The 44,515-nt window shown below is 31.0% G+C and carries 32 protein-coding genes, 1 other RNA gene and 1 pseudogene; 18 read left to right on the top strand and 16 right to left on the bottom strand.

From position 1 onward, the window contains the following. The 4 genes and pseudogenes from Q8S45_RS00630 to Q8S45_RS00615 all read left to right on the top strand — a co-directional run. Positions 1-127: pseudogene (locus Q8S45_RS00630) on the top strand (IS982 family transposase); the annotation flags it as partial. Between the two features lie 243 nt (positions 128-370). Beyond that, complete coding sequence (locus Q8S45_RS00625; protein WP_305600283.1) at positions 371-3,535, top strand: SusC/RagA family TonB-linked outer membrane protein; 3,165 nt, start codon at positions 371-373, stop codon at positions 3,533-3,535. Between the two features lie 18 nt (positions 3,536-3,553). Beyond that, the gene (locus Q8S45_RS00620) at positions 3,554-5,230 is read left to right on the top strand and encodes a SusD/RagB family nutrient-binding outer membrane lipoprotein (protein ID WP_305600282.1); all 1,677 of its coding nucleotides are present in this window, start codon (positions 3,554-3,556) and stop codon (positions 5,228-5,230) included. Positions 5,231-5,245: 15 nt separating this feature from the next. Continuing rightward, positions 5,246-6,175, top strand: coding sequence for a hypothetical protein (locus Q8S45_RS00615; RefSeq protein WP_305600281.1), 930 nt, complete (start codon positions 5,246-5,248; stop codon positions 6,173-6,175). Between the two features lie 124 nt (positions 6,176-6,299). Here Q8S45_RS00615 and Q8S45_RS00610 read toward each other — a convergent pair whose 3' ends face one another. The 3 genes from Q8S45_RS00610 to Q8S45_RS00600 all read right to left on the bottom strand — a co-directional run bounded on the left by Q8S45_RS00610 (position 6,300) and on the right by Q8S45_RS00600 (position 12,130). Continuing rightward, on the bottom strand, positions 6,300-6,581 hold the full coding sequence (locus Q8S45_RS00610) for a hypothetical protein (RefSeq protein WP_305600279.1): 282 nt from the start codon (positions 6,579-6,581) through the stop codon (positions 6,300-6,302). Positions 6,582-7,511: 930 nt separating this feature from the next. Then, the gene (locus Q8S45_RS00605; protein WP_305600278.1) at positions 7,512-8,969 is read right to left on the bottom strand and encodes a RagB/SusD family nutrient uptake outer membrane protein; all 1,458 of its coding nucleotides are present in this window, start codon (positions 8,967-8,969) and stop codon (positions 7,512-7,514) included. Positions 8,970-8,986: 17 nt separating this feature from the next. Next, complete coding sequence (locus tag Q8S45_RS00600; RefSeq protein WP_305600276.1) at positions 8,987-12,130, bottom strand: TonB-dependent receptor; 3,144 nt, start codon at positions 12,128-12,130, stop codon at positions 8,987-8,989. 273 nt (positions 12,131-12,403) lie between these two features. Here Q8S45_RS00600 and rlmB point away from each other — a divergent pair, with 273 nt between their 5' ends. Beyond that, on the top strand, positions 12,404-13,180 hold the full coding sequence (rlmB, locus tag Q8S45_RS00595) for a 23S rRNA (guanosine(2251)-2'-O)-methyltransferase RlmB (RefSeq protein WP_305600275.1): 777 nt from the start codon (positions 12,404-12,406) through the stop codon (positions 13,178-13,180). Between the two features lie 134 nt (positions 13,181-13,314). Here rlmB and Q8S45_RS00590 read toward each other — a convergent pair whose 3' ends face one another. Then, positions 13,315-13,989 (bottom strand): rhomboid family intramembrane serine protease, encoded by a 675-nt coding sequence (locus tag Q8S45_RS00590; protein ID WP_305600274.1) that lies wholly within the window; start codon positions 13,987-13,989, stop codon positions 13,315-13,317. A gap of 219 nt (positions 13,990-14,208) precedes the next feature. Between Q8S45_RS00590 and Q8S45_RS00585 the strand changes: the two genes are divergently transcribed. After that, positions 14,209-15,483, top strand: a complete 1,275-nt coding sequence (locus Q8S45_RS00585; protein ID WP_305600273.1) for a replication-associated recombination protein A — start codon at positions 14,209-14,211, stop codon at positions 15,481-15,483. Positions 15,484-15,762: 279 nt separating this feature from the next. Further along, a complete protein-coding gene (locus Q8S45_RS13910) occupies positions 15,763-15,819 on the top strand; it encodes a hypothetical protein (RefSeq protein ID WP_371132957.1) in 57 nt (18 codons plus the stop codon). A 554-nt stretch (positions 15,820-16,373) separates the two neighbouring features. Here Q8S45_RS13910 and Q8S45_RS00575 read toward each other — a convergent pair. The 5 genes from Q8S45_RS00575 to radC all read right to left on the bottom strand — a co-directional run bounded on the left by Q8S45_RS00575 (position 16,374) and on the right by radC (position 21,080). Further along, the gene (locus Q8S45_RS00575; protein WP_305600269.1) at positions 16,374-17,744 is read right to left on the bottom strand and encodes a DUF5723 family protein; all 1,371 of its coding nucleotides are present in this window, start codon (positions 17,742-17,744) and stop codon (positions 16,374-16,376) included. After that, positions 17,741-18,292: a hypothetical protein gene (locus Q8S45_RS00570; RefSeq protein WP_305600267.1), complete on the bottom strand. Its 552-nt coding sequence runs from the start codon at positions 18,290-18,292 to the stop codon at positions 17,741-17,743. The genes Q8S45_RS00575 and Q8S45_RS00570 overlap by 4 nt, the downstream gene beginning before the upstream one ends. Positions 18,293-18,311: 19 nt before the next feature. Continuing rightward, a complete protein-coding gene (locus tag Q8S45_RS00565; protein ID WP_305600266.1) occupies positions 18,312-18,992 on the bottom strand; it encodes a YjjG family noncanonical pyrimidine nucleotidase in 681 nt (226 codons plus the stop codon). A 74-nt stretch (positions 18,993-19,066) separates the two neighbouring features. Further along, a complete protein-coding gene (locus Q8S45_RS00560; RefSeq protein ID WP_305600265.1) occupies positions 19,067-20,362 on the bottom strand; it encodes a hypothetical protein in 1,296 nt (431 codons plus the stop codon). A 19-nt stretch (positions 20,363-20,381) separates the two neighbouring features. Then, a complete protein-coding gene (gene radC / locus Q8S45_RS00555; RefSeq protein ID WP_305600263.1) occupies positions 20,382-21,080 on the bottom strand; it encodes a DNA repair protein RadC in 699 nt (232 codons plus the stop codon). Between the two features lie 131 nt (positions 21,081-21,211). On the opposite strand from radC, the gene Q8S45_RS00550 reads away from it, so the two are divergent. From Q8S45_RS00550 to Q8S45_RS00540, 3 genes are all read left to right on the top strand, one after another. Further along, a complete protein-coding gene (locus Q8S45_RS00550; RefSeq protein WP_305600261.1) occupies positions 21,212-22,114 on the top strand; it encodes an aldo/keto reductase family oxidoreductase in 903 nt (300 codons plus the stop codon). Between the two features lie 70 nt (positions 22,115-22,184). After that, positions 22,185-23,531, top strand: coding sequence for a Trk system potassium transporter TrkA (gene trkA, locus Q8S45_RS00545; RefSeq protein ID WP_305600260.1), 1,347 nt, complete (start codon positions 22,185-22,187; stop codon positions 23,529-23,531). Positions 23,532-23,533: 2 nt separating this feature from the next. Beyond that, a complete protein-coding gene (locus tag Q8S45_RS00540) occupies positions 23,534-25,033 on the top strand; it encodes a TrkH family potassium uptake protein (protein ID WP_305600259.1) in 1,500 nt (499 codons plus the stop codon). A 7-nt stretch (positions 25,034-25,040) separates the two neighbouring features. Here the strand turns inward: Q8S45_RS00540 and murC are convergent, their stop codons facing one another. After that, positions 25,041-26,393 carry a UDP-N-acetylmuramate--L-alanine ligase gene (gene murC / locus Q8S45_RS00535; RefSeq protein WP_305600258.1) on the bottom strand — a complete coding sequence of 451 codons (1,353 nt, stop codon included), beginning with the start codon at positions 26,391-26,393 and terminating at the stop codon, positions 25,041-25,043. A gap of 205 nt (positions 26,394-26,598) precedes the next feature. On the opposite strand from murC, the gene Q8S45_RS00530 reads away from it, so the two are divergent. Genes Q8S45_RS00530 through Q8S45_RS00520 form a run of 3 tightly spaced genes read left to right on the top strand, consistent with a single transcriptional unit; the run spans position 26,599 to position 33,182 of the window. Continuing rightward, entirely contained in the window at positions 26,599-30,327 is a 3,729-nt protein-coding gene (locus Q8S45_RS00530; protein WP_305600257.1) for a gliding motility-associated C-terminal domain-containing protein, read from the top strand. Between the two features lie 3 nt (positions 30,328-30,330). Beyond that, complete coding sequence (locus tag Q8S45_RS00525) at positions 30,331-31,266, top strand: type IX secretion system membrane protein PorP/SprF (protein WP_305600255.1); 936 nt, start codon at positions 30,331-30,333, stop codon at positions 31,264-31,266. 17 nt (positions 31,267-31,283) lie between these two features. Then, positions 31,284-33,182 carry an OmpA family protein gene (locus tag Q8S45_RS00520; protein ID WP_305600254.1) on the top strand — a complete coding sequence of 633 codons (1,899 nt, stop codon included), beginning with the start codon at positions 31,284-31,286 and terminating at the stop codon, positions 33,180-33,182. Between the two features lie 7 nt (positions 33,183-33,189). On the opposite strand, the gene Q8S45_RS00515 is transcribed toward Q8S45_RS00520, so the two are convergent. Continuing rightward, on the bottom strand, positions 33,190-33,540 hold the full coding sequence (locus Q8S45_RS00515; RefSeq protein ID WP_305600253.1) for a TfoX/Sxy family protein: 351 nt from the start codon (positions 33,538-33,540) through the stop codon (positions 33,190-33,192). Between the two features lie 85 nt (positions 33,541-33,625). Between Q8S45_RS00515 and kdsA the strand changes: the two genes are divergently transcribed. Next, positions 33,626-34,444: a 3-deoxy-8-phosphooctulonate synthase gene (gene kdsA / locus Q8S45_RS00510; protein ID WP_305600251.1), complete on the top strand. Its 819-nt coding sequence runs from the start codon at positions 33,626-33,628 to the stop codon at positions 34,442-34,444. 192 nt (positions 34,445-34,636) lie between these two features. Continuing rightward, entirely contained in the window at positions 34,637-35,131 is a 495-nt protein-coding gene (locus tag Q8S45_RS00505) for a hypothetical protein (RefSeq protein WP_305600249.1), read from the top strand. A 232-nt stretch (positions 35,132-35,363) separates the two neighbouring features. Here Q8S45_RS00505 and Q8S45_RS00500 read toward each other — a convergent pair whose 3' ends face one another. Continuing rightward, entirely contained in the window at positions 35,364-37,913 is a 2,550-nt protein-coding gene (locus tag Q8S45_RS00500) for an adenosylcobalamin-dependent ribonucleoside-diphosphate reductase (protein WP_305600247.1), read from the bottom strand. 160 nt (positions 37,914-38,073) lie between these two features. On the opposite strand from Q8S45_RS00500, the gene Q8S45_RS00495 reads away from it, so the two are divergent. Next, the gene (locus Q8S45_RS00495; RefSeq protein WP_305600245.1) at positions 38,074-38,637 is read left to right on the top strand and encodes a hypothetical protein; all 564 of its coding nucleotides are present in this window, start codon (positions 38,074-38,076) and stop codon (positions 38,635-38,637) included. Positions 38,638-38,639: 2 nt separating this feature from the next. Here the strand turns inward: Q8S45_RS00495 and Q8S45_RS00490 are convergent, their stop codons facing one another. Together Q8S45_RS00490 and Q8S45_RS00485 are read right to left on the bottom strand one after the other, a co-directional pair. Beyond that, positions 38,640-38,864 carry a DUF3820 family protein gene (locus Q8S45_RS00490; RefSeq protein WP_305600243.1) on the bottom strand — a complete coding sequence of 75 codons (225 nt, stop codon included), beginning with the start codon at positions 38,862-38,864 and terminating at the stop codon, positions 38,640-38,642. After that, entirely contained in the window at positions 38,854-40,056 is a 1,203-nt protein-coding gene (locus Q8S45_RS00485) for an NAD(P)-dependent oxidoreductase (RefSeq protein ID WP_305600241.1), read from the bottom strand. Before Q8S45_RS00485 ends, Q8S45_RS00490 begins: the two co-directional genes overlap by 11 nt. Positions 40,057-40,177: 121 nt before the next feature. Between Q8S45_RS00485 and ssrA the strand changes: the two genes are divergently transcribed. Then, positions 40,178-40,571: a transfer-messenger RNA gene (ssrA, locus tag Q8S45_RS00480) on the top strand. Positions 40,572-41,419: 848 nt separating this feature from the next. Here ssrA and Q8S45_RS00475 read toward each other — a convergent pair. Further along, positions 41,420-43,339 carry a cation acetate symporter gene (locus Q8S45_RS00475; protein ID WP_305600239.1) on the bottom strand — a complete coding sequence of 640 codons (1,920 nt, stop codon included), beginning with the start codon at positions 43,337-43,339 and terminating at the stop codon, positions 41,420-41,422. Further along, positions 43,336-43,617: a DUF485 domain-containing protein gene (locus Q8S45_RS00470; protein ID WP_305600238.1), complete on the bottom strand. Its 282-nt coding sequence runs from the start codon at positions 43,615-43,617 to the stop codon at positions 43,336-43,338. Before Q8S45_RS00470 ends, Q8S45_RS00475 begins: the two co-directional genes overlap by 4 nt. Before the next feature lie 453 nt (positions 43,618-44,070). On the opposite strand from Q8S45_RS00470, the gene Q8S45_RS00465 reads away from it, so the two are divergent. Next, positions 44,071-44,307 (top strand): uroporphyrinogen decarboxylase, encoded by a 237-nt coding sequence (locus Q8S45_RS00465; RefSeq protein ID WP_371132953.1) that lies wholly within the window; start codon positions 44,071-44,073, stop codon positions 44,305-44,307. The last annotated feature ends 208 nt before the right edge of the window (positions 44,308-44,515 follow it).

Below are 44,515 nucleotides of genomic sequence, written 5' to 3'. Positions count from 1 at the left end.
TGCCAAAACATTTGATGGATTTAAAACAAGAATACTTTCTAAATTAACCTCGTTGACAATTATTCAATACATTAACAAGTTTATTTTTGAGAGAAATATTAACAACTTAAAAATTAACATTGTCTAAATGCACAACGGGTTTAATATATATTCCGTTTATAATAAGTTCTATACTTTATTTTTCAATTTTCTTCATTGCATAAAATGAATATTATTTAACGCAACCAATTCAATTTCAATGAATCTAATACAAATAGAACAAAAACCATTAAAATGTATTTCCCAAATTATTTGAATAAGTATTGAAATATATTTGGATAATTAACATTTTTTTAGGATTTTTGGCATAATTAATTCAAATAATTATATAATGAAAACAAAGTTTAATGGTTTTTTAACGCTATTATTAGCGTTTATGGTGCAAATAACATTTGCACAGGAAAAAACTGTTACCGGTAAAGTATCTGATGTAAACGGATCCCTACCTGGTGTAACGGTTTTAATTAAAGGTACAAAAACTGGTACTCAAACTGATTTTGATGGTAATTATTCTATAAAAGCAACTTCTGGAGCTGTACTTCAGTTTAGTTTTGTTGGAATGAAAACTGTTGACAAAACTGTGGGTGCAGCCAACACAATTAATGTTACTATGCAAGAAGATGCACAAGCATTGGATGAAGTGGTTGTAACTGCTTTCGGTATTAAGAAAGAGAAAAAAGCACTTGGTTATGCGGTTTCTACAATTTCTTCAGATGCAATTGGAAGCAAACCAGAACAAGATGTAGCGAGAGCTCTTGTTGGTAAAGCGCCTGGTGTTGACATTACACAAACCAGTGGTGTTTCTGGATCAGGAACAAACATTATTATCCGTGGTTATACTTCTATCACTGGAAGTAATCAGCCATTATTTGTGGTAGATGGAATTCCTTTTAACACTGACACTAATTCTGATAGAGGATTTACAGGTGGAAATACTACTGCTTCTAGTCGTTTTTTAGATATTGATCCTTCAAGTATTAAGGAAATAAGTATTTTAAAAGGATTAAGTGCAACGGTATTATATGGAGATCGTGGACGTAATGGTGTTGTATTAATAACAACTAAGAGTGGTGATGCTGGAAACATTAATAAAAAAATGGAGATTTCAGTAACCCAATCACTTTTCTTTAACGAAGCTAATTTACCGGAGTACCAAAATTCGTATGGTAATGGTTTCCAAAATAGCTATTCAGCGGCATTTAGTAACTGGGGTCCTCATTTTGACACAAGAGGAACTGCTGGTGTTGCAGCTGATGGAACTATTCCACATCCTTACAGTAACGCTATTAACAATGCTGCATTCCCAGAATATATTGGGGCGCGTATTCCTTATCAAGCATTTTCAGGTATTGAAGATTTTTTTAGAGTTGGTAAAGTAATTTCAAATTCTGTAGGTATTTCTGGACGTGGCGATAAAGTGGCATATAACTTCAATTATGGTCATACTGATGATGAAGGGTTTACTCCTGGAAATAATTATAGAAGAAATGCTTTTAGTTTAGGTGGACAAGCAGAATTGGCAAACAATTTTACAATTAGTTCTACTTTTAACTTTACAGGCGTAGATAAAACTGCACCAGCATCTGCTGCAGGTTTTGGTAGTAACCCAACTGCTGGTACTGCTTCTCTATTTGCTAACATTTTGTACACTCCTCGAAATCTTGATTTAATGAACTTACCGTTTGAAAATCCAGTAACAGGTGCAAACGTATATTATAGAGGTGGTGGAGATATGCAAAATCCACGTTGGACTGTTAAAAACACAGCAGATTTAGAAATTGTTAATCGTTTCTTTACTAATACAGCCTTAAACTACAAGTTAAATGACTGGATGAATGTAAATTACTCTGTTGGTTTTGATACATATACGCAAAAACAACGTTACCAAATTAATCGTGGTGGACCTCAGGTTCCAGACGGAGTATTAGCTACATCATACCGTATCAACACAACTTGGGACCATACCGTTAGTTTAAATTTTAACAAAACTTTATCTGATAATTTAAACTTAGAAGGAGTATTTGGTGTTAATGCAAACCGTGAAACAAGAGATTTTACTTCAACTTCAAGTACCAATCAGTTTACATTTGGTTTATTTACACATCAAAACTTTGTTGACCATACTGCTTCTAGTAGTAAATATGAAGTTAATAAATTAGGGGCTTACAGTTCCTTAACTTTGGCATATAATAACTATATGTTCTTAAACTTACAAGGTAGAAATGATTGGGCATCAACTTTAGAAAAAAATAATAACTCATTATTCTATCCTTCTGTCAGTTTATCTGTTATTCCAACAGATATGATTGAAGGTTTAAAATCTGACAAAATTAATTATATGAAATTTAGAGTTGGTTACGGTACTTCAGCTGGTTTCCCAGATGCTTACCAAACCAGAGTTGGATTAGGTACAGGAACTAATTCATTTATCAATCCTATAAATGGGAATGTTATGAATGTTCACTCGGTATCTAACCAAGTAGGTAACTTAGATTTAAAACCTGAGTTAATTGAAGAAATAGAAGTTGGTTTTGAAGGAAAATTCTTTAGTAGTAGAGTTTCTGTAGACATCTCTTTATATGATAAAACATCTTCAGATTTAATTATAGATAGAAATTTAGATCCATCTACTGGATTTACATTTACAACTCAAAACGTTGCATCTATTAATAGTAGAGGTATCGAAATTGGTTTAAATCTAGTACCAGTTAAATTTGGTGATTTTACTTGGAATCTAAATGGTAATTTCAGTATCAACGAAAATATAGTTAAATCATTAGCAGAAGGCGTAGAAAAAATTCCAATTGCTGGATTTACAAACTTAGGTAACTTTGCAGAACCAGGACAGCCTTATGGTATTATGTATGGTAGCACTGTTGCTAGAGACGCTAATGGTAATAAAATAGTTGCCTCTACAGGATCTTATTTAGCTGCAACTGAAATTGGTGTTATTGGAAATCCAAACCCAGATTATAAATTAAACGGAAGTACTTCCCTTAATTATAAAGGGTTCTCTATTGGTGCGCAGGTTGATTATACTCATGGTGGAGATATGTACTCTACTACAACTGCAGCAACAATTTCAAGAGGTTTGTCTAAGGATACAGACTTTGACCGTAGTCAAACGATAATTTTAGAAGGTGTTTTACAAAACGGCCAACCTAATAACATTCAAATTAATGCTACACAGTTTGGATTTGAAATGAATGGGTTTTTTATTGATGAAGAAGCTGTACACGATGCTACTACTATACGTTTAAGAGAAATTTCACTTTCTTATGATGTACCAAAGAAAATTTTGGAAAAAACTCCTTTTGGATCGTTATCATTTTCTTTAATAGGTCAAAACCTATGGTACAAAGCTGTTAACTTTCCAAAATATGTAAACTTTGATCCAGAAATGTCAAGTTTAGGAGTTGGAAACGGTAAAGGTTTTGATTATCTAACTGGTCCTACCACTAAAAAGTATGGATTCAATATGAAGTTAACATTCTAATAATTAAAACAATTTAAAATGAAAATATTTAGAAATTTATTATTAATCTCAGCCCTCGTTTTTATGACGGCTTGTGAGACCACAGAATTAGAAATTCTGGATAATCCAAACAGCGTGTCAGCTGGTTTGATTGACCCTGACTTCCTTTTTCATAACGTACAATTAGGATTCAAAAATTTTATCTTTAATGCTAATGATTTTGGTAGTCAAACAACAAGGATGACTCATATGTACGGACCAACCTATGACAACGCATTTTCATCTTCAGCCATGAATACTGTTTGGAGTCAGGCTTATGCAACTGTTTTAGCTGATATTGAAGCATTATTACCTGTAGCACAACAAAAACAATTGTATGTTCATACTGCTGCTGCTAAACTTATAAAAGCTTATGTGTATGTTACTTTAGTAGACATGTTTGGTTCTGTACCTTATACAGAAGCTATTAAAGGATCTGAGAACTTTAATCCAAAAGCCGATGATGGTAAAGCAATTTACCAAGCAATGTTTAAACTTATTGATGAGGCTATTGTTGATTTAGGTAAAACAGCTTTAGCAAATCCTAAAAATGACTTGTTCTATAATGGAAATAAGAATAATTGGATTGCTATGGCAAATACGTTGAAAATTAAGATGTATAACACTGTAAGATTGGATGCATCATTCAATTCAGCAGCGGCGATTACAGCACTTTCTACTGCTAATATCATAGATACGCGTGCAGAGGATTTTGTGTTTAAATATGGTGCTAATAGAAGTAATCCAGATACACGTCATCCATTCTATACTCAACACTATGAAACTGAGAATGGCGATTATATGTCTAATTATTATTTATGGACTTTGGTAGCAGAGAAAGGATTTCAAGACCCAAGAGCTAAGTTTTATTTCTACCGTCAAGATATTGATGCATCTAATGAAGACTCATTTACGTTAGACTGTCCTGGCTTTACATATCCATCTCATTATGCAGCAAAAAAGAGTACCTATGTACCTACAATTGGAGTACCTTATTGTACTTTAGACTATAATTATCCTGGAAAACCTTATACTACTGCAATGGGTTATTGGGGTAGAGACCACGGTGATAACTCTGGTATTCCACCAGATGGAACAAAAAGAACTGTTTATGGACTTTATCCAGGTGGTGGTAAATATGATATTGGTGATGGAAAATCAACCAAAACTAGTGGTACTGTAGGTGCTAAAGGTGCAGGTTATACTCCACTTTTACTTTCATCTTATACTTATTTTATGTTAGCTGAAAACATATTAACTTCTAATCCTGCATTAGCAAGAACACATATTGATACAGGTATCCGTCGTTCATTTGAAACAGTAAACGCATTTGCTCCATTAGATGCAGCTGCTGTAGCTATTTCTGCAACTGCTATAACTAATTATATGAATTTTGTATTGGCTGCTTACGATTCTGCTTCGGCAACAGGTAAAAAAGAAATCTTAATGAAAGAATACTACATTACTCTTTGGGGATGTGGTATGGAAGCTTATAACAACTATAGAAGAACAGGATTACCTTCTAATATGCAACCTACAAGAGAAGCTATTTCAGGACCATTTTACAGATCATTCTTATACCCGAATGACTATGTAGTTTTAAACAATAATTCTACTCAAAAAACAAATACTACTCAAGTATTTTGGGATACGAATCCAGCTGGATTTATTAATTAGTAAATAATATATAAAATGAAAAATATAAAATACATATTCAGTTTACTTATTGTACTGGCCTTTTTTAGTGCTTGTACAGATGATGATAAGGTAACACCACTATTTTCAGAATTGCCAAATGGTGCTTATTTGACTACAACTATAGTATCTGGAACTATTAACTTTAATGATTTAGCATCTTCTAAATTTGAAGCTAATTTAGTTCCTACATACAATGCTGATAAAGCAAGTATTTCATCAGTTGATGTATTCGTAGGTTTTAAAGATAACACCACTGGAAACGGAACAACAGTTGTTGCAGAGAAACTATTAAAAACCATTGCGGGTACTCAATTTTCTTTAGGACAGCCAACTAAATTAATAGTTACTGCTACAGAAGCTATGGCTTCTTTAGCAATAACTCCAGCTCAAATGGATGGAAGTGATGCAATACTCGTGCGTTTACTATTAAAAATGTCTGACGGACAATTGTTTACAGCTAGTAATACATCTGCAAATGTTAAATCAGGTGTTTATAATTCACCATTTTCATGGACTGTTTCTTTAGTATGTCCTTCAGATTTAATTGCTAAATTTGATATTATGCAAACAAATTTTAAATTCAGAGGTGCACCAGAACCTGGTACTCTTAATTTAACAGGTGGAGAATTTAAAAGAGTTGATGGAGTAACTTATAGTATACTTCCAGGTGCAGACTTTGGATGGTGGAATTTCTTATATGGTGCAGGATCTGGTTATGCTACAGGAATTACTTTAAAAGAAGCTTGTGGTAAACTTACTTTATCTGGATCAGACCAATTTGGAGATACTTATAAAATATTACCTGGTACTGTTATTGTTGCAGGTAATAAATTAACCTATCAGTGGGATAACACTTGGGGAGAAGAAGGCACAGTAACTCTTACCCGTACAGATGGTAAACTTTGGCCAACTAATTTGAAATAAAATAGTTTAATTCAAAATATTAAATTTATTCAATTATTAAAAAAAACCGTCTCAATATTCTGTTTGAGATGGTTTTTTTATTTATGAGATTTTTTATTTTTTAAAAATCCAGACAAAATTTCCTTTAGGCTACAATTTTCTTTCTTAAATTGTGACCAAAAGCATTAATCCTAACTCTAATTCTACTTTTTAAAGTCCATTTTAAAAAAATAGTCTTAAAATTATTGTTATGTTTGAGTTGCACAAACATCGGTTCTACATCGGCAGTTAGTTGTTCGGGCTTTTGCGTCCCTTTTTGAATAAAAAGTAATTCTCTTGTTCTTTGTTGGTGTCTTTTAAAGTTGTTATCATTCAACGATTCTGATGGCTTTACCCTTAAAACAAAGACCTCGAAGATGCCATCCAAAAAAGTTTTTGGCTTGGTAGTGTTATACGGTTTATCTATAGCTTACTTGTGACGTTTCTTGACCTTGAAACATTGTGCATTTTTTGTCCCATAAGACACTCATAGTAATCTTCCTTTTTATTGTAATGAAGATTTCCTTTGGTAAAGGGATTATATTTTTTTTGATATATTTTGTATTGTTCTCTATCAAAAGTATTGTATTTTATATCGGCTGTGCGTTGTTTTTATTCAAGATAATCATAGTTTTTATCGCTTCCATAACCTGTATCTGCTGTTATGTTTTCTAGTGTATTTAAAGATTTTCTCTCCAATGGTTTGATCAATATTTTATAAATGAGGTTTTAACGTTTTGGTGTCTATTTGGTTTTGATGCTATTGATCCAAACAAAGTTGTACCGTCCAGCCAGTGCTTCTATTTTTGCGCCAACTTCATAGATTTGTTTTAAGGTAATAAATTCTTCTTTCCTACTCGCTTTAAGATGTTCTTAAAGCTATCTTTTAGTTTCCTGCTGTTAAATCAGTTATTGGTATTATAATTTACAATGGTCTCAACTAGCTTAACTACATAAAGTTGATGTTTTCATGTAGTGCAAGCTCTATTTTAGGTTAGAAATATACATCGGCTATATCCATATACAACCTCACTTTAAACTGTATCTTTGGATAATACTCACAATTGCCTTCTTTGCTAAAAGATTTTAGAATGGGCTGAATGTTCTGAAACTCAAACTGAATGTTTCTCTGGAATTAAATCAACAAATGAATATGGTAAAAATATTATTTGTTATTGATTGTAATGTTCGAGATTAACATTTTGCTATCAGTTTAGCAACAATTAAATACAATAAAATTCAAAGGAAGGCTCAAATAAAATGCATAAAAAAACCGTCTCAGTTGTGAGACGGCTTCTTTTAAAATTAGATTTAAAATTTAATAACCAGGATTTTGTGTTGCTAATTTATTATATAACAATTCATTTTGTGGAATTGGCCATATATATTCATTAGCATTAACCGAAACTGAAGGAACTCCTCCTTTAGCTGCAAAATCTTGACCAAGTCGCATAACATCTAAAGATCTAAAGCCTTCACCAAGAAATTCAATTCGTCTTTCTATAGCTATTTGATCTAATAAAGATTGAACACTTGCAAAAGATGCCACTGTAAAAGAAGTTGAAGCATCAGATCGTTGACGAACAGCATTTAAAAGGGCAACTGCTCTTGTGTCAATTGTATTACTACTTCTTACAGTAGCTTCAGAAAGATTTAAAAGAACCTCAGCATAACGAATAACTTGCATATACTCAACAGCTGATGAACCTCCTTGCCATTTAGTTTGTAAGTATGTTTTACCACCAACCACTCCTAGAAATGCTCTTCTAGAATCTGTTGATTTCCAACCGGTATTAGCTATAATACTAGTTGGTAATAAAGAATACTCACCATTATTACCATTTAAAGTTGACCAATAATAACCTAACCAGTTTTGAGTTCCAGGTGCATCTGAAGCAGAAAACGCAAAAGAAAATACATTTTCAGTTGTTTGTGCAGTTGGCGCAAAAGCAGCAGTTATAGCAGCCACTAAACTATTTGGACCTCCACTAGGTGCTGAAAATGGTGCAGCTGTGGAAACAATCTTGTTAGCTTGAGTTACTACACCAGGATAATCTCTTTTACTTAATAACACCCTTGTTTTTAATGCAATGGCTGTGTTTTTATGAGCTCTTGTGGTTCTATTATAAGTAGTAGTATATGTTAGTGGTAAATTGGTCTCTGCAAAATCCAAATCTAACATTATCTGATCATAAACTTGCCCTACCGTTGCTCTAATTATATCGCTATTTCCACTACTTGTTTCTGCATTAAGTCTTAGAGGAATCCCGAGTTTAGAACCATTACCATCCCAATATGGTCTAGCATATAAAGTCACTAAAGAATAATAAGTGAGAGCTCTTAAAAATCTGGCTTCAGCTAAATATTGGGTTTTTAAAGCGGCATCAATGGGCGATGTTTCCAATCCTTTAATTACAACATTACATCTATTGATTGCAAAGTATCCACTTTGCCAAAAATTGTTTACTTCAGATGTACTAGAAGCTACAGAAAAAAACCAAGTATTTGAATTAGTAACTTGGTTACTTTTTTCATTTAAGAATTCTTCACCTCTGATATCTTGATAAACATAATAACGACCGCCCATAAAGTTTCCTGCTTTTACTCCAGCATACATCCCAAGGACTTGTTGATCTACCCTAGCAGGAGTTTCAAAAGCATTTGCTTCAGAAATTCTCGTTTGGTTTACCGGTGATAGTGCATCATCATCACTACATGATGAAATTACCATTATAGTACTTAGTACAGTAAATAGTATTAATTTTTTTAATTTCATTTTTCTTATATTTTAAATTACAAACTTAGATTTAATCCAAATGAAACCGTTCTTGCTAATGGTGCAGAATTTCTATCAACACCAGCAGATGTACCTGAATTTCCATTGGATGAAATTTCTGGATCAAAACCAGAATAATTAGTAAATGTATAGGCATTTTGTACGCTCAAATTAAATCTGAAACTAGAAAGACCCAATTTTGTAACTAAATCCTCAGATAAACTATAGCCAAGTGCAATGTTTCTTATTTTTACAAAATCACCTTTTTCAACATTTTGAGAAGATGGCATAGAAGATCCGTTTGAAACATTATCACCAAAAACTATTCTTGGAATATCTGTTACGTCTCCTGCCTTTTGCCAACGAGTTAAAACTTCATTTGCGTTATTCCAAACTCTCATATCACGTAAACCAGCTTTAGTTCCGTTGTATACATAATTTCCTCCAGAAAAATAAACATTGACATCTAAATCAAATCCTTTATATTTAAATGAATTGGTAAAGCCCCCAAAGTATTTAGGTATAGAAGGCCCCATAATAACACCATCTGCTGACTGACTAGGAGCTCGAGTAACTGTTCCATCACTCACTTTAGTCCATCTATTTGCAACTGCAGCAGAATGATCGTATTGTACAGCTGTACCATCTTTATACAAGAATATTCTTCTTCCATTAGCAGGATTTACACCATCAGTTTTTACCACATAAAAACTACCAACAGACTCATTAACTCTAACAATATTAGCAGATTCTAAATTTGAAGAAGCTATTAAAATATCTGCTCCTGTTTCGTCTAATGCTGTTACTTTATTTTTTTGAGTTGTAAAGTTAAAACTGGTATTCCATTTAAAATTACCTTCTGTTAATATTTTAGCATTTAAAGTAGCTTCAATTCCTTTGTTATACATACTTCCAACGTTGGCAAGGATTGCATTTCCATTAGGAATTCCAGTTGAAGCAGCTTGTCTTACACTTAAAATTAAACCATCAACATCACTTTTATAATACCCAAACTCTCCTGTAAATCTATTATTTAAAAGACCAAAATCCAGACCAAAATCCATTTTTTTACTAGTCTCCCAAGTTAGATTTTTATTACCAGCTTGTGAATAAAACAGCGTACCATTAGTGCCATTTAAGCCAGCATCAAAAAAGCTACTTGCAGCATAACTTGAAATACCCTGATTGTTACCAACAGAACCATAACTTCCTCTAAATTTCATTAGATTGAAATTTTTACCAAAACTAGAGTCTTTAAAGAAATTTTCTTCCGATAGTACCCATCCTAAAGATGCACCATAAAAATTACCCCATTTATTACCTTCAGCAAAAGCAGAATATCCATCACGACGCGCATTAACAGAAAGATAATATTTATTATTGAAATCGTAATTGATACGTCCAAAATAAGATTCCAAATAATTTTCAACTAATAAATTTCCTGCCACAACAATGGTGCTAAAACCACCTTGGTATTCATTAAAAAATGGATCAGAAACACCTCTTCTAGAAGCTCCCCAAGAATTAATTTCAGAATATTGTCCTTCATTTCCAACTAAAGCACTTAAATTGTGTTTTTCAAATAAAGTTGTATTATAATTTAAAACATTTTGAATTGAAGATCTGGTATATCTATTCATGGTATTTGTTGCAGAACCAAGCGCTGATAAACCATCACCGTGCAATGCATCTAACCAATCCTTATTTTCAGTTACTAGATTATCAATTCCATAAAGTGTTTTAAAATTTAATCCTTTTGCTAATTGAAAATTAGCATAAAAATTAGACATTACATGGTCATTTTGTGCTGAAAAAGTATTCTTATCTAAAAGATATTTAGCATTTGCCCATTGTAAATTAGATTTATTATTACCTTTTCCAATTGTACCAGCAAGTAAGTTATAAGTTCCATCAGCATTAAAAGGACCCACGTTAGGTGCTTGTGCAAAAGCTAAACGAGCAGCTCCAGCAGAAGCAAATGAACTTCCATTAGCAGATCCGGTAGACAATCCATCAGTAATTGAGTTTGTATAACTAAATACAGCACCTAAACTTAACCAACTATTTAGTTTGTGGTCCATAGAAAATCTACTATTAATTCTTTTAAAATCATTATTAATAAACATTCCTTCTTGGTCTAAATGGCTTAATGATAAGTAATATTTTGTTGATTCAGTTGCGCCAGAAATATTAAGAGATTGTTCGTTTGCAAAACCATCTCTATAAGCATAATCATACCAATTAGTATCAACTAAATTACCCTCAGCATCTGTCATTGTATAAAAACCAACTGTTGTTCCATTTGGAGGTGTTCCAAAATTAGTTAACCCTTCATTCTTAATCATGGTAAAATTTTCTGCATTTAAAACTCCAATTAAATTATAAGGTGAAGTAACACTCATAGAAGTTTGGAAATTAACAGAAGTTTTTCCTTGTTTTCCTTTTTTGGTAGTAATTAAAATTACACCAGCGGCAGCTCTAGATCCATAAATTGCAGAAGCAGCAGCATCTTTAAGTACTTCTAAACTCTCAATATCGGAAGAATTAATACTCGATAAAGGATTATTTGCAGCATTACTCTGGTTTAAGTTATCACCATTCCAAGTTGGAACACCATCAATTACAATTAATGGATAAGAACTTAAAGAGATTGAACTTACCCCTCTTACACGAATAACAGCTTGATTACCCAAAACCCCATTAGGAGATGAGACATTTACACCTGATGCGGCACCAGATAATGCTTGATCAAAACTTTGTACACGTGTAGCGCTTAATTTTTCACCACTCACAGTTGAAATAGCACCAGTTACTTCGCGTCTTTTTTGCGTTCCGTAACCTACTACAACAACCTCTTCCAATGCTTGAGAATCTTCTTGCATTGAAACATTAATTGTGTTGGCTGTACCCACAGATCTGTCAACAGATTTCATACCGACAAAACTGAAAACTAATACATCTCCAACGTTAGCAGATAATGAATAATTACCATCAAAATCTGATTGTGTTCCTTTTGTGGTTCCTTTAACAACCACGCTCACTCCTGGTAATGCACCACTTGCATCGCTAACTTTACCAGAAATTACTTTTGTTTGAGCAAACGTTATGTTCATTCCAAATAGAAGAACAATTGCAGTAAGCCAAAAAGTAAATTTTCTCATACTTTAATAAATTAGTTAAATAATAAATTTAATGTTCCATTTAGCTATAAAATAAAACAAAATATTGCATAAATACTGACTTCATTTAAATTCTATAGATTCGATAAATATACATTTTATTTTAATTCAAAAAACCGTACTATTTCACTTATTTAAAGTATTTTTTTACCCTAGTCTAAATTCTTTTTTAGCATAAAACCACTCATTATAAATTGAGTCTTGTTTCATTTAATTTGGTATTGATTATATAAAAATGATTAATACCTTTGCTTCATGGAAAACGAAGTTTCAAAAATGTTTGGAATTAGAGCCGTTATAGAGGCTATTAATTCAGGAAAAACCATTAGTAAGGTTTTTTTACAAAAAGACTTAAGTGGTCATTTATTCTCAGAATTAAACTCACTTATTAAAGAACATAATATTGCTACAAGCTATGTTCCTGTTGAAAAATTAAATAGATTATCTAAAAATGGAAATCATCAAGGGGTTGTTGCACAAACATCTGCTATTGATTTTATGGATTTAGATGATTTAATTACCACTATTTTAGAGAATGAAACTACTCCTTTATTTCTACTATTAGATAAAATTTCTGATGTTCGAAATTTTGGTGCTATTATTAGAACGGCTGAATGTACCGGTGTTGATGGAATTATAATTCAAAAACAAGGAAACGCACCAATTAGTGCCGATACTATAAAAACTTCTGCCGGAGCTGCTTTTAAAATACCTATATGTAAAGTCGATCATTTAAAGGATGCTATTTTTCAGTTTCAAGGTGCTGACATCCAAATTGTGGCCGCTACCGAAAAAACAGATACTTTGATTTATGATGTCGATCTAACCTTGCCTACAGCCTTAATAATGGGCTCTGAAGATAGAGGAATCAACCCTTCTATTTTAAAAATAGTAGACCATAAAGCTAAATTGCCTTTATTAGGTGAAATAGCATCGTTAAACGTTTCTGTAGCTTGTGGTGCTTTTTTATATGAAGTTACAAGACAGCGGTTGAAAAGTCCCTCAACCCCCAAAGGGGGAATTACTTCTTGAAAAGGATAATGGTAAAAGGGTGAAATGTGAAATGTGAAATGTGAAAGTTCCAAACTTTCGAAAAATACCATATTAAACTAAAGAGAATTTAGGAGTTATTTTTGGATGTTTCTCTGACAATTAATCTGAGCTTTTTAATTTTCATTTGCTATATCATTTTCATCTTCTGTTGGTGGTATAAAATTTCCTTCATCATCAAATAAATTATCAAATTCCTCATTTTTTGAATATTCAAAATTTTCTGGTTGTGGTCCACTTTTTTTAACAAAAAAAGCCATAGCTAAACCTACTAAGAATCCAGATAAATGACCTTCCCATGAAATATGTTCTTCCGTTGGAAAAATATACCAAATCATACTGCCATATAAAAAAACAACTATCAACGAAAGTGCTATTAAACGATAATATTTTCTTATAATTCCGCTAAAAAAAATAAAACTTACTAAAAAATAGATAACTCCGCTTGCCCCAATATGATAAGAGTCCCTTGCAATTAACCAAGTTATAAAACCTGTTAATAAGGTTCCAATTACAATAACTTTAAACGCAATTTTATGATAGAAATAAAACATACCACCCAACATAACAAACAATGGCATAGAATTATTAAACAAATGCTTTATATTGCTATGAATAAACGGTGAAAACAGAATACCTCTAAGACCTATGATTGTTCTAGGATATACTCCAAATTTATTAAAATTAAAACCTCCATAGATTTCAATAAAATAGATAAACCAAATCGTAATTATTGTTACTATTGGGATAAAAAAAGTACTCCTTTTAAATCTAAATTGATTTTCGTGCATTGAATTAATTTACGCTATGAATATACTAATTTTTTAAAATATTACTGAACATTTTAAAATAATGATTCCGTTTGTTTAGTGTTAGGAATAGCAATCCTTCGACTTGACTCAGAATAAACTTACCTTTTTATTTTTCACTTAAAAAGATTTAATGAATAATCCGCACACAAATGTAATGTAGCGTAATGCCCAAAACATTTTAATTCTTATTTTTACAGTATGAATGAACCATTGGCAGAACGAATTCGCCCAAAAAACTTGGATGATTATATTAGTCAACAACATTTAGTTGGTGAACATGGTGCGTTAACACAGCATATTAAAAGAGGAATTATTCCTAGTTTAATTTTTTGGGGACCACCTGGTATTGGAAAAACTACATTAGCTTTTATTATTGCCAAAGAATCTCAACGCCCTTTTTATACCCTAAGTGCCATTAGTTCTGGTGTTAAAGATATTAGAGACATTATTGATAAAGCGAAACAAAGTGGTGGTCTATTTACAACTAAAAACCCAATTTTATTTATTGATGAAATTCACAGATTTAGCAAATCTCAACAAGATTCTTTACTTGCCGCTGTAGAAAAAGGTTGGATTACCTTAATTGGTGCTACCACAGAAAACCCCAGTTTTGAAGTAATTCCTGCACTTCTTTCGCGATGTCAAGTATATATTCTAAATTCTTTTGATAAAAGAGATTTGGAAAATTTATTAGAAAGAGCTTTACAAACAGATGTTCTAATTTCGAAAAAAAATATCACCATTAAAGAATCGGAAGCACTGATGAGAGTTTCAGGAGGCGATGCACGTAAACTTTTAAATATTTTTGAATTGGTGGTGAATTCTGAAGATGAGCCAATAATTGTTACCAACGAATTAGTGCTTTCAAAAATTCAAAAAAATACTGTCTTATACGATAAAACTGGCGAACAACATTACGACATAGTCTCTGCTTTCATAAAATCTATTAGAGGTAGCGATCCAAATGCTGCAGTTTATTGGTTGGCACGGATGATTGAAGGTGGCGAAGACGCAAAATTTATTGCCCGCCGATTGTTAATTTTAGCTTCGGAAGATATTGGTAATGCAAACCCAACTGCATTAATTTTAGCCAATAGTACATTTCAGGCTGTTACAACTATTGGTTTTCCTGAGAGTAGAATTATATTGAGTCAATGTGCCATTTATTTGGCAACTTCACCTAAAAGTAATTCGAGCTATGAAGCCATCAAAAACGCACAACAGTTAGTTAAACAAACTGGAGATTTGAGTGTTCCGTTACATTTAAGAAATGCCCCTACAAAATTAATGAAGGAGTTAGATTATGGTAAAAATTACAAATACGCTCACAGTTTTGATTCAAATTTTGTTGATCAAGAATTTTTGCCTGAAGAAATTTCTAACACCAAATTATATGACCCTGGTTTAAATAATAGAGAGCAAGTTTTAAGAAATTATTTAAAAGATTTATGGAAAGATAAGTACAACTACTAATTTTTTCGTTTATAAACTGTCACATTTCCATTGTTTTGGTCTACCCTTAAATTACCTTCTACATCTAACTCAACTAATTTAGGTTGTTTAAAAGCTGCCCATTTAATTATAAAGATTTTCGGTTTTGAGGTGGTAAAAATCTGGGCAATTTCTAAATGTTCATCACCAACAACTACTATATATTCTGACTCATTTTTTTTTATTGTACCCACTCCATAATTTCCAAAGTCATAATTTCCGACTAGCCCATTTTCAGAAGGTTTAACCGCTAAAACTTCGATTGGTTCTTCAATTGGTTTACTCATTATTTTAATTTTAGGTTCTTTTTTAATTTGAACCTCTTCAACTTCTTTTATTTCTACATTAGGTGTAACAATAACCTCTTTCATTTCTTTTTTAACAACGCCCATACTGGTTACATTTGCAGCAGTATTATATTTATAATTCAAGTTTTCCAATTCTGTAAATGCATTTCGAATGGCTTCTTGATACCCTTTTTTATAATCTTTCTCCTTCGAACTTCCTTCAGCAGTGGATAAAACAATAGTATTATAACAATCTAATAAATCGATTTTAACCTTGGTTGTAAACATACTTGAATTATCTACTATTAGTGTTTTTAACGCCAAACACCCATTATTTGCTACCTCTTGTGGTAAAGAGTCATCACTAAAAAACACAGTATACCCAGCCTTATTAAATAAAAATTTTGTGAGAGAATTTAATTGATATTGATCATCCAATTTTTGAAACTCAAACCTTTTTGGAACTAGAATATATTTGTAATTATTTAGTTGTTGTTGCCCAAAATTAAGGGTAGTGTAAAATATAAGTAAAAAGGTAATTATAACTGATTTGCTCATTGCTGTTTTTATTGAAAGTTAAATATACTAATTTTTATTTGTAATAATAATATTGGCTCCTACTTGTAATCCAAAACTTTTAGCATCATACACGTTTTTTAGACTAAGTAAATTATCTGCAACAATATATGCATTAATAATTCCCAGTTTTGCCGATATTCCAAATCCAATATTCGAAAATGAAAATGGATCGACTGTATATGTGAATTTTGAGTGAAGGTTTTTCGCAATTCTTTTTTCAAAAAATAAAGTTGCTGCTATGAATGTATGAACTGAGCTAACTCTTGAAAATAAATGCAATCCAACATGGTTTTTAAAATTTGCCTCTTGTGTCAGATACCTACAATCGTTATCGCGCTCACCAAACCCATAACTTATAGCTCCATTCAATTTTAGCGGTTTAAATGAAATATACTTTTCATTTATGGTGTCAAGTATAACATTTTCCTCAAAATCATCTTGTAAATTTCCCCAGTAATCTTCTGGGTTGTTCTGATCAAAAAGAAGGTTTAAACCTTCTACTGAATAATTCCCTTTTATGGAATACGATTCCACATTTTTTGTATGATAAACAAAACCAACATCTTGGATACTACCACTAATGGTAACATTTTTATCTAAATGATGTGTAAATCCAAAGTCAAAACCAACACCTAAACTTCCTCCGAATAACATATTTTTTTGAATATATTTTGCATTAAAATCTTCATTTTCATCTAACATTATTCCAGAAGATTGAACCAAAGCATCTACTTGATTTAGTTGATGTTTATAAGTGTTATTTGTCCCAAAGGTTGTAACTAAATTTCCTGCATTTTGTTTAGTTGAAATATGAAATGCACTTGAATATAATTTTGCTCGAACACCAAATATCCATCTATCATTAAATTTTCGAGAAAGACCAGCATGAAATACTCCTTGAAGTTCTCCACTTCCTGATAATTTATTAATTCTATAGGCTCTATTTAAAACCGTATTTCCTTCATAAAACAAGTCGACCAAATCTTTTGGAATTTTCAAAAGCATATCAAACTCCTCATAAAATCCAAATGATAAAAAGTCTGAATTTGGTAATCTGAATCCTACATTTACAATTTCTAGTTGCTGATTAATAGAAACAAATTCTGTTTTATCTAATGATGCAATTGTTCTTTGAATTTTTTGGTTGATATTAATTCCATCATCGGCAAACAAATCATACGCAGAAAACCCTGTAAAACCACCAATAAAAGAAATTTGAGAAGTAAATGGAATACCCACATGGACATCATGGGAAACTTCTGCTCCTGGATTTATTAGTAAGGTTTGAGGTAATTCGGCAAAATTATATAAAATTTGCTTATTTTGAGATAAAAGCAAAGAACAGTTTATTAAAAGAATCCATAAAACTTTCTTCATACTTTTTTATAGTTAAAATATAAAGTTGCTGATGATTTAATATTCAAATTATAAGTATCCGTTGCTTTAATAATTTCACCTGTTGTACTAGGTTGCAGTACCATACTAAAACCGAAATAAATAGTGCTATAAATTACACTAATATCTTCTTTGGGAACTGTAATTACAGTGTTTTTAGTGTTTGAATTTGAAGGAATTACAATGTTTGGTTTTAAAATATAAATAGGCTGCATGTTTTCATCATAAAAAATTACTTGAAGGGTAAATTGCCTATTAAATGTGTTTTTAGTTACTATATTAAATTCTATTTTTTCTAAATAATCCTTCATTCCCTCTTTTACGGATGCCACAACAACATCAGATTGTAAATGAATTTCTTGATTTGAAGTATTTAAAAAATCAGATGCGTAAAAATCTAAGTAAAACAGCGTTGATATAAAAGAAGTGTGAATATCAATATCATCCACCTGATTGAAATCCACATCTTTAGTGCAACTTAATGTACTAACCAACATACAGAAAGCTATTGAAATTTTAATTAATTTCATTTTCAACATCATACCTTTTTTATAAATAATTCTTAATGGCTAACAAGTTAGTTACTGACTTAATATTTGAAGAAACAGCATCTCCATTTGCATTAAAAAAAATAACATCTAGTCCAACATTTTTTGCTCCCATTATATCAGCCTCCCAATTATCTCCAATCATAATAGATTGAGATGCTTTTGTTTCAGCTAGTTCCAATGCATAATTAAAAATTAATGGGTTTGGTTTTTTAACACCAGCCGCTTCCGAGGTAATTATTTGTTCGAAATACTTGTTTAAGCCCGATTTGTTAATTTTTTCATATTGCACTTCATTAAAACCATTGGTTATAATATGAAGTTTATACTTTAAAAACAAATAATCCAATAATTCTAAAGTGCCTTCAAATAAATAATTATTATTTGGTAAAACATCTATATAATCGTGTGCTAACTCGTGTATTAAAGAATCCTTTGCATTGAAATTTATAATTTTAAAAGTGTCTTTTAGCCTACCGTAGCGCAATTCTTCCTTTGAAATTAGCTCATCACGATACAATTTCCAATAATCTTGATTAATAGTTCTATAATAGTTTAAGAATTTTTCTAAACTAACTTTCACTTTATGTTTATCAAATATGGTTTCGAATGCCATATCTGAATTTGTTTCAAAATCCCATAGTGTATGGTCTAAATCGAAAAAAACGTGTTGTATCTTCATATTTGCAAATGTACTACTAATCTAAATTATTGATTTTAAGTAACCCTTTTTTTTCTGGGAAATTTATACTATTATCAATCTATCACTGCTTTTTTGTACACTTCTGTCCACCCTTCCCATTCCTTATATTCACTCAAAGTTTCATTATGAAATAGGCTAATAAAAGTCCCATTTACTTTTTTAACTTCCTCTTTTAATTCTAAAATTTTAGCTAAACTTTCTTCTTTTGATAAATTCATATGATCTTTTAACATGAAATCCATGACAACAAATGGAAACACCCTTAAAGGTGTTTGAATTTCATAATTTAGGTCGTAAAAATAAAAAGGAGTACAAGTACTTGCTCTAAAACCGGCCAAATTTGCATAACCCATTGAATAATCTTCCTTTATATCTGCATCAATTAAATGTTGATACGTTTCTGGAATTTTTAATCTTAAATAATGTTGTCTAGAAAATGTAACATCATTATTAATAATACCTTCTAGTCTCAGTTTTTCTTTTTTAAATTTATCATAATTCAAATAAGAATAATATGAAGGGTGCAAACCAACTTTGGTATAATCGGCTAAATATTTTATTAAAGATCTAAACTTCATATTCTCATAAGAAAGGTTTCTATCGAAAGAAGTATAGCTCCCTATTAATATAAAGAATAAGGTATTGACATTATGTTCTTCCTTAATTTTTAATATTTCTTCATACGTGTCAAATGGGTCTTTATCAAAATTCAATATTACTTTAATTCTTTTCCAAATGTTTGCGGTATTGAACTGAAAAATATCGTTTGCAAAACCACCTAAAGAACGAACGAATCCTTTATTTTTATAGGCATATGCGTTGTCAATATCAATGGTAGCAATACTAATAAATTCTCTTTCTTGAATTGGATAATTTGGAAATTTTCTCTTAAATAAGTCCAATAATTTATAAGCCCAAATATCTATTAAAGGTTTCTCTAAAAACCCATTTTTATAAGCAAGGCTCTCTGATACTGGATATCTATCGTGAAAATCTCTTATGTGCGGCAAATACTCCTCATACCTACTTATTAAGTAAAACCCAGCCGCAAAAATATCAAATGGAATGTTTGAAGGTTCCTTCATAGGAAAAAAACAATGTGTTTCATCCCAATTTAAAACTTGAATTTCAATGTCATTTACGCCTTGTTCCAATAATAAATTATGACTTTTCAAAAAAAACTCTAACCCTAAAGGTGCTTTTGCATAGGTCATTTTTGGGCCGTTATGAGCCACAAATTCATCAACTACATTAGTAAATTTTATTGGTATTTGTAAAATTCTAACAAAATAATGCTTAAAAATATAATTAATTCTAGGTGTAATTTTTGGTGTATATACTAAAAGCATTGTATGTTATTGTAACTATTTAAATTAAGTTTTCGTCTGCAAAGCTAAAATAATCATTTTCGGTAATAATTATGTGATCTAAAACTTTAATATCAACTATTTCCCCTGCATTTTTTAATTTTTTAGTAATGTCTTTATCAGCAACGCTTGGAGTTAATTTTCCAGATGGGTGATTATGACATAAAATAAGTGCCGTTGCAGATAGTTCAAGCGCTTTTTTAAAAACCAATCTTACATCTACCAAAGTACCAGTTAATCCACCTATACTCAACTGAAATTTATGCAAAATTTTATTTGAATTATTTAGAAATACAACCCAAAATTCTTCATGATGCAACTCCCCTATAATAGGTTGCATCGTATTAAACACATCTTTACTGCTTGTTATTTTAGGCAATGCCACTGCTTCTTCTAATCTTCGTCTTCGCCCTAATTCCAAAGCCGTAATAATAGAAATTGCTTTAGCCTCACCAATCCCTTTAAATTTTACTAGATCTGTAACAGACAATTTTCCAAGTTTATTTAAATTATTATCTATTGAAGTTAAAATTCGTTTTGACAAATTCACGGCACTTTCTCCCGCACTTCCAGAACCAATTAAAATGGCTATTAATTCGGCATCTGATAAAGACGATTTTCCTTTCAATACCAATTTTTCTCTTGGCCTATCGTCTTCGGCCCATGATTTTATGGTCAAACTTTTTAATGGATAATTCATAGTCATTTTTTTTCAAATATATGAATTCTTGAACGTTCAATAAAAAATGAATAAAACATTAGAATCTTAAAGAAATATTCAACATAAATTTTTATTTTCGAAGTTCTATATTTCATATTTAATTTATCAGGATGCAAACTATTAAAATAGCTGAAGATTTTACAATTTCAAGATTAATTCACGGACATTGGCGTTTAAATGACTGGAATTTATCGACTCAAGAATTAATCACACTAATAGAAAGAACTTTCGAATTAGGTATAACTACCATAGACCACGCAGATATATACGGAAATTACACGTGTGAAGCTCTTTTTGGAAATGCTTTAAATTTAAATAAAGGGGTACGAACTAAGCTTCAATTAATTACAAAGTGTGGTATAAAATTGAATTCAAATAAATATCCTGACAGGAAAGTAAAAATTTACGATTATAGTTATCAGCACATTGTTTCATCTGTTGAAAATTCTTTAAAAAATCTGCAAACAGATTATATCGATTTACTTTTATTACATAGACCTTCTCCATTTTTTAACAATGAAGAAGTTGCAAAAGCATTTACGCATCTTAAAAAAGAAGGTAAAGTTCTCCATTTTGGAGTGTCTAATTTTTCAGCTCAGCAATTCAGCACTTTAAATTTTTTTATCGAAAATCCTCTTGTTACCAATCAAATTGAAATTTCTCCTTATTCATTAGAACATTTTGAAAACGGAATGCTCGATTTTCTTCAAAAAGAAAAAATAAATCCTATGGCTTGGTCTCCATTGGCAGGAGGAAATTTATTGAACCCAACTGATATAAAAGGAATTAGAATTAAAAAAGTGTTAGAAGAAATTAGGCTGGAAATAAATGCACCTTGCATAACTTCGGTAATATATTGCTGGTTATTAATGCACCCTTCAAAAATGGCACCAATAATAGGAACAGGTAATATAAATAGGATAAAACTTGCCTCTGAATCGTTACTCCTAAAAATGACTTTAGAGCAGTGGTTTCAAATTTATATTGCATCTTTAGGAAAAGACCTTCCATAATTAATAGCACTTCATAAAAAAAAGAATTGAGTAAAAAATAATAAATACCTTTGCAACTAATATTTACACTATGAAAATTATAATTGTTGGTGCTGGAGATGTTGGCTTTCATTTAGCAAAGCTACTTTCATATGAATCTCAAGATATTTATTTAATTGACTTAGACGCAGAAAAGCTTGAATATGCAGGTAACCACATTGATGTAATTACAAAACGGGGAGATGCTACTTCAATTAAACTTTTAAAGGAAGTTAATGTAGATAAAGCTGATATTTTCTTAGCTGTTACCGAATCACAAAACACCAATTTTACTATTTCAGTGATTGCAAAAAAACTGGGTGCAAAAAAAACAATTGCCCGAATTTCAAACCACGAATTATCTCAAAATACTGAAATTGATTTTGCTGAAATTGGCATTGATTATATGATTTCCCCTGGTGAATTAGCTGCCGATGAAATTAAAATGCTATTGCATCAATCTGCTTTTAATGACACTATTGAGTTTGAAAATGGCACCCTAAATATTTTAGGAAGTAAATTGGAATACGACTCTCCATTAATTAATTTAACAGTTCAAGAGGCTAAAGAAAAATTTAGTGAAGTAGAATTTATTACCATTGCAATAAAACCAGAAAAAAGTAATATAACTATTATCCCACGAGGAGATACAAAGTATAGTGCAAACGACCAAATTTATTTTTCTACTCCTAAAAGCAGTATTAAAAAATTGTATAAATTAATGGGTAAAACTGAATTTGGCGTAAAAGATGTAATGATTTTAGGCGCAAGTAAAATTGGTGTTAAAGCTGCAAGAAATTTATGCGATAGTAATTTTAATATAAAATTAATTGAATTAGATAAAGAGCGAGCGAAAGATGTGGCTGAAAAAATACCAAAAGCATTAGTTATTAAGGGAGATGGCAGAAATGTTGAATTATTAGAAGAAGAAAATATTTCTCAAATGGATGCTTTTATTGCCGTAACAGGAAATTCTGAAACCAATATAATGTCTTGTTTGGTTGCCAAATCTAAAGGCGTTAAAAAAACCATTGCTTTGGTTGAAAATATGGACTATATAAATATTAGTCAAACTATTGGAATTGATACTTTAATAAACAAAAAATTATTAGCTGCAAGTGCCATTTTTAAACACGTCAGAAAAGGGGAAGTATTAAAACTGGCTAACCTACATAATGTAGATGCTGAAGTATTAGAATTTAGAGTAAAACCAAATTCTCCAGTAACAAAAAATTTGGTTAAAAATATCCAACTTACTAAAAAAGCAGTTTTTGGTGGTGTCATAAGGGATGGTAAAGCATTAATGACTTTTGGTGATTTTCAAATACTGGAAGGCGATAAGGCTGTGGTGTTTTGTTTGCCAGAAGCCATTCATTTAGTTGAAAAATTATTCAACTAATTATGAAAAATCTTAATTATAGAATAATCATAAGTTTTTTAGGATTAACAGCAATCTTGAATGGCTTTTTTATGCTTTTAGCCGTTCCTTTTAGCTTGTATTACAGGGAGCCTGAAGGTTGGGGAATTTTAAAAGGTGGGATTATAACTATATTTTTTGGCTTTTTCCTTTGGTTTTTCAACAGAAAGGCATCCAAAACTTTACACAAAAAAGAGGGCTATTTAATAGTTACTTTTGGTTGGCTCGTACTTTCATTTACAGGAACTTTACCCTACATTTTTACAGATACTATTCCTTATTTTACCAATGCGTTTTTCGAAACAATGTCGGGATATTCAACAACTGGTTCCTCTATTTTAAATGACATTGAATCGATGCCAAAAGGTATTTTATTTTGGCGAAGTGCAACACATTGGATAGGCGGTATGGGTATTATTGTACTTGCAGTTGCAATTCTTCCTCTTCTTGGTATTGGAGGAATGCAATTATTTATGGCAGAAGCTCCAGGACCATCAGCAGATAAAATGCATCCACGAATTACTGAAACTGCAAAAAGACTTTGGCTAATTTATTTTGCACTAACAATGGCCGAATTTTTACTTTTAAAAATTGCTGGAATGACCTGGTTTGATGCCATTAACCACTCAATGGCAACAATGAGTACTGGTGGTTTTTCTACCAAAAATTCAAGTGTGGCCTATTGGGATCACGCTCCCTTAATTCAGTATATTATCACAATTTTTATGTTCATAGCGGGAACAAATTTTGTATTGACATATTTTGCAATGAAAGGAAAAATATCAAAAGTATTTAATAGTGAAGAATTTAAATATTACTTTTTTGGAGTATTAGGTTTAACCTTATTAATGACATTTTTAATAATTAATTTTCAAGATCAGAGCCTAGTTTCAACTATTGCTCATCTTAAAAATTATGGTGAAACAGAAAGTGCTTTTAGGCATGCCGCATTTTCAGTGGTTTCGATAATTACAACTACCGGTTTTGTATCTGCCGATTTTACAACGTGGAGTTCTTTCGCAACCATGATTATGTTTTCACTATTTTTTATTGGTGGTTCTGCTGGTTCAACGAGTGGAGGTGTAAAAATTGTACGCCATATAATTATGATAAAAAGTAGCTTTTACGAATTTAAAAGATTACTTCATCCAAATGCAATAATTCCTGTTAGATACGACGGTGGAAGTGTTCCAAAATCTATTGTTTTTAATATCTTATCTTTTTTTGTGTTATACATGGGAATTTTTATAATGAGCTCGGTTGCACTTTCTTTTGCAGGACTCGATTTTAACTCAGCCATGGGTGCAGCGGCATCTTCATTAGGAAACATTGGTCCAGCAATAGGGTCGGTGAGTCCTATTAATAATTTTTCGCATTTATCGGATATCGCAAAATGGATTTGTGCCTTTTTAATGTTAATTGGAAGATTAGAATTGTTTACTGTTTTAATTTTATTGACACCTTTCTTTTGGAGGAATAATTAATAAAATATTAAATCAGTTCTTTCAATTTATTAAAATCTAATCCACCATAATTCCCAGAACTCATTAAAAGCAATACCGCATTGTTTAACTTTTGATTAAATAAAAATTCTTGAAATTCTATAGGATTGGTGAAAACAATCAAGTCGTCTCGTTCAAAGGCACTTTTTATTTGTTCCGATGTAACTTTTTCAAGTTTCTTAATTTCAACCGCATCTGGTGAGTAAAATACAACGGCTTTATCTGCTTTATTTAAGGTTCCTTTATATTCTTTTAAAAAATCTGCATTTAAACTGCTGTATGTATGTAATTCTAAACAAGCAATTAAATATCTTTCTGGAAATTGATTTTTAACAGCTTTGGTCGTAGCTTCTACTTTACTTGGGGAATGAGCAAAATCTTTAAAAATAGTTACCGTTTTATTTTCGGCAATTTTCTCTAATCGCTTATTGGCTCCTTTAAAACTTGAAATTGCTTCGTAAAAATCTTCCTCCATAATTCCCATATGTTGACAAATCCATTTAGCTCCTGCCAAATTTTGTAAATTATGTTTACCGAAAACTTCTAGTGGTAATTCTCCATAACTGGTGTCAATAATGGTAATTCCGTCTTTAATTTTAAATTTAGGTGTATGATAAGGATACTTTTTAATAGCATTTTGAGTTTGTTCAACTACTCTTTTAACTTCATCGTCTTCTTCATTGTAAACAATACTTCCACCTTTAGTAATAGCATCGACAAAAATTGAAAACTGCTCTACATAAAATTCATATGTTGGGAACACATTAATATGATCCCAGGCAATACCGCTAATTAAAGCAATATTAGGTTGATATAAGTGAAATTTAGGTCTTCTATCTATTGGGCTAGACAAATACTCATCTCCTTCTAAAACAATAAACTCATTTTCTTCAGTAAGATGAACCATTGTTTCAAAACCATCCAATTGCGCACCCACCATATAATCTACTTCAACATTATGATATTTCATCACGTGCAATATCATAGAAGTTATTGTAGTTTTTCCATGAGAACCGCCAATAACAACTCTAGTTTTGTTTTTTGATTGTTCGTACAAAAACTCAGGGTATGAATAAATTTTCAGTCCTAATTGCCTCGCTTTTAATAACTCAGGATTATCAGCTTTTGCGTGCATTCCTAAAATTATAGCATCAATCACTGAAGTAATTTTTTCAGGAAACCAACCCATTTCATTTGGCAATATACCATTCTTTTCGAGTCGGGATTTAGAAGGTTCAAAAATCACATCGTCACTTCCTGTAATTTCATATCCTTTTTTAAGTAATGCCAATGCTAAATTGTGCATTGCACTCCCTCCAATAGCAATAAAATGTAAATTCATTTACTAAATATTTATAAATTCAAATATAAGTAAACAATTAAAAAGAATAAAAACATATAATAAATACTTCTAATGACACACATTAAAAACTTAATTAATTAAATATCTAACGTTTTTTTATAAACAAACGGTAATTTATTATTATATTTATACTTATAAGTAAAAAATCAAGCTGAAAAAATCAATTAATCAAACTTAAAATTCTATGAAAAAAGGGGAATTTTCGTTGTTTAGTATATTTTTATATTTAACATGTACTTTTTTAATTTCTCAATCAACTTTTTCACAATGTCTAAACCCATCTCCCACTGGTAGCGCATCGCAAATATTTTGTAAAAGTGATAATAAAAAAATAGCAGATTTAGTAGTCTCAGGTGGCACTATTTTATGGTTTGATGCTGCGTCAGGAGGTAATCAATTAAGCACTTCTACCCTATTAATTGATGATAAAATATATTATGCTGATAATGTAACTAGCGGAGGTTGTAGTATAACTCGATTAGCAATTACAGTTACTATTTATGGTCATTTACCAACAGGTGTAGATATTTTTGTTGGAAAATGCGCTAAAGATAAACCTATTGTTGCTTCTTTATCAGCCACAGGTTCTAATATCGAATGGTACAGTGCTCAAGTTGGAGGTGTTTTATATGCTAGCTCCGAACCTTTAGTTAATGGCAAAACTTATTGGGTTCAACAAACTGAAAATGGATGCACAAGTAGTAGGTTTCCAACAACAGTTACAATTGTTGATCCTCCTCCACCAATTGTTGCCCCAATTCAATCTTTTTGTGGTCCACCATTTCCAACAGTAATGAATTTACATGCTACTGGTATAAGTATTTTGTGGTATGATAGTGAAGATTCCTTAGATTCTTTAGATCCAAGCCTTCCTTTAGAAAATGGGAAACAATATTGGGCTTCTCAAAATTCTTTTCCTTGCGAAAGTACCACTAGGGCCGCTACTACAGTTTATATTGATTCAATTCCGGATGCAGGATTAAACAGTTCATATACCGTATGTGAAGTAAATTTAGCTACTGTAAACTTATTTGATTTACTTGGAGGAACTCCAGATATTGATGGAATTTGGTCAGGACCAAGTATTTTATCAGGAGGATATTTGGGAACATATGATCCAACAGTAAATATCCCCGGTACTTATTTATATACGGTATCTAGTAACTTAAATATTTGCCCAGATGCTTCTGCAAGTATTACCATAACAATTATTATTACACTCCCCCCAACAATTAATCAGACTAATCAGATTTTTTGTGAAGTAGACAATCCAAAAGTGGGAGATTTAAGTGGCTCTGGTTCAGCAATTCAATGGTATGATACGGCAACATCAAATGTTCCATTAAATTCTAACGAATTATTAGTACATGGTCAAGATTATTGGGCAACTCAAACTGATGCTACAACGGGATGTGAAAGTGCTCTAAGAATAGTTGTAACTGTTACAATTATAATCATCCAGCCACCAACTACTACCCAAACTAATCAGGTTTTTTGTGAAGTAGACAATCCAACTGTAGGTAATTTGACAGGAACTGGAACAACTATTCAATGGTATGATACGGCAACATCAACAGTTCCATTAAGCACAACCGCATTATTAGTGCATGGGCAAGACTATTGGGCAACTCAAACTGATCCTATTTCAGGGTGTATAAGTAATTCAAGATTGGTTGTTACTGTTACCATTATAACCATTCAGCCACCAACAACAACGCAAACTAATCAAGTTTTTTGTGAAGTTGATAATCCAACTGTAGGTAATTTGACAGGAACTGGAACAGCTATTCAATGGTTTGATACGGCAACATCAACAGTTCAATTAAGTCCTAACGAATTATTAATTCACGGACAAGATTATTGGGCAACCCAAACTGATGGAACAACAGGATGCATTAGCAAATCAAGATTAGTTGTAATGGTAAGTATTAATACGCTTCCTCTTCCTTCCACTATACAAAGTAATCTAGCATTTTGTGAGATAGATTATCCTACTGTTAATGATTTAAATACCTCTGGAAGTTCTGTTCAATGGTATGACTCTGAAGCATTGACTGCTCCATTAAATGCCTCTGAATTATTAGTACATGGAAAGGATTATTGGTCTTCTTTTATCGACAATTCCTCTGGTTGCTCGGTTTTATCAAAATTGGTTGTAACTATATCAATAAACAATGTTTTACCTCCAACTACGTTAAATTCAACTCAATCATTTTGTGAAATTATAAAACCAACCATTTCAAATCTTCAGGCTAGTGGGAACTCTATTCAATGGTATGATACCGCAACATCAACAGTTCCATTAGGCGCTAACGAATTATTGGTTCATAACCAAGACTATTGGGCAACTCAAACCAATCCTACTTCTAATTGTGAAAGTTCAACTAGATTAGTTGTAATGGTAACATTAAAAACCATTGCACCACCCACTACTACAATTTCAAATCAATCATTTTGTGCTGATCTTAACGCCACGATTGCAAATTTAAGTATAAATGGAAATAATATTCTATGGTACGATTCAGCTACCTCAACAATTCCTTTAAGTACTACAGCATTATTAGTGAATGGTGAAGATTATTGGGCATCTCAAACAGAATCTTCTTCTAGTTGTGAAAGTTCAACAAGATTAGTTGTAATGATAACATTAAAAACCATTGCACCACCTACTACAACTATATCGAATCAATCATTTTGCGCTAATATTAACGCCACGATTGCAAATTTAAGCGTAAGTGGAAATAATATTTTATGGTACGATTCAGCTACCTCAACAATTCCATTAAGTACTGCAGTTTTATTAGTTAATGGTGAAGATTATTGGGCTACACAAACTGATACAACTTCTGGTTGTGTTAGTAATTCTAGATTGGTGGTAACTGCTACTATTATAACTATTTCACCACCAACTACTATTCAAACTAGTCAAGTGTTTTGTAAAGTTGACAAACCTACCGTAGCTAATTTACAAGTTAATGAAAATTTAATAGTGTGGTATGATACAAGCACCTCTTTAACACCTTTAAATAGTACAGAATTATTGACAGATGGCCAAGATTATTGGGCGGCACAATCTAATGTATTAGGCTGCACAAGTTTTTCCAGATTAAAAATTACTGCTTTAATAAATGATGTGGAAAAGGTAACAATCAATGCTGTAAATCAAAATTATTGTTCTTCTGATTCCCCTACAATAGCAAACCTAGTGGCAACTGGAAATGGTGTTATTTGGTACGCAACGGAAACATCAACAACAACTTTAAATACTTCAGAATTATTAGTAAATGGTGAAGATTATTGGGCGGTACAAACTGATGCAACCACTGGATGTAAAAGTTCTATAAGATCTAAAGTTAATGTATCTGTAACAGTTATAAATACTCCAAACCTCATTGCTTCAGGAAATGAATTTTGTAAAATAAGTAAACCAACCATTTCAGATTTAAATGCAAAAGTAACTTCAGTTAATGGGGGGACAATTATTTGGTATAATTCTTATCCAACTGGTTCTATTTTAAGTTTATCTGAATTACTAGTAGAAGGAAAAACCTATTACGCGATCGAAAAAAACAGTGCTGGATGTACAAGTACAAACCCTCTTGAAGTAACTGTTACTTTAGAGGCTTGTGATGGATATGATATTGAGATTTATGATGGTTTTTCACCTTCAGGAAACGGCATTAATGATACGTTTACTATTTTAAATTTAAGAACTTTGTATCCAGATTTTAGAGTAGAATTTTATAATAGATGGGGTAAAATGGTGTATAAATCTGACGCTTCTAATCCCGATTGGAACGGCAAATTTAATGGCAATGGAGAGTTAGCCCCTGCTGGTATTTATTACTTCATCATCTATTTTAATAAAGAAAATAGAAAACCTATTCAGCATAGACTTTACTTAAGTAGATAAAAAATGAGAAAATTAATATTACAGTTTATCGTGCTTTTTATTCCATTTCTAATGTGGTCTCAACAAGATGCTCAATATACCCAATACATGTACAATATGAGTGTTATAAATCCTGCTTATACTACAGATAATATAGGGGTCATATCAATTGGTGGTTTACACAGGTCTCAGTGGGCAGGAATTGTTGGTGCTCCAAAATCTTCAAATTTATTTGCTCATACCCCAATTAACAATAATGTTGAAATTGGTCTTACCTTGATTAATGATAATGTTGGTGATGTAGTTAAGGAAAATAATTTTTTCGTAGATGTTGCCTACAAATTGGATTTAGAAGAAAACGGTAATCTTTCTTTTGGTATAAAAACAGGAATCACTTTGTTTGATGTTAATTTCAATGGTTTTGCTCTAGAATCAGGGGATGTTTTTACCGATCCCGATTTTGATACAAATATTAATCAATCCTTTTTCAATTTTGGTGCTGGAGCATATTATAATACCAACAATTACTATATTGGTCTTTCAATTCCAAATATATTAAAATCTAAACATTTAGATAGAAACAATGGTAAATACCAAGGTACAGAACAAGCACATATTTTCTTAACTGGTGGTTATGTGGTTGAATTAAATAATCTGTTTAAGTTAAAACCAGCATTTATGGCTAAATCTGTAAAAGGATCTCCAATAACGCTAGATATAACAGCAAATATGCTTTATAATAATAAAGTGGAATTTGGTATTGGTTATAGAATTAAGGATGCCTTTAGTGGTATGATAAATTTTAGTGTTTCACCTGAATTTAGAATTGGCTACGCTTATGACCATACCATTTCAAATCTTGGACCATTTAATTCAGGATCTCATGAATTAATTGTATTATATGATTTATTTATTTTAAAACCTACAAATGGTTTTGATAAATCACCACGCTTTTTTTAATAAAAATGTCATTTAAAATGAAAAAAACACTACTTATATTTTTTATTCTTGCCTTTTCTTCCTCATTATTAATGGCTCAAAATTTAAAACGTGCAAATCATTTATTTGAAGGGAGAGCCTATTTAAACGCTGCAGAATTATATTTAAATGAAACTACTAAAACTCAAGAAATACTTGAAAAATTAGGAGATTGCTATTATTTTAATTCTAAAATGGTTGAAGCTACAAATTGGTATAAACAATTATTAACCAATCATGAATCTTCAATAGACCCAACTTATTTATTTCGCTATTCTCAGGCATTAAAAGGGATACAAAATTTTGAAGAAGCTGATAAATGGTTTAAAATTTACAATACTAAAAAACAATTGTACAATTCAACAAACATTAGAACACTTCAGTTTATAAAAGCTTTAAATGAAGAAAAAACTGGTACCTATTCTATTATTCCTTTATCAATAAATTCAATTTTCTCAGATTTTGGAGCTTCATTTTATGGAAATAAAATTGTCTTTGCTTCCAATCGAAATCAAGGTGAAAATTACGATTGGAATAATCAGCCTTATCTAGATTTGTTCCAAACTGAAATCAATAATATCAATGAAGTTTCTGTTATAACTCCTTTTTCAGAAAGTGTAAACACAAAAATGCATGAGGCAAATGCTATTTTTACTTCAGATGGAAAAACAATGTATTTTACCAGAAATAACTTCATAAATGGCAAAAAAGGAAAAGATGAAAATAAAGTAACCCATTTGAAAATTTTTAAAGCCCAACTGATTAATAATGATTGGACAAATATTGTTGAACTTCCTTTTAATAGCAATAATTATTCAGTGGAACACCCTGCATTAAGCACTGATGAAAAACAACTCTATTTTGCATCAGATATGCCAGGTACTATTGGTTTGTTTGATTTATTTGTGGTAACAATAAATGAAGATGGAACTTATGGTTTACCTCAAAATTTAGGGCCAAACATAAATACCGAACAAAGAGAACAGTTCCCATTTATTAGTGGTGACAATACCCTTTATTTTGCATCAGATGGTCACTTTGGTATTGGAAGTTTAGACATTTTTAAAAGCGAAATAATCGAAAATAAATTCACTGTCCCTAAAAATTTAGGGGAACCTATTAATAGTAATTTAGATGATTTTGCTTTTGTTATTGACAAAAATAATGAAAAGGGTTTTTTATCATCTAACAGAATTGGTGGACAAGGCGATGATGATATTTATGGTTTTAACTATATAAAACCAATTTTTATTAAGGGCATTGTTCAAAACAAAAATAATTTGGAGCCACTTCCAGGAACTCTAGTAACCTTATTTGATGGTAATAATGTTACTTTAAATGAGATAATTGTAGGAAATAATGCTGCATTTTCATTTGAAATAGAACGAAATAAAAACTATAAATTAAAAGGATCTTTAAAACTTTTTAATCCATCTACTATCGATTTTTCAACCGATAGTAAAGGAAATATTAATAAAAATATTCAGCTTCAATTAGAATCCTATAAAGACTCTGAAAAAAATATTGTGGTTGATAAAGGAAAAACTCAGATTAAAATTAATCCAATTTATTTTGATTTTGACAAATGGAATATACGTCCAGATGCAGCCAAAGAACTGAACAATATTGTTGCTGTTATGAAAAAATATCCGGAAATGGTTATTGAAATTGGCGCACATACTGATTCTCGAGGGAGTGATTCTTACAATTTGGAATTATCTGAAAAACGAGCAAAATCAGTTCGTGAATATTTAGTAAATCAAGGTGTTTTAAATAACAATGTTAAATCTATAGGTTATGGAGAATCTCAGCTTTTAAATAGATGTGTAAATGAAAAGCCTTGTCTTAAAAAAGAACATGATATTAATAGACGCTGTGAATTTGTAATTCTAAACTAGTGTACTTTTATTTTTTAAGTTTCTTTTTAGTTGCTTTAGCAATAGGATTAAAATCTAATGCTAATTGAAGCCAGTATTCCAAATCCACGTCTAAATCCAGCACATCGTCATCTAAATACACATATCCTTTCATTGGCCTACCCGTAAAATTCATTTCTCTACTTCCCTTTTTCGAAATGGCTTCAGGGTAATTTTCCTCTCCGATTCTAACCATTAATTCATTTTTAATAATACCAACACACATTTTATCATTCACCATAAAGCATAACCCTCCAAACATTTTTTTTTCATAAAAAATTACATTTTGTGCTCTAAAATATAAATCAATTCTGTCAGCCAATTGTTCATTATATGCCATAATACCTTCAAATTTAAATAATATTAAATCTTTGAATTTTTCAAACTTTTAATATTAATCTTACATTTGCATAAAAATAGTTAAAATGAATTTAAATCTGATTCCAAACTTAAAACATATTGAAAGTAATAATTTCTTTTTATTAGCTGGACCTTGTGCCATTGAAGGTGAAGAAATGGCTTTACGTATTGCTGAACATATTTTAAAAGTTACCGATAAATTGCAAATTCCTTTTGTGTTTAAAGGAAGTTTTAAAAAGGCAAATCGCTCTAGAATTGATAGTTTTACTGGAATTGGAGATGAAAAAGCATTAAAAATATTACGAAAAGTATCCGAAACCTTTTACGTGCCAACGGTAACCGATATTCACGAAATTTCGGATGCTACAATGGCTGCAGAATATGTTGATGTGTTGCAAATTCCTGCTTTTTTAGTTCGTCAGACCGATTTGGTTATTGCTGCGGCAACTACAGGAAAGGTGGTGAATTTGAAAAAAGGACAATTTATGAGTCCGTCTGCAATGAAACATGCTGTACAAAAAGTAAAAGATTGCAGTAATGAAAAAGTTTGGATTACAGACAGAGGAACTATGTTTGGCTACCAAGATATGATTGTTGATTTTAGAGGAATTCCAGAAATGCAGCATTATGCTCCCGTAGTTTTAGATGTTACACATTCTTTACAACAACCTAATCAAACTAGTGGGGTAACCGGCGGTAGACCTGATATGATTGAAACTATTGCAAGAGCTGGTATTGCTGTGGGTGTTGATGGTTTATTTTTAGAAACCCATTTTGATCCTTCAAATGCAAAAAGTGATGGTGCTAATATGTTAGATTTAAAATATTTAGAAGGTTTATTAAGTAATTTAGTTGCGATTAGAAAAACGATAAATAGATTTTAGTATTGAGTATTGAGTATTGAGTATTGAAAAATAAAAATTCCCAATCTATTTAATTGGTACAAGAATCTAATTATAAATTTATCAACAAAACAATACCTAAAAACGTTAACAAGTGAAATTTTATTACACGTTGTGCGCAAGCTAGAATGACGTGTCCTGTAATCAAAATAGATGTTTTAAAAATTTAAAAATATGACTTACCGTCACAATAATGACAAGAATTTTATCACATCAAAAATGAATAAAAATTGGGAAATTGATGTAGAAAAACAGGAAATAAGGCTTAAAAATAGACCTTGGTATATTCAATTGTTTCAATTTCTAATTGTTAAAAGATATACGGTGAGAGAATTGTATATTTTTATCTATGACCAATTTCATTCTCCTGATAAAATTAAATCAATGATGGTTTTTTCATTTCCTATAAATCACGATAATATTAAAAAGCCCAAAGGGATTCCTTTCAATTACGTAATGCAAGGAAAATGGACAATTAGGGAAACTGACTTAGGGAGATTAATAAAAGGGCCATTAATATCAGAAAATGGTGAAAAATTACTAGTTTCAACAGATACAAAAATTAATATAATTAGCCGTTCGGCAATAAAAATTCTCATCTGGTTGACTGTACCTGGTGGTATTTATGGAACCTGGATTTTAGTAAAGAGTATTTTTTCTCTAGAATAAAGCCTGCGCTCAACATCTCATAAAATTTATGCTTACATTTAAACTAAATAACGAACCGACAAACATTCAACTAACGATTTGCTACGTTCGAAAAATCTCCGATTTTCCAGTCGCAAAAATCATTTTCTAAACCTAAAAAAGCGACAAAATTTTAAAATTTTGTCGCTTTTTTTAATTAATAAACATGTTAGTGTCTGAATACTCAATTCTCAATACTAAAATCTATAGTATATTACCCACATTTAGTGTGTCCACAATTTTTACATTTTAAACAGCCCTCTTCATAAATTAATCCATTTGGATCGCCACATTCTCCACATTTTTTATCGGCCGCAACTGTACCATCTTCAACAAATTGTTTTAAAGTACGTGCAATCCCATTTTTCCAGGTGTTGATGTTTTCATCGTACATGTTCAGATTATTAATTAAATCGACAACATAAGGAATTGGCATACCGTGTCTTAAAACTCCTGATATCAATTTGGCATAATTCCAATATTCTTTATCAAAAGTTCTTGATAACCCTTCAAAAGTAAACTTATAACCTTGTTTATCTAAAAACTGAAAATCGTAACGAGAATCTCCATGTTCATCTCTATTTTTAATAATCCACCCTTCCTCTAACCATGCTGGTAAATAAAAGGCATCTTCAATTTTTCCAGTAAATATTTCATAAGGTCTATTATTTATTAACCCAACAACTGCAACCCATTTATCGTAATCATTTTGAAAACGAACAACTTTAGCATCAATAGTTTTAGGTCGTTTTGGAAAAATAGTTTCAGCATAACAACCTTCTCTGCTCTTTTCTTTTTTAGCATCTTGAGCAACTAAAATACCGCTTCTAGAACCATCTCTATAAACCGTGATTCCTTTTAGCCCCTTTTTCCAAGATTCTATATAAATATCACCAACTAAATCCACCGAAACATCGGAAGCTAAATTAATAGTTGAACTTATAGAGTGTGTGGTATATTTTTGAACAAGGGCTTGCATTTCTACACGTTTCATCCAATCAATTTCAGGTGCAGTAGCACCATGATATGGACTTTCTTTTAGGTCGGTTTTACCAGTAATATCCATCCATGTTTTTAATTTTGCATGGTATACATCAAACTCTTCAAAAGAATCACCTAAATCATCGATGTATGCAATTTTAGCATTAGAATCATCCTGATTAACTTTTCTTCTTCGTTTGTATGCTAATAGAAAAACAGGTTCTATTCCAGAAGAAGTTTGTGCCAACATGCTTAAACTTCCTGTTGGTGCAACAGTACTAATTGAAATATTTCTTCGCCCATATTTCATCATTCGAGCATAAACATCAGGAAATTCTTTTTCCATCATTTGAATAAATTCTGAATAGTTTTCAATTTCTGGGTTAAACACTTCAAATTTACCCCGAGTTATGGCCATATCTATACTGCTATCAAATTCTCCACGTAGTTTAACTTTCATTATTTCATCAACCAAGGCAATGGCTTCATCAGTATCAAATTTTTTGCCCAAAGCAGCTACAGCATCTGCTAAAGCGGTAAATCCTAATCCTGTTCTTCTCCCCATTTTACCTGTTTTATATAACAGTTTCCATGTATCAATTTCAACCTTTTTAATTTCATCTGGCTCTTTGTCATGCATAATTTTATTGAAAATTCGGTCTACAGCATCCAATTCCAAATCAACCAAATCATCCATTAATCGTTGAGATTCATAGGTTATTTTATAGAACTTTTCAAAATTAAATGACGCTTTTTCTGTAAAAGGGTTATCAACAAAACTATATAAATTTATGGCGATTAAACGACAACTATCACCTCCCTGCATGGCTATTTCTGAACAAGGATTGGTTGAACTATTTTTAAAACCTGGATATATTGACGATGTTGAATAATAATGCTGACGATCCCAAAAAATAAGACCTGGCTCAGCGGTGTTATGCGCACATTTAATAATAGTATTCCACAATTCTTTGGCTTTAATTACCCTTTTATATATTGGTTTTTCACTGTCAATTGGCCAACGTAACAAATAATCATCGTCTTTTACGACTGCCAACATAAATTCGTCTGATAACCTAATTGAAATATTAGCACCTGTTACTTTAGTTAAATCTTGTTTAATATTCACAAAGTCTTCAATATCAGGATGTGCAATATCCATAGTAAGCATTAACGCCCCACGTCTACCATTTTGTGCAACTTCACGAGTTGTATTAGAAAAACGATTCATAAAAGAAACTGCCCCAGTGGTACTTCCAGCAGAATTTGAAACTAATGCTCCACCTGGTCTTAAATTAGATAAATCTACTCCAACACCACATCTACGTTTAAATAGTTGAGCTAATTGCTGATCTGTATGAAAAATACCTCCATACGAATCGAAAATTGGAGGAACTACCACACAGTTTGATAACGAGGCAATTACATTTTCATTTCCGAGGGAAGACATTACGCTCCCTTGTGGAATTACATATTTAAAATCTTTAAATAAATTATATATAGCATCCTCCGACAAAAATTTACGAGATTTACCGTAATCTGAAAGACCTTCAACTACTTTTTCTTGATCTACATATTTTTTTTCAATTTTTGCAAATTGAACAGCCATTCGTTTATGCATTTCAGTAGGTGATAATTCCAAAAAATCACCTTTTCTAGTTTTCATGGCATACTTATTCATCCAAGTTGTTGCTGCTAGTTCATCATCTTTAAAGTAACTTAAAGAACTTTTTAATACTTCCTTATAAGAATATGTTTTTGGGAATACCAATTCATCAATCATTTTACACAGTTTTTTTTAGTTGAATTTTGAGTCAATAAAAATATTGAATTTTAAAAAAGGAATCGTTTTTTTTACAATTTACTTAATAACATTTTTACACAAAATGTTGAAAACTTTTATTTATTATTCTGTAGCTTTAACCAAATTAACATTTTAGGAATTGAATTCGAGATTACATAATTTATCGTTAAGTGGTATTACCGGAATTATTGCCGGATTATTAGGTGTCGGGTATTTATACCTAATAAATTTTTTGATTGATGGACACACAACAGCATCTGCTGGGGTTTCTTTATTACCCCTTAATTTTTTTCATTTATTAATTACCACATTAACAATATTAGCTCTGTTTTTTCTTTATTTCGCTATTATAATCATCAATAAAAAAAGAAGAAAAAAATTAAATTTAAACAGATGGTCCATAAAAGCAAAAAGGATAAGAGTGTTATTTTTTTTACAAATACTATTGTTTGGTATTTTTGCCTATTATTTAGTTAACAATGGAAAAAATAGTTTTTTAATTCCTAGTTTTTTAACACTTCTAAGCGTTTTTATTTTATGGGCAAATAGATATGCCAATGGAAATACAATTATTTTAGGAAGTATTGTTTTATTTTGTGGAGTATTTTCCTTGGTTTTAAATGACTATTCTTTTTTGGCTTGGATAATTGCCTGTGGAATTTGCCCTATTTTATACGGACTCTATTATTTAATTAAAAAATAAATTTACACTTTTAATTTTCTAACCATATCTTCTAATCCATTTAATTGAATTTCATAAACTAAATGCAACTTTTCTCCAAATTTACCAGCAGGAAAACCCTTATTTCGATACCACACTAAATAATGTTCAGGTAAATCAATTAAATAGTAGCCTTTATATTTTCCATAAGGCATTTTACTGTTCGCCAATTCTACCAATAATTGCCTTTGTTTGTCTTCAGTTTCCATCAACATAATTTTGCAAATAACTAAACCTAGAAGTTAACTTTCCTTTTTCAGTCATTTTTGCTCTGTTTAAAACACCATCTTTATCGTTATTAAAAAAAGAAGGAATTACATTTTTTGCAAAACTTTCACCAAAGCCTTCTGAAGCATCTTTTGGTAATTCACATGGTAAATTATCGACTGCCATTACTGCAATTGCATTTTTATCTCTATAGTCTACTTCGGTTTCTGTTAATGGATTGTAACCATAAACAGGATCAGCAATGGTCGAAGATCTTATGGTTGAAGCAACAGGTCCATCCACATCACAACTAATATCTGCTATAACTTTAATCTTGAAGTCTTTAGATTTTGCATCGTCATGAGTAAAAATAAAAGGAGCACCTTCTCCGTAAAAATGACAAGCCATATACACATCGGCTACCTTTGCAAAACGCATAAAATTACTTACATATTCGGTTGGGTTGATAAAAAAATCATTCTCATTAATCAATTTACCATCCTTCCTCCTATTATAATCCAGTACACCCAGTTGAACATATACAGGTTCTTCAAAAGTTTTATTCAAAAATTCTTTAACTGTAACTTCTCTCATTCTCATTCCTTTAAGCATTTCTTTTGCGCCGCCTGCAACGCGTCCTTTCCCCGTAATTACAATTTTTATAGTCGGTAATTTTAGCTTTTGTAATTCGTGAATCAGCACCAATTGGTCGTGTAAGTCCTCAGCTTTTGGCAAATTGAACATATTAAATTTTAACCCAAATGCCCTAAAGCCATTATAAGAACCAACAATTCCTGCATATTTACCAAAGGCAACCAATCGTTGTCCATTTTCATTTACAATTACCTCGTGGTCAAATAATTCAATATTTTTTGAAAGAATATTTTGTAATAATTTTCTATTATGTGATTGCTTTTTTATGGTATGAGAAAAGAAAAAATATTTCTTATTAGGAATTAAATATTCAATTGGAACTTCTTTTACACCCATCAAAACATCACAATCTGAGACATCACTCACTACTTCAATTCCTTCATTTCTATAATCTTCATCTGTAAAAAAACGATCGTTAGAACTCTCCACTTTTATAGAAAGGTCGTTATATTTATTTAATATTTTTCGACATTTTTTTGGTGATAATACCACACGTCTATCGGGAGGATTTTTTCGTTCTTTAATAATTCCTATTTTCATAAAACAATTGGTATAAATTTTGTGCCTAAGATATTATGAATTAAAGGAACTCACAAATAATTAATCTGACAGATTTTTTATACATTTGCGTTCTTTAAAAGAATTTGTTCTTTGATATTTTGGGGACGACTGGTTTTGACTGCAAGGTCAATTAAACTAGAAGCATGTCGAGTTATGAAATAGCACTCGTAAATCTCAATTTCAAACATTTAAACGGCGAAGATAACTACGCTTTAGCTGCTTAATCCGAATTACAGTAGGATGAGCCTCGGCACACTAGGTGTGCAAGCTAAATGTCTCTTGAAAGCCTTGGTTAGCGGCGGTCAGCAAAGAGGCATCGTAAAAGTTAACATAGATTTGTCAGCGTTTCGATGGCATTTTGAAACTTAAGAAACTAAGCTTAAAGTGGGCTGTTTTCGGTCAGCTTTAAGACTAAAATCAATCGAAAAATAAACATGTAGAAACTATTTTGGTTGCTTGTTTGGACCCGGGTTCGATTCCCGGCGTCTCCACTATTATTATAAAAAATTCAATATAATTATTTGATTAATAAGTGTTTATATCTATTAATTTAGTTCAAATATAGTCAGTAATTTAAAAACTCCAATTATTTACTGCTTTTTAGTAGTTTATTATTCTCTTTTAAAATTTGGCGCATATTTATCTAAACACAACCGCTTTTAAAACTTCTAACTTTATTATTTTCATTTAATCTATTAAACTCAAATAGGTCATTTCCTTTGTAATAGTGTAAGAAAATTATTAATTAAGTAAGTCGTAAACAAAATATGCTACTATGCAAATGACCATAAAAACTATTGCCATTAACAAATTGCCTTTTAAATTAATAAAGGAATTATCAAAATAATATTTATTTCGTTTCTTTTTTTTCACAGCAGTAAATTACAAAAAATAGTAAAGCCTTCGTGCATGTGTTGCTATTATTTTATTAGAATTAATAACACTTAAAAAGAATTGATTAATCAAAAAAAAAACCTATTAAATATCTCTATCTAATAGGTTTTCCTGTTGTAATAAGAGTACGAGGTTTTTAAGTTTAACCTCATCATTACCTTATCAAACACATCTTAATATTTTAAATTAATTAAGATTATTTTATAAATATAACTAAAAATAATTAGAATCCCAAATTAAACTTGAAAAAAGATGATAGTCAAAACAAAAAAAAAGCCTTTTCTTTAGTGTTTCGAGAAATGAGTAATAACCAATGTAAAAGGTTAGGTATATGAAAGTCAAATATCCAAAATTAAAATTACCTTTTAATTTAAAAAAACACACATAAGAAAAAGCCCTGTTAATTCTAGAATTAACAGGGCTTTTTCTTATTATTTTACTCAATTAATTAGCTAACGTTTGCAACTCTAATATTGCTTTTTTGTGTTGCTAAAGAAACAAAATACAGTACTAAAACTGAGATTGTAAATGAGAATATTGCTGGGTTCTCTAACCTATGTAATGCATCTGCAGCATCAAATCCATATTTATCCCACATGGTAGGTGAGGTTAAAATAATACCTAATGAGACTACAATACCTGAAACTATGGAAGCAATTATTCCTTTGGCAGTAGTTTTATCCCAAAATAATATGAACAAAATGGCAGGTAAATTAGCCGATGCTGCAACAGCAAAAGCCCAACCTACAAGAAAGGAAACATTCATACCTTTAAAAGCAATTCCTAACCCAATAGCTAATATACCCACTGCAAAAGCAGCAACTTTACCAGCCTTAACTTTTTGTTCATCCGTTGGGTTACGCTGCATATAATTATCCATTAAATCATGTGCAATGGCTCCTGATGATGCAATTATTAATCCAGCCACTGTACCCAAAATTGTTGCAAATGCAACCGCAGATATTATGGAGAAAAGACCAACTCCAAATGCTTTAGCCAATAATGGTGCAGACATATTACTACTTTCAACATCAAATACTCCATTAACAGCAGCTCCCATTCCCATAAACAATGTTAAAATGTAGAAAAAACCAATGGCAGCAATTGCAAGTATGGTTGATTTACGAGCGTCTCTTTGACTTGGAACAGTGTAATAACGAATTAAAATATGAGGTAATGCGGCAGTTCCTAAAAATAATGCGAGCATTAAAGAAACAAAATCCATTTTATCCCAAAAAGTAGAACCTTTACCTATTTTATATTTTAAACCAGGAAGCATAAAATCTTTCCCTGATGTAACATTTTGATAATAAGCAGAAACTTTTCTGTCTTCGTCTTTAAATTTTAATTCTGTTAATCGAACAATTTCACCATTTTCAATCGTAGATAAAAACTTAAACGGTCCAATTGGCCCTGTTTTTTCAACTTCTTTACCATCTACAATAATTTTGCTCATATGTCCAACTTGATAGAATTTTCTTCCATCTTTAGGCTCTCCATTGTACAATAATTCTCCTGTTTCAGATTCTGCTATTGAAAGCATTTCGCTTAATTTAAAAGCACCTGCAACTTCAACCAAGTTAAACCAACGCGAAATTCCATCTTTATCTATTTTAACTACTTGCATTCCTTTTACTTCTTGCTGTGAAACAACACTATAACCATCAACAGCAATCACCTTTCCAGCATCTACTTGCGCATCTAACAACATGTATTCATGATGTTTCATATCGCCAATACTAGGTTTTAAATTTAAACCATTATTGAAAATATAAACTGCCAAGATTGTTGAAAAAACAATTAACAAACCACCCTTAATAAACTGTACATAGGTGGTAGAAGTCATACCAGCTGTTGATACAATAAAAATTACAATGATTCCAACCAACACAACACCAACCCAATGGGGAAATCCAAGAAGTGGTGTAACCAAATCACCAGCACCAACCATTTGAGGAATTAAATAAAATATTGAAATTACCAATGTGCTAATAGCAGCGGCTAAAGTAATTCCTCTGCTATTAAATTTAGCATTTAGAGCGTCTGTAAACGTATACTTTCCTAAACGCTTCATTGGTTCTGCCACTAAAAACAATGCAACAATCCAACCAGCTAAAAAACCGACAGCATAAATAAATCCATCAAATCCAACCATGGCAATCATACCACAAATACCGAGAAATGATGCTGCGCTTAAATAATCACCCGCAAATGCCACTCCGTTAACAGCCCAGTGGATTTGTCCACCTGCCGCATAGTAGTTACTTGCCGATTTAGTTTTCCTTGCAAAATAAAATGAAAGGCCTAATACAAATGAAACAAATACAAGAAAAAAGGCAATGGCGATGTAAGAAACTCCGTATATCATGATTTTTCTGTGTTGTTTAATTTGTCTTCATAAGAAGTGCAAATTGCATTATAAATAATTCCTAAAACCACTGCAAAAACAATTAATCCTATACCATAAACAACGGCAAGATTTTGTTCTCCAATTACTTTCATTCCTAATAATTCGTAATTTGTTACTCCAATTGCAACAAATCCGGCATAAAAGACAAAATATATTAGAAAAAACCAAACTCCTAATCTGGCTTTTTTCTTAGAAGCAAGGTCTACTCCAAGCTCTACTGCTGGTCCATGTTTCATAAAAATGTGTATTAAATATTATTATAAATTTAATTTATCAGGTAAAAATTAAAATTCCAATTTTTACATTCCAAATGTAGTTTTTCGACAATTCATAAAATATGACAAAATTCATCTTTTAAAAAAATATTTTACTCAAAAAATGAGGCTCTATTTTATCAATAATTAATTTTTTTACATAAAAGCTACATTCCTTCCTTTGTCTTTAAAATATAACAAATTGTTAATTAATTTTACATTTATTTAAGTTTTGTTAAATTTTATTAGATTTTAAAAATTTAACATTTCAATATAGTTTTTTTTTAAAAAAAGTTTGTATATTTGTTTCGGTAAGTTTCATAGCTTACCAATCTTTTTCATAGCAATTTTCCTCACTCATTTATTTGGGTGAGGTTTTTTTTAGTCTTATACTTCATTTTATCCTTATATTTGTCGGCTTTAAAAAATAAAATTATGTTTATAGGAATTTCGTATACAGAATGGGTTGGTTACACTGCTTCATTAGCACTTATAATTTCTTTTATGATGAAAAATGTGAATCATTTAAGAATTATAAATTCAATTGGAGCCATACTATTTGTGGTATATGGGATTATGCTTCAAATTTCTTGGCCAATAATTATCACCAATGGATTTATTTTAATGCTAAACATGTATTACCTAAATCTAAAAAGAAGAGCAAATTATTAATACTGAAACCAATAAGTTTGTTGCAGAATAAAACGTTTTTACAGTGTTAAAGCCAAATTATCAAACATCTAAGTAATGGTTAAAATTTAATGTCGTATTTAATGCCAAAATTATTCAGCACTAAATTTAATTGTTCTTTGAGGTTTTTAAAGCATTTATAAGCATCGAAATCTAGCCATTGATATTTTATTCTTCGCCACAGTATTTC

Source organism: Lutibacter sp. (assembly GCF_030692605.1).
Classification (GTDB): Bacteria; Bacteroidota; Bacteroidia; order Flavobacteriales; family Flavobacteriaceae; genus Lutibacter.
The sequence above is the reverse complement of the archived record's forward strand: the minus strand, read 5'-3'. Positions and strand labels throughout refer to the sequence as shown.

Excerpts from the sequence above, each read along its gene's own strand:
- Q8S45_RS00465 (WP_371132953.1), top strand. The coding sequence starts at position 44,071 with ATGTTTATAGGAATTTCGTATACAGAATGGGTTGGTTACACTGCTTCA.
- Q8S45_RS00550 (WP_305600261.1), top strand. The coding sequence starts at position 21,212 with ATGCAAACTATTAAAATAGCTGAAGATTTTACAATTTCAAGATTAATT.
- Q8S45_RS00585 (WP_305600273.1), top strand. The coding sequence starts at position 14,209 with ATGAATGAACCATTGGCAGAACGAATTCGCCCAAAAAACTTGGATGAT.
- Q8S45_RS00605 (WP_305600278.1), bottom strand. The coding sequence starts at position 8,969 with ATGAAATTAAAAAAATTAATACTATTTACTGTACTAAGTACTATAATG.
- Q8S45_RS00570 (WP_305600267.1), bottom strand. The coding sequence starts at position 18,292 with ATGAAATTAATTAAAATTTCAATAGCTTTCTGTATGTTGGTTAGTACA.
- trkA (WP_305600260.1), top strand. The coding sequence starts at position 22,185 with ATGAAAATTATAATTGTTGGTGCTGGAGATGTTGGCTTTCATTTAGCA.
- Q8S45_RS00540 (WP_305600259.1), top strand. The coding sequence starts at position 23,534 with ATGAAAAATCTTAATTATAGAATAATCATAAGTTTTTTAGGATTAACA.
- Q8S45_RS00620 (WP_305600282.1), top strand. The coding sequence starts at position 3,554 with ATGAAAATATTTAGAAATTTATTATTAATCTCAGCCCTCGTTTTTATG.
- rlmB (WP_305600275.1), top strand. The coding sequence starts at position 12,404 with ATGGAAAACGAAGTTTCAAAAATGTTTGGAATTAGAGCCGTTATAGAG.
- Q8S45_RS00475 (WP_305600239.1), bottom strand. The coding sequence starts at position 43,339 with ATGATATACGGAGTTTCTTACATCGCCATTGCCTTTTTTCTTGTATTT.
- Q8S45_RS00600 (WP_305600276.1), bottom strand. The coding sequence starts at position 12,130 with ATGAGAAAATTTACTTTTTGGCTTACTGCAATTGTTCTTCTATTTGGA.
- Q8S45_RS00470 (WP_305600238.1), bottom strand. The coding sequence starts at position 43,617 with ATGAAACATGGACCAGCAGTAGAGCTTGGAGTAGACCTTGCTTCTAAG.
- Q8S45_RS00525 (WP_305600255.1), top strand. The coding sequence starts at position 30,331 with ATGAGAAAATTAATATTACAGTTTATCGTGCTTTTTATTCCATTTCTA.
- Q8S45_RS00625 (WP_305600283.1), top strand. The coding sequence starts at position 371 with ATGAAAACAAAGTTTAATGGTTTTTTAACGCTATTATTAGCGTTTATG.
- Q8S45_RS00615 (WP_305600281.1), top strand. The coding sequence starts at position 5,246 with ATGAAAAATATAAAATACATATTCAGTTTACTTATTGTACTGGCCTTT.
- Q8S45_RS00520 (WP_305600254.1), top strand. The coding sequence starts at position 31,284 with ATGAAAAAAACACTACTTATATTTTTTATTCTTGCCTTTTCTTCCTCA.
- Q8S45_RS00590 (WP_305600274.1), bottom strand. The coding sequence starts at position 13,989 with ATGCACGAAAATCAATTTAGATTTAAAAGGAGTACTTTTTTTATCCCA.
- murC (WP_305600258.1), bottom strand. The coding sequence starts at position 26,393 with ATGAATTTACATTTTATTGCTATTGGAGGGAGTGCAATGCACAATTTA.
- Q8S45_RS00500 (WP_305600247.1), bottom strand. The coding sequence starts at position 37,913 with ATGATTGATGAATTGGTATTCCCAAAAACATATTCTTATAAGGAAGTA.
- kdsA (WP_305600251.1), top strand. The coding sequence starts at position 33,626 with ATGAATTTAAATCTGATTCCAAACTTAAAACATATTGAAAGTAATAAT.
- radC (WP_305600263.1), bottom strand. The coding sequence starts at position 21,080 with ATGAATTATCCATTAAAAAGTTTGACCATAAAATCATGGGCCGAAGAC.
- Q8S45_RS00575 (WP_305600269.1), bottom strand. The coding sequence starts at position 17,744 with ATGAAGAAAGTTTTATGGATTCTTTTAATAAACTGTTCTTTGCTTTTA.
- Q8S45_RS00515 (WP_305600253.1), bottom strand. The coding sequence starts at position 33,540 with ATGGCATATAATGAACAATTGGCTGACAGAATTGATTTATATTTTAGA.
- Q8S45_RS00565 (WP_305600266.1), bottom strand. The coding sequence starts at position 18,992 with ATGAAGATACAACACGTTTTTTTCGATTTAGACCATACACTATGGGAT.
- Q8S45_RS00505 (WP_305600249.1), top strand. The coding sequence starts at position 34,637 with ATGACTTACCGTCACAATAATGACAAGAATTTTATCACATCAAAAATG.
- Q8S45_RS00530 (WP_305600257.1), top strand. The coding sequence starts at position 26,599 with ATGAAAAAAGGGGAATTTTCGTTGTTTAGTATATTTTTATATTTAACA.
- Q8S45_RS00485 (WP_305600241.1), bottom strand. The coding sequence starts at position 40,056 with ATGAAAATAGGAATTATTAAAGAACGAAAAAATCCTCCCGATAGACGT.
- Q8S45_RS00560 (WP_305600265.1), bottom strand. The coding sequence starts at position 20,362 with ATGCTTTTAGTATATACACCAAAAATTACACCTAGAATTAATTATATT.
- Q8S45_RS00490 (WP_305600243.1), bottom strand. The coding sequence starts at position 38,864 with ATGGAAACTGAAGACAAACAAAGGCAATTATTGGTAGAATTGGCGAAC.